The sequence below is a fragment of the Hwanghaeella sp. LZ110 genome (genome assembly GCF_048892525.1).
GTDB lineage: Bacteria > Pseudomonadota > Alphaproteobacteria > UBA8366 > Aestuariispiraceae > Pacificispira.
Window position 1 is genome coordinate 343,850 of the sequence record NZ_JBLZHT010000005.1, and the last position, 57,671, is coordinate 401,520.

The following is a 57,671-nucleotide window of genomic DNA, read 5'->3' on the forward strand; positions in this document are numbered from 1 at the left end:
AATTCGAGGATATCGGCGCGACCTGATACAGGCGCGTCTCCCGGAACTTGCGCTCAATGTCATACTCCTCGGCAAAGCCAAAGCCGCCATGTGTCTGAACACAGGCTTCTGCTGCCATCCAGGACGCCTCTGCGGCCAGCATCTTGGCGATATTCGCTTCCTCGCCACAGTCTGCGCCAGCCTCATACAGACCAGCGGCGTGATGGACCATCAATTCAGCAGTTCGCATATGCGCATAGGCCTTCGCCAAAGGAAACTGGATGCCCTGATTCTGGCCGATTGGGCGCCCGAACACGACCCGTTCGCAAGCATAGGCCGAAGCCTTTTCCAGGAACCATTTCGCATCCCCAATGCATTCCGCCGCGATTAAGATGCGTTCAGCATTCATGCCAGACAGGATATAGCGAAAGCCCTTCCCCTCTTCGCCCAGCAGGTTTTCGACAGGGACCTTAACATTTTCAAAAAAGACTTCTGTCGTTGAGTGATTCATCATCGTGCGGATCGGCTTAATTGTCATGCCATCCTTCTTTGCCTCACGCATATCGACGATCAGGACGGACAATCCGTCAGAGCGTTTCTTGACGTCCTCTTTCGGGGTTGTCCGCACCAACAGCAGCATAAGATCTGAATGTTCAGCGCGGCTGGTCCAAACCTTCTGACCATTGACGATGTAATGATCCCCCTCACGACGCGCAAAGGTGCGCAGGGATAGCGTATCGGTGCCACTGGTCGGTTCCGTGACCCCGAATGCCTGAAGGCGCAACTCTCCAGACGCAATCTGAGGGAGATAGCGCTGCTTCTGCTCGTCATTTCCATGCCGCAGGACCGCCCCCATCATATAGATTTGAGCATGACAGGCGGCGCCATTGCCCCCTTGCCTCTGAATCTCCTCGAGGATTGCAACGGCCCCGGACAGCGCCATGCCAGAACCACCATATTCTTCAGGAATCAAAACCGACAGATATCCTGCGTCAGACAAGGCCTTCACAAAATCGCTGGGATAGGCCGACTCCCTGTCCAGCGCGCGCCAATATTCAGGTGGAAAGTCTTGGCACAGCCTACCGATGCTCTCTCGGATCTGAACAATCTCTTCATTCTCATTGAGGGATTTAAACTGCATGGAATCCTCTTAACTCTTGGAAAGGCTCCCACGCATCATGCGGTTACAGAAAGCTCAAGAAAAGCCGAAACAAGGCAGACCATCATATAGGACAAAAAGCTAAACCCTTATGGTGCATTTAAAATTCTGGTTGCACTTGTATCGTGTAACATTGGACAGAATGAATGAAGCAGCGGCCAGATAACAGACCGACCTTCGGCATGGCCCCGTTGCCCCGGTGCTCAGAAACCGTCGCGATTTTAACCTAAATTGCCGTCTTTCTCGCTCGTTATGCGACGATATTTGAAAGCCCATAAAATGGCGGCAACTGGAAAGAAAAGGCCCGCCCAGGACAATACGTCAAACAACCCATCATCCAGCAATCCCGCGATGAGACCAACCAGTGTCAAAATCGCTAAGAGCAACGGGATTGCGAAAATCTGCCAATTGGTTTTGGCGGTAATGCGACGGTGCTTCATGACCGACTTCCGGAAAACTGGGCGGAATGAGCAGATGATTTGGTCTCTGTTTCGGGGCGCACCGTCTTCATTTTTCCCAACCACAGATACAATCCGCTGACCAGGATGACGATAGCCAGGATATCCAGAATGGCCCACAGGACCTTCATCGGCATCCCACCATAATCCCCGAAATGCAGCGGAGAGGACAATCGAAGCGCCGTCATATACCAGGGCATTGTGCGCATCGCGGTCAATTCGCCCGTTTCCGCATCTATCAGGGCCGGTGTCAGCAATTGGCTGGTTGCTGGCGTCGCGCCACGCAGCCAGACCGCGTAATGGTGGTCACTGCTGAACCGGACGCCTGGAAAAGCGACGAATTGCGGGCGCATGCCGGGACTTGCAGATTTTGCGGTCTCAACCACCTCATGCAGTGAAGAAAAAGTGTCTGGCGTTTCTTTACCGCCATAGATCTGTGTTAGTTCTGAAAGCTGTTGCCAACGCCACAGATCAACCAGGGGCGTTGATATCGTCTGGATTATTCCAGTCACCGTAACAACAGTCAGCCACATCATGGTCACGATGCCCAAGAGGTTATGAAGGTCCAACCATGTCTTTCGGGCCACACGCTTAACTGATGTGCCACCTGTCGGGGATATCGTCTTTACATCGCCAGCCAGTGCTGCGGAATCCCGCCTACCGCGAACGCGCAGCGTCCCAAAATCCAGCCGCCGCATGAAGGGTGTATAGACAACCACGCCAGAAACAATCGCCAGGATCATAAGGAACCCCATCAGGCCCAGGAAATATTCCCCCCAGGGCCCAAGGAACATATCAGTATGCAGATCCAGGATGAAATGCATGATCCCGTCATCGGTAATCGCACCAACAATTTCTGCCGTGCGCAAGTCGATTGAGGTGATGTGCATCTGTTCCAACGTCGATCGCGCCACCGGACCGGTCGTGACATTCACGACCGGTCGATCAACATCAAAACTCATGAACAGGCCACGCTCTCCCGGATAAGTATCCAATGCTGTCTGCAAAGCCTCGTCCAAAGACTTCAAAGGCGTTCCGGCCGGCATTTCAGGCAGGGCCTGATCCTCTTCCAGAAGACTTTCGATCTCGTCATGAAAGATCAGCGGCAGGCCTGTCAGGCACAGCATCAACATGAATACTGTGCAGACAAGGCTGGTCCATTTATGCAACCAGATCCAGACTTTAAGCGAACGGTTAGACATTGGCGGCTGCTCCGGCTTCCCTCTCACCCCATCAGAAATTGGTTGAAACGGACAGTTTTCCTGTCAGGGGCGCCCCTTGCGTCAGGTATCCACCCTGCACGGAAGCCCAATAGGCATTATTCGTCACATTTTCGATATTCGCCCGGAACGTAACGTCCTGGCCATCAAAGGTCTGGGTCGTGCGGGCACCAATGTCCAACCGTGACCATTCAGGGACCCGTTTTGTGTTGGCGGTATCCTGATATTGCGTTCCGGTATAGATCATCCGGGCGCTTAGTGTGGTTGCGCTGAGATAGGGAAGGTCCCATTCGACACCCATATTGGCCTGATATTGCGGTGCGCCGACTGCGAAATTGCCATCATTGTTGCCACCCGCCGTTTTGGACAATTCTGCCTGAGTATAGGTGACACCGCCCAGAAGATGGAGGTCCGGGGTCAGGTCCCCAAAGGCTAATAGTTCGATGCCTCGGTTTCGCTGTTCACCATCAATGCCAAAGACATTTGTGGTCGGATCGGTGATCCCGCTGGGTTGGCTGGTCTGGAACACAGCCGCTGACCCACCGATTGTCCCATAATCCAATTTCACCCCAGCTTCATATTGTACAGAGACATAGGGGGGGAAGACCTCGCCAGTATTTGCCGCCGTGGTCGGTGCGGTTGGTCCCTGGGCCAAACCTTCGATCCTGTTGGCATAGAGTGAAATCTGTTCCGTTGGACGGATCACCAGGCCGACGACCGGGGATAATTTGGATTCATTGTAATTCGACGTTTCCCGAAGGCTGGTCCGGTTATAGCCCTTCACCTTGACGGTCTGGTGTCGCGCGCCCAGTGTGACCAGCACTTGATCGTCAACAAATCCCAGCGTGTCCGAGACGAAATAGCTTCTGAGCCAGGATTCACTGACTTTTGGCAGGTCCTGCAGGTCCCCACCGGTGGATGTCGCGTTGGGAATGGACACGCTGACTGGATTATAGATGTTCGTATTTTGACTTGACCCGAAAACGAAGGAGTTGCGGTTGACCGTGTGGAAAGCGGACATGCCCGCATTCATCTGATGGGTGACATCACCGGTTTCCGCCTGAGCACGCCCCCCAAACTGACCGCTTAATGTCTGATCCTCACGCGGCACGTCCAACCGGCCGATTGTTGCGTCTCCGGCAACATTCGTCACCGTTGGGCTGGCATAAATTCCGTCCTCACGCATAAAGCGATAGCCAACCGCGCCATACAGGGTCAGCGAGTCCAGCACATCATATTCACCCCGCATCTGGATGAAGCGATCTTCCAAGTTAGAAAAGGAATAGTCTGTCCCATAATTGGTATTCGCATCAGGCGCGTCGGGAATGACCGACGAACTGACATTGACGACCGGGCGCCCCTTGTCGATCCGCTGTGATTGCAGCAGCGTATCCAGGGTCAATCGCACCTTTTCACCGCGATAATCCAAGGCCGCAGAGGCAAGGCGAGAGGTGCGTTCCTCGTCGTCAATTGCAGTTTCGCCTTGTCGTGAAGAAAGATTGACGCGCATGCCAAACGCATTGTCAGCCCCAAACCGGCGACCGACATCTGCATGCCCGCCAAATTCTGACGTCATGCCATATTTACCGGTCAGAGAGGTTATCGGTGTGTCTTCAGCACGCTTTGGCACCAGATTAATAGTGCCCCCCGTCCCGGTGCTTCCCGGCGGGATACCGTTCACAAAGGCACTGGCCCCCCGAAACACTTCCACCCGTTCATAGGCGTCGATATTGGCGATCTGCCGAGGTGTCGTCCCGTACAGCCCGTCCATCGACACATCTTCCATGGCCAATGGGAAACCACGCACCACAAAAAGTTCTGAAAAGTTCCCAAAACCATACCCGCTTCGAACCGACGGATCATTGGCCATCACATCCGCAATTGATTCCGCCTGCTGATTGCGGATTGCCTGCTCTGTATACCCGGTCGCGCTGAACGGCGTTTCCATCATGTCCTGATTTCCCAGCACCCCGATCCGGGCGCCCCGCGCCACCTGACCACCGGCATAGGGGCTGGGCAGATTCTCGATGTCGGATAGGGGGGAGGTTCCGGTTCCCGCTACCGTAACGGGATCCAGCAAGATCGTTGATCCCGTTTGTTCGGCACGCTTTTCGATGGCGATGGTCGATCCATCGGCCATGCGATAGGTCAGATCGCTGCCGACCAAAAGCGTCGCCACGGCCTCGTCTGAGGTCATTTCGCCCGTCACAGCAGGGGATTGAATACCGCGCACAAGGGCTCCATCCACCGTCACCTGAAGCCCGGATTGTTGCCCGAATACGGCCAGCGCACTGGCCAAAGGCTGTGCCGGAATATCATAGTTCTGAACAGATCCGGCGTCGGCCTGGGCCAACTGCAACGGTGTCACGCCCCACAACGGGGCCTGAGAAGCGGCAAATGACTGTTTTTGAGTCTGTAAACCCTGCGGTTGGGCTTCTTGTGCTGCCACTGGGCCATGGCTCAGCACGGCAACCAGCGCCGTCGTCACCAATAGGGCGCTGACTCTCAAACTCCGGTTTTTGCGAATATTGCACGCACAGTTTATCGCCATTGTATCTCTCCGGTCTTAATTCTGATTGGCAGAAACAGATCGTCTTCGCATGGCGATGGCTGTGCGAATGCGTCTTATTTCCATTGTTCTCCTGCAGAGACGATGGCCGAGAGCGCCTTTCTAAAAAAAACTTTTAGAAAATTTATATACTGTTGATTTTAAAAGATTCTTTTATGTTTCGGATAAAATCAGAAACCAGGGCGTGACACGCCACAGCGTCAGGTTATGCGCCAGGGCGACCGCCCGAACCGCATTTTCCGGGTCGGTAAGACTGTAGTATCCTGTGATCGGTCGATCTGCCAGACCCGGATTGGCCAGGATCACAGCGCCGGGAAGATAATCCTGTAATTGATCAAGGACCGCGCCCAACGGTTCGTCCTGAACAACAAGTCGGTCTTCCCGCCATGCCGCGACCTGAGACGGGGAAATTACCCGCAGCGCAACCGCCCCCAATCGGTCAATAGACGCAGATTGGCCCGCAATCAGGGTTTCAGAAACCGTCTGGGTGGCTGAGTGATAGTCAATCCGCACACTGCCTTCACTTACCGCGACCGTATTCCCGTAATCATTCAAGCGAACCGCAAATTGCGTTCCCGTGACCGTCGTGACGAGGTCACCACTGAAAACGCGGAATGGCCGGTCCGAATTCTTTTCGACCGAGAAGTAAGCACTGCCGGAAAGCAGATCAATACGGCGCTCCTTTGTCGTAAAGTCAATGGCAAGGGATGTTTCCGGTGCCATCGTGACCGTGCTGCCATCCTGCAATGTGACGGTGCGTGTTTCAGCCGTACCAGTCACGTAATCAGATTGAAGCTCCCTTGAAATAGTTGGCAGAAATGCGAGCAACAGACAGGCCGCCACCGCAAGCCCCACCAAGGACCCCCAGCCACGGGGCGGGCGGTTTTGGTTTCTGACGGATCTCATAGACCTGCCAACCGTCGCATCGGTCGCTGATTTTGCCAGGGTCTTCTGGTGTCCCCAAACTTCCTTGAATACCGGTGGGGTGTCACGAATCATAATGTCGACCTGTCCGCTCGCCTGCCAGGCCTTGGAATGAAGAGGAGAGGCATTTAACCAGGCCGAAAACGCTTTCTGCAAATCGGGGTCGTCCGGGTCGTCCTGCAACAGGATCAACCAGTTTGTCGCCTCCCGTGACGCGGTTTCCAGTGCTTGGGGCGGGTCGTCGGTCATGCTGTTCCTCAAACTGCGGCAATTGACGGAAGCCGGGCGAGCGCCGACCCTGTGATAAATAAAGCCATCCATTGATAAAGGACGGTTACCATGCGGTATTTTCTAGAAAATAATTGAGTTACAGGATCAAGGCCACCCCAAGCGTCGCTTGCAATGGTCTACACCCTCTGCAACCAATATATGCGCCATCGGCAGGGATATGTTCAAGGTGGCGGCAATCTCGCGCAGTTTGAACCCACCAATACGGTGCATTTCCAGCGCAATGCGGGTTCGCCTGGGCAATTCCGCCATCGCATCCTGAACCTGCGAAAGCTGATCCCGATACAGGGCAATCGTCTCTGGCGTTGCCGTTGACGGTGCGTCGTGCCCCCCCTGACCATCGTCGCGCTGGTTTAACAGGGTCCGCTGTTCCCGCGCGGTTTTACGATGACCATCAATCGCCAGGTTACGCACGATCCGATACAGATAATTTCGGGGTTCATCCAGCCGCCGCCGGTCGGTCGCCTGGGACAGGCGCATCCAGGCTTCCTGGACCAGATCTTCCGCATTGGCGCGATTGCCGGTTAATCCTGACGCATAATCGACCAGTGCCGCCCTATGCGTTAGAAAAAGGTCCTGTATATTGGCATTCTGTCCCAAACTGAACGATCCTTTATCGATCCTGAACGCGACGGACAGCCTGTGACCCAACTGTCAGCCTGATAGAAATCGATCGTATTAATACTAATAATCATTCGCAAATTAATCTTGTAGCGGTACATATCTCGCAATGCAACAGCCCTATACACAGGCGGACCATCCGCACCGCGTCCGGCGATTGAACATTGGGACACCGCACGGCACACCGATATCTGTCGTGCCGACCGGAAGAATTCAGTTTAGGAACGCATTTTAGGCTGAGAGTAACATTCCCTGGGCCTGATTACTGGGCGCACGATGAAATTTTCCATCCTGCATGATCGCCACAATGCGCTTCTTGTCCTGCAATATCCGAACATCGCGCAACGGGTCCCCATCGACCAGAAGCATATCTGCCAGATAGCCTTCTTTGATCTGACCCAGCTCGTTGCCCATGCCCATGATCTGGCCGCCCAGCTGGGTGGCAGACTGAATCGCCTCCATCGGGGTCATGCCAATCAGATCGACAAAATATTCAATATCCTTGGCATTCGTGCCATGCGGCGTCCAGGCGAAGCCATAATCACCGCCGATCAGAACCCGGATACCCCGCTTGCGCATTTTCTGCATGGACTCGACAGCATGTTCCAACTCACGCTCATAGGCATCGGTAATCGGTGTACCGGGTTTGATGCCAAATTCCCCTGCATTGCGGGCTGTATTCAACAACCAGGCCAGGCCCGGTGCGACGAAATGTTTGTCCTTATTGGCTTCCAGCATATCCAGCGCTTCTTCATCGGTGAACGAGGCGTGATAGATATTGTGAATGCCAAACTGAACGCATTTCTTGATTGATTCCTTGGACCTGGCATGGGCGGCAAGGCGACGTCCCCGGCTGCGGGCCTCATCACAGGCGACCTTGATTTCGTCATCGGTGAACTGATTTTCTTCAGCCCCCATGCCCGTAATCTCTTCCCCCGACAAGTTCAGCTTGATCGTATCAACGCCCCATTTCATCAAAATACGAACATTGCGGCGCATGTCTTCAACGCCCGATACCACAATGCCCAGGTTAAGGCCTTCATGATCAATATGCGGCAGGGATGCATCCCCCAGGCCCCCGACAGAAGTAAGCTCCGGCCCGGCGGCGGTATAGCGTGGGCCCGGCACCTTGCCGGACCGAATGGCGTCACGGATCACCACATCCAAACGTGGCTTAGCTGCCGCCGCCCCGCAGCCAGCGGTGAAGCCTGCATCGAGCACGATTTTGGACATATAGACGCAATTGAGCATATGCTCTTCAATCGGCATCATCTGAATGGGATTAATCCCCGGCGCATTGTTCCAGCTGAGATGCAGATGCGCGTCTATCAGCCCTGGCATCAGGGTCATGCCACGCCCGTCGATCCGGGTGCTGCCAGTGGTCGACCAACTGTTCAGGCTGCCGCCAAAGCCACTGCCCGTCCGGGTGATGGATTTAATCCGATTGCCCGATACCGTGACCTCCCCTGAAAAGGGTGGCTCACCCGATCCATCCAGGATCTGAACATTGCTGAAGACTATATCAGAGGGACCTGCAGCAGCATCGCCACCCCTGCCGCCCCAGCCACTGAACCGGTTCTCTGCCATGATTTCTCTCCCTTTCTAACGGGGTCCCCTCAGGCTCAGGCCTGGGCGGCCTCCAATGTTTCCAGCAACAGGGCGGATGACCGCGCCGGCGCCTCAATCATCATCCAATGCCCAACATTGGGCAGCACTTCCAACCGTGCACCCGCAATCCGGTTCTTCAGCGCCGTTCCCATTGCAACAGGGGCAACCGGATCTGCATCACCAGCGATCAGAAGGGTCGGGCAGCGGATGGCGCCGTGATCTGCAGGCTCCATAGTCGACAAAGCCTCACAATGATGGGCATATCCCGCCGCATCCTGGCGCATCAAACTCTCGCGCACGAAGGCTGTCGTAACCGGGTTTTCAGCCCGCGATGCCGCAGACAGGCTGCCCTTGCAAACAGCATCCGCAATCCTTGCCATACCGTCCTTGCGGGCAGCAGCCGCGCGTTCCTTCAATCCCTGTCGCGCGGCGACGGGCGGCTCCAGAATGGCACCGAACAAGGTCAGGCTGCGCACAAGCTTTGGACTGCTTGCCGCAAGATACTGACACAGGATCGTCCCCATGGAATGGCCAACGAAATGCGCAGATTCTACGCCCGTCACGCGCAGGGCATCCTGAATGGCTTGCGCCAGACCTGGCAGGCCCTTTAATCCGGGGCGCAATCCGGACCGACCGGCACCGGGCAGATCAGGGCGCAACACACGATAGTCCCCCAGATCTGCCATTAGCGGCTGGAAGCTGTTTGAACTGCCACCAAGTCCATGGACCATTACCACCGCCTCACCGGTGCCCGTATCCTCAATCACCATACTGCCCAGTCGCACATCCGCCATGATCAATACGCCTCAACCGGGTTTTCCAGGGTTCCGATCCCCGATATCTCGACCCGAACGACATCGCCCGGCACCATATATTTCGGCGGCTTGAAGCCAATGCCGACACCTGCTGGCGTTCCCGTGGCGATCACGTCCCCCGGCTGCAAGGTGATGCCATTGGACAGGGCGGCGATGATCGTCGGAACATCGAATATCAGAAGCTTGGTGTTCGAATCTTGGCGTATCTCACCATTCACCCAGCATTTCACTGTCGTGTCGGCCAGATCCACTGCATCGGCGGTTACAGCCCAGGGACCCATTGGACAGAAACTGTCCTGCGATTTCCCGATCAGCCATTGGCTGTGCTGACCCTGTAAATCCCGCGCGGTGATATCATTGACGATCGTATATCCCCAAACATGAGACAGCGCCGCTTCTGGTGCGATGTTGCGCCCCCCTTTGCCGATGATCACAGCAAGCTCTGCTTCATAATCAATGGCGGTGGAGACACTGGCATCAATGCGGATCGGGTCACCCGTCCGCACGACACATTCCGGTACCTTTGAGAAAATGATCGGTGCTTCCGGGATCGCCCCTTTCGCCGCTGAACTGTCAAAACCGGACGAGGCGAATTCATGCGCATGATCGAAATAATTCTTTCCAACGCAGAAAATATTGCGCCGTGGGCGGGGAACAGGGGCCAACAGGGACACATCTGACAGCGCCAGAACTTCCGCCGTGGCGGGTAGATCGCGCCCAATCAAGGCGGTGACCCCCGCTTCCGCCACTGCATCGGATGCGATATCCAGACGTGTCACCGTGTCTTCTGATTCTGAGACAACGCCGATATGACGCGCACCCTTCCATTCAAATACTGCAAGTTTCATGATCGGCCTTTCTATCGATACAAATCATCTGGAATTAGGATGGAAGCCCCGGTGGTCTGGCGACCTTCCAGGGCGCGATGGGCCTGGGCCGCATCGCTGAGCTTGTAACGGCGGGCTGGTTCAATTGCGACAATGCGCTGATCGATAGCCTGGAACAGCCGTTGCGTAATTGCCTGCACCTTTTCTGGTGTGTCGGTATAGTGGGCGAAATTCGGGCGCGACAGGGTGATCGATTTCGCCGCCAGCGAGCCGATATCCCATGCCCCGATATCGCCGGAAGCCTGGCCAAAACTGATCAGGTGACCACAGGGCGCTAATGCTTCCACAGAATGCGCGAAGCTGTCGCGACCAACCGCATCATAGATCACATCTACGCCCCGCCCCTTGGTGAGCGCACGAACCTGGTCTTCCAGGCTGTCTGCACCGGGCAGAATTACATGATGCGCGCCAGATGCGCGGGCAAGTCGCGCTTTCTCATCGGTTGAGGTCGCACCAATGACAGTCGCCCCCAGATAGGCCGCCCATTGGCATAACAGCCGCCCCACACCGCCTGCAGGCGCGAAGATCAAAACGGTCTCCCCCTTTTGCACCGGATGGACACGATGCAGCAGGAATTCAGCACTCATGCCTTTCAAGAGGCCCGCCGCAGCGGTCGCATCATCAATGCGATCTGGCAACGGAATGACCAAAGCCGCCGGCATGGTGCGTATCGTTGCATAGGCACCAACAGGTGGACAGGCATAGCCAACGCGCTGACCGACGGAGAGATGACGCACACCGGGTCCGACATCGATCACCGTGCCCACAGCTTCCATTCCCGGCACGCCCGGCGGCGACAACAGTTTGAAATATCCGGTCCGGCAGTAGACATCGATGTAATTCACTCCGATGGCGGTCTGCGCCAACCGAACCTCGCCGGGACCTGGAACAGGGGCTTTAATCTCGACCGGCTGCAATTCGTCCGGCCCGCCATAGCGTTTGATCCCCATGGCCATGCCATCCATGCCCGGACCAGCCTGCGATTGAACAGAAGGGGCGCTGGGGGTGGATGAGGCGACCCGCTTGCGGATTGCCTCGAACCCCGCGACATAGACACCATCTGCGACCAGCGCCGCCAATTCATCCGCCCGCCCCTTTGGCGCATCAAAGCGTGAGGTCCAGGTGCAGAAAGTCCCGTTCCCGTCGGTAACAGGCTTTAGCTTGATTTCGGCAATGTAATTCTGAAGCGGCACATCGCTTTCAACAATGGCATAGCGCAGGCTGTGGTCCTTGTCAGACAGGGATAGCAATTGTTCGCGCAGCCCTTCCCCGGACTCCAGTTTGAAATTACGAACCGCCCCAATCTGGTCGGTCTTCCGTCCAGCTTCCAGGTCGCTGCGCGCGACGGCGGGGTGCCAGCGGTCATGACCGTTAAAGTCCCGCAGAATCGCCCATACCGCCGCAAGGGGCGCCTGGATGACAGTGCTGCGGTGTACCGTGACCATGGGTCAGCCCCCGAACCGGCTCTTCAGGGCATCAAATCCGCCCTGAAACACGCCGCCGCCAATAGAAGCAGTCAATTCCGCTTCCCGTTCTGGCGCACAGTCGAAATCAGCATACCATTCTGCGAAGCATCGGTTGCCATCCGTGACGGGGCTCAATTTCATCACAGCGACATAGTTTTCCACGCCCATCGGACTTTCCAGGATCGCATAGCTGCAACTGAAGTCATAGTCCGACAGCGCCAAAAGCTGTTCGCGGATGAACCCGCCGTCTTTCAGGCGGAAGGCGCGCACACAGCCGACCTGATCTGCGGGGCGGCCTTCTTCGATGCGGCTTTCTGCAATGCTCGGATGCCATGCGGGCAGCGCATTGAAGTCACGAACCACCTTCCAGACCTGATCCACCGATGCCGGGATGATGGAAGACGCATAGACATGGGTCATTCATCATCCCCCGACTTCTTCTTGCTGCCCTGGGCAGCAGTGGCCAGACTTTGGGCATCCTTGGCAGACCGGAAGATATCCCCCATTTTCGCGACATTGGGATTTTCCACACCGATCTGCTTCATCATCTCATCAATAAGCGGGGCCTGTGCGCGATACCGCAATGCGCTTTCAATCACCTCATCGGTGGGGGACCGACTGCCCCCACCATTACCATTGCCGCCGCCCAGACCATCGACATGCAGAATCTTGATCCCTTCGATGTTTTCCAGCGGCCGCACGCTTTCGCGCACGATGCCTTCCAGGCGATCAATCATCTTGCCACGCAAGGCGCCAGCACGGGCATCCTCGCTGAGCACATTTTCGGCTTCATTGCGCAGACGTTGGGCCTCTGCGGCAACACTGGCTGTGATCTTCTCAGCCTCTGCTGCGATGACGGCTGCATCCGCATCCTTCTTGGCCAGCAACCGGTCCACAGCCGCGATGCGTTCAGCCATTTCCGTTTCGCGGACGGTGCCAACCTTCTCTTCCGCCGCAACCGCCTTGGCGCGCGCACCTTCGGTTTCGACCATTGCATCCGCTTCAGCCGCCTGCTTCTGCAGGATACCGATATGTTTCTCAATTTCCGCCAGTTCCAGGGCCAGAGCACGCTCAATCTCCAGGCGTTTCAAATCGCGCTGCTGCAGGATACGGGCTTCTTCCAGGCCACGATTGGACGCAATACGCGCCCGCTCGACCTCTTCTTGAGCGGAAATCTCAGTCTCTTCGATAGCCTGACGCTGGGCAATCTGTTGCGCGCGCAACAGGCGATCCCGTTCGATACGGGCCTTATCCAATACCTGTTCCTGGGCAATACGCGCCGATTCCACCGCCTTGTTTGCAGAAATCCGTGCGGTTTCCACTTGCTGGCCCCGGGCAATCTCATGGGCCTCAATTTCCTCATCCGCCGTGATCCGCGCATCGCGCAATTGACGTTCAGAAACGATCTTAGCCCGTTCCACATCCTCACTGGATGCAATTTCGGCTGTTTCGATTTCATGGCGTTGTTTGATCTGTTGCGTGCGGATTTGTCTTTCGCGCGCGATCCGGGCCGCCTCCAAGGCCTCTTCCTGGGCGATCCGAGCTTGTTCGATTTCCAACTGCGCCTTTATTTCCGATCCCTCCAGGGCACGGCGACGGTCAATATCGTATTCGCGGGTTTCGCGTTCGCTGGCGATCCGGGATTTTTCCGCCTCGGCCTCCATCGCGACACGATTGCGCACAATCTCCATTCGCTGTTCCGCACGCAGGGCTTCCAGCGCACGTTCCTGGTTCAGGCGCGAATTCTCGCTTTCCTGTTCCAGGTGCAGCGTCTCTTTCTCTGCCGCCAGATTGCGTGTGCGAATGGCAACCATCGACGATTGTTCGATGTCATTGCGCAGCTTGCGCCGTGACTCGATGGTTTCAATCAGCTGCGTCAAACCTTCAGCGTCAAAGCGATTGGCCGGATTGAAGAATTCCAGATTGGTCTGGTCCAAATCCGTAATCGCAACGGATTCCAACTCCAGCCCATTGCGCGCCAGCGCCCCAGCAGCACGCTCTTCAACGATGGAAACAAAGTCGCCGCGCTTTTCGTGCATTTCATCCAAGGACATCTCAGCAGCAACCGACCGCAAGGCCCCGACGAATTTCCCGTTCAGCAGATCCGCCAGTCCCGCTGGATCCATCGTTCGACGGCCCAGGGTTGACGCGGCCGCTGCCACAGCATCGGGCTTCTGGATAACACGGACGAAAAATTCGGCTTCGATATCCACGCGCATGCGATCGCGTGTAATGACAGCCGATTCTTTCGTGCGCGAGACGGAGATGCGCACCACGTTCAGATTGACGGGCGTCACCTCGTGGATGATCGGCAGGACCAGGGCCCCACCATTGATCACCACTGTCTCCCCCCCAAAGCCGGTGCGCACGAAGGCGACCTCTTTGGTTGAGCGATGATAAAGCCAGTTCAATAGATAGACGACCACCGCTATTGCGATGATACCTATGATGAGCCACAGAATTATTGATCCAATCAGACCGGTTGTCATGGTCACACCTCCTCCCTTCAGGCGGTTCGAATTGCCTTGAAGGCTTTCGTTTGTTCGGTAAGCGCTATTTCTGTCGGCAGACGCTCCATAGAGGATGCGCCATAGAAACCGTGACAGTTTTCAGTATTGTTCAGAACGTATTCTGCATCCTGTGGCATCGCGACCGGGCCGCCATGGACAAGGATTATCGCATCCGGGTTGACCTTCAGCGCAGCCTCTGACCAGGCATTGACCAGCGCCGGGCATTCTTCCAGCGTCAACGCCGTGCCCGCCCCGATTGACCCACCCGTGGTCAGCCCCAGATGGCACACGATGATATCAGCCCCCGCCTTTGCCATCGCCGTCGCGTCGTCTTCATTAAAGACATAGGGCGTGGTGAACATGTCTTTTTCATGCGCCAGTCGGATCACATCCACTTCCTGGCCATAAGACATTCCGGTTGCTTCCAGATTGGCCCGGAACGTCCCATCAATCAGCCCGACCGTTGGAAAATTCTGAATGCCGGAAAAGCCGATGGCCTTCACCTGATCCAGATAATGATCAAAGATACAGAACGGATCGGTGCCATTCACCCCGGCCAGAACCGGCGTCTTTTTGGTGACGGGCAGGACTTCATGGGCCATTTCCATCACCACATCATTGGCATTGCCATAGGCCATCATGCCGGACAGAGAGCCCCGCCCCGCCATGCGATACCGCCCGGAATTATAGATCACGATCAGATCAATACCGCCTGCCTCTTCGCATTTCGCAGACAGGCCAGTGCCCGCCCCGCCCCCAACAATCGGTACGCCCTTGCGCTTCATATCCTGAAACTTCTCAAGCAGGTCTTTTCGTTCAAACCGCGGCATAACGGGTATTCCTTTTCATCGGGTTTATCTCTTCCAGCGCCTCAATCGCTGCACGCGCGAAAGCTGGATCATTAATATGGTGGGAAACACGAATCAGGCGGCGATTGCCCCCTTCCTGGAACCGGGCGGTCAAGGCATCAAACAGGGCCTTATCCGCCGCTGGGTCATGGAATGCTTTGCCCGGCGCATCCAGGGCCGACACGCCGCCTTCCGGGATCAGGAACCGCACAGGTCCGGTCATCTCATTCAATCGACTGGCAATCCAGTCGCCCATTTTGGCATTCTCTGACGCGGTAGTGCGCATCAGGGTGACTTGCGGGTTATGTTCCACAAAGACCCGATCCTTATACTTTTCCGGAACAGTATTGCGGGCCCCGAAATTCACCATATCCATCGCCCCCAGCGACCCGACATAGGGAATGCGGGTGCGGATGATGGCCCCGAAGCGATCCTCTGTCGCGGCGAATACGCCCCCACACATCATGTCGCAAATCTCTGTCGTGGTCAGGTCCATGACAGCAGATAACAGACCGCTATCTGCAAGCTTTTCCATCGACCGCCCCCCAACGCCGGTCGCATGGAAGACCTGGCAGTCATACAGGTCATCCAACTGCGCGGTGACTTGCTGGATTGCCGTGGTCGTCACCCCGAACATGGTCAGGCCCAGCCCCGGCTTGGCAGGTATTTTGTCGCGGGCAATTTTGTCCGCAGCCGCGCGTTTCACCATGCCGACCATCGCATTGGCACCATTCGCCAAAACCTGGCGCGAAATCTTGTTCAGCCCCTGCACGTCGGTTACGGAATACATCATCATAATGTCAGAAGGCCCAACATATTGCCCGACCTCTCCAGAGGCGACGGTAGAGATCATCACCTTGGGCATGCCAATCGGCAGGCGACGCATCGCCGGGGTGGCAAGTGCCGTACCGCCGGAACCCGCCGCAGAAATGATCCCGCCAATACCGCGCTGGCGCGCAATCCAGTTTTCAAAGGCATCCGCCATGGCCCGCACGGCGGTCCCACGATCCGTATCAAAAACCGCTGAGGATCCCCCTTTGTGGTAGGGCGCAACCAAATGAGGGGGAACATCGGCGCTGGACGGCTTGCCAGACGTTGAAAGGTCGACGGTGCGCACCCGAAGACCCTGGGCGGCAATGCAGTCACGGATATAGGACAGTTCAGCGCCCTTGGTATCGAATGTGCCAACCACATAGACGTCATTGCCAACCAGCGATTCCAATGGGGTCAGCGGTTCTTTGAATAAGGGCTCCGGCTTGGTATCAAAAGGCCGAACCCGTTCTGGCGGCTTTGATGCTGACATGTCAGCGGGCGCGGCTTCACTTCCTTCAGACCAGCGCGCCGCAGACCACCGTGTCGGTGGCACATAAACCAGGCTGGGAGACGGTGGCTTTGCCAAATCTTCCGCTGGCTCTTGCGTTTCAGGGTCTATCTGGGGAACTTCCGCCGTTGGCTCCCATGCCGGAAGGTCGACGTCTTCGTGAGAATGGCGACCAACGCCCAACAGGCGCTCCTGCAGAGCCCGGTCATTTGCCAATTGTGCGGCGGGCATGACACGGCTGATTTTGCCATTGACCATAATCGCCACATCTTTGGCAATCGACGTGGCGACAGAGATATTCTGTTCGATCAGAAGGATCGCAACATCGCTTTCTTCGGTCAGCCGAACCAACAATTCTTCAACCTGATCCACGATGACAGGGGCAAGCCCTTCCGTTGGTTCATCCAGAACCAGCAAGCGGGGGTCTTGCAAAAGGGCGCGGGATATCGCCAGCATCTGCTGCTCCCCGCCCGACAATTGAGCTCCGCCATTGCGCTGACGTTCCGCCAGGCGCGGGAACGTGTCGTAGATACGCTCAATCGTCCAGGCACCACCGCCGGTGTCGGACAATCGTAAATGTTCATCCACTGTCAGTGACGGCCAAAGACGGCGACCCTGCGGCGTATAGCCAATTCCTTTACTGGCAATTTTGTAAGGGGGCTGACCGATCAGTTCCTCCCCCAGAAACCGGATTGATCCGCGCCGGGCAGGCTGTAGGCCCATGATCGTATTGCATAATGTCGTCTTACCCATGCCGTTGCGCCCGACGACGGCATGGACACCTGCCTCCAGGGTCAGGTCCACCCCTTGCAGCGCATGGGACTGACCGTAGTAAACGTGCAGATCCCGCACCTGCAAGACGGCAGAAGAGGCATTTCTGACGGGGGTTCGATTAGCCATGGGCATTCCCCAGATACAGCTCCTGCACCTCTGGATCGTTTTCGATCTCGTCAGGCGTGCCTTCCTTGAAGATCCGGCCATTATGCATCATCGTGACACTACCCGCGACGCGCAGCGCCACATCCATATCATGTTCGATAATTATAAAGCCCATATGCTCAGGCAGTGATTGCAATATCTCAATCAAATCGGTGCGCTCTGTAGGCGACAGCCCCGCTGCGGGTTCGTCCAGCAGGATCAGGCGTGGTGCGCCCGCAAGCGCCAGGGCAATTTCAAGCTGGCGCTGTTGGCCATAACTCAATTCAGAGACCGGTCGGTCTTTGACATCATCCAGATGAACGGCAAGCAGCAGCGTCTCCGCGCTTTCCATCGCCGTATCGGACCGCCCCGGCCGGCGCAGCGAAAACCGACCCCGGCTGACACCGCGACAGGCAAGGTAAATATTGTCGATCACGCTCAGCCCGTTAAACAACAGGGAAATCTGATAGGTACGGCGCAGGCCGCGACGGATTCGCTCCTGACTGGGCAAATCCGTCACGTCCTCACCAAACAAACGCACACGGCCCGTGGTTGGCGGAAAATCCCCTGTGATCGCATTGAACAGAGTGGTCTTCCCCGCCCCGTTTGATCCCAGGACCGCCCGCCGCTCTCCCGCCTTTACGGTTAAGTTAATATCCGCCAAGGCCACCAATGCGCCAAAATGGCGACTGACAGCTTCCAGCTCCAGCGCATAACGGCCGGTGCTTTGCAGACGGGAAAGGGCGTTCGTACCAACCATGATCCGTGCTAACCCTTAACCACAGGTCGGGTTTTCACGACCAACCTGGCCGTATTTCAAGAATTCATCATAAGACAGGCCCAGGGTTTGAGAGACCTGTGGGATAACCTTGATGACCTTGTTGACCAGATTCCCATCCGGGCCGACGATCACTTCTGACAGGAACATGTCAGCAATGGCGTTGCGACGCTCGTCCAGGCTGACCTTACCAGTTGGCGTGTCGAATTCCAGATCGGACAGAACAGCCCGATATTTCGCACCACCATCAGACAGGTCGCCATTCACAGCGTCCAGACCCAAAAGAGCGGCCTTGGTGTTGATGTAATAGGCATGAGCAAAAAGCGACGGTGATGGGAAACCATCAGGGAACTGCTTCTTGTAAGCAGCAACAAAAGCATTCCACGCTGGATCGTCCCACGTATCCGAAATCGGGCCAGCAGAGGGTGTGCCGATGATGAAATCCCGGGTCCGGCCCTTGGAGCCAAGCACGGTTTGGTCAACGGTGATGGAACCACCGATCAGCGGGGCGCTGCCGCCCGCCTGTTCATACTGCGTCAGGAAGTTGACGGCATCAGCCCCGCCCAGCGCAACAAAGATGGCATCCACATCATCTGGCAATGCTGCAATGACGGAGGAGTAATCCTTGTTGCCAATCGGAACCCAGAAGCGGGCGTCAACCGGGGCTTCCCCGCCCAGACGACAGAAGGGTTCAAGGAACCCAAAAACCTGCGTATAGGGGAAGGAGTAATCTTCGGCCAGGACCGCCACTTTACGGTAGCCCTTCTCATTATAGGCATATTCCCCAAGACCGGCCATCCATTGTGCACCCTCAGTGCCAAAGCGGAAGAAGTTGTCGGCCGGGTTACGCAGCGTCGTATCCTGAGCGGCCGATGAGCCATTCAGGAAGGTCACTTCCGGGTGGGTTTTGGCGTAATCTTTAACCGCCAGACCTTCGGAACCAGACAGCGGGCCCACCAAGACCTGCACGCCATCTTGTTCTACCAGTTTGCGGGCGGCCCGTACGGCACTGTCAGGAGACGCATCAGACGAGCCTGTTATCAGGTCAATCTTCTTGCCGCCTGCTGTATAGTTGAACTCTTCCAGCGCCATTTTGACGCCCCGCATACCATCTTCACCCAACACGGTGAATGCACCTTCCAGGGTTGCGAGCGCACCCATCTTGATGGTGTCCTCAGCCATGGCCGGGCTGGCAAACGACAGGATCGCCGCCGCTGCTAGGGCCTTTTTACCGATACCAAGCATAGTAACCTCCCTTAAGGTTTGGTTTCTTCCAACGATCCAGCGGCATGCCGGTCGTTCGTCTTTGTGCTGCCATATCCTGACCGCACTTTTCTTCCGAACCGGATCTTGTCACGCGTCCGATTCCAAAGTCCCAACAACCCATCGGGCGAAAACAGCACGATGAGCAAAAACGCCACCCCGATCACGGTGTTGAACCGTTCCCGGTCAATCAAATCGATGGCGAAATTCTCTAAAAGCACAAAGGCAATCGCCCCCAGGAACGGCCCGATTGGATGGCGCATTCCACCAACAACGGCGATGACCAGGATGTCGATCACAACATCCACACCGACGGAGCCAGGCGATATCCGGCCATTGAACCAGACCATCAGAACACCCGCCGTCCCCGCAATAACACCCGACATAAAGTAAGCCGCGATGCGATGCAGGGTGACGTCATAGCCCAACGCCCGCATCCGGCGCGGATTGTCGCGGATCGCCTGCAGGCTGAGCCCGAAGGTCGAGCGTGAGGCATAGAGCACCGCAAAGAAAAATCCCGCAGCGATAAAAAGCGTTAAATAATAGAAGGGCACCGGATCGCGCCAATACACACCCAGGACCGTTGGGGGTTCGATGCCTGCAAAGCCGGTAAATCCATTGAACACCGGATAATTCTGTCGCACGAAATAGAAGAAGGCGACCCCAATCGCCAGGGTGATCATGATGGTATAGATCCCCTCTGTGCGCACTGAAATCGCGCCGATAAAAGCACTGAACAATGCCGCAGACAGGATGGCAACGGGGGCTGTCATCCACCAGGGCCAGCCCAGCCCCATCACATCCATGCTGTTATCGCCCAGGATGGCAACCAGATAGCCTGCCAAGCCTGCGACAGTCATCTGCGCCAGGCTGACCATCCCGCCATAGCCTGCCAACATCATCAGCGATAAAGCGATGGTTCCCAGGATCAGGGAATAGGCACCAATCTGATAGGTGAAGAAATCAGACGAAAAGGCAGGATAGGCGATCAGAAAAACCGCCAGTGCCAGCTTTGCCGGATGTATATCGCTGAGAGAAAATCCACCGGAAAAGAGCTGCCGTGAATCCATGGTCTAGCGCCCCCCCATCAGGCCTTGAGGGCGCACAGCCAGCGTCACCACCATGATCAGAAAGGTCAGCACGACCCCGTATGTCGGGAAATAGGCCAACCCAAACTGCTCAGCCAAACCAATCAACAGTGCACCAATCGCCGCGCCCGGCACGGACCCCAACCCGCCAACGATTACCACAATCAGGGATGCCAACAGGTAGCGAATGTCTTCCCCCGGCGCGATGGAAAGCGCTGTGCCACCAACCACCCCGGCAAATCCAGCCAGCCCGGCCCCGATTGCGAAGACCAAGGCAAAGACCAGCTGCACATTCACACCAGACGCGGACAACATTTCCCGGTCATTCACCCCAGCGCGGATCATCATTCCAATCCGCGTGCGGTTCAGGAACAACCAAAGCCCGATGCCAACCGCCACTGCAGCCGCCAAAACGGACAAGCGATAAATGGGATACATGATATAGACGGCATCGCCAGACGACTTAATCACCGATATTACTGGCAACTCAGCGGCACCAAACAACCATTCCGGCGGTTGGAACTGATATGTTGTCCCGGTCCAAATCGCCAACATCAGGTCAGCGGCAATGATCGAAATGCCAATCGTCACCAGTGTCTGGCGCAGGTCATCACCCTCCATGCGCCGGAACACCAGAACCTGCAGCAACACCCCTGTCAGGGCAACCGCGCCGAAGGCGACCGCCAGCCCAAAAAACCAACTACCCGTCAGCTCCGCCACCTCGTAACCGATATAGCCGCCCAACAGATACATAGACCCATGCGCCAGGTTCACATTGCGCATCAATCCAAATACCAGCGTAAATCCGCTGGCCACCAGGAAGTACAGCCCGCCAAGCGTAACACCATTCAATAGTGTGCTAACGAAAGTCTTCTTGCGGCCAATCGCATCAATCAACCATTCGGGCCATACCGAAAAGATCAGCCACAGCAATATGCCAATGGCGACCAGCAAGACGATTGCCCAAAAGGTATGCCGCTCAACAAACTGCCTCATGCGCGCGCCCACTGACGCGCGGACAGGTCTGAGGAAACGCGCGGCCGATAGACCTCACGAACCAAAGTCGCAAAGACACAGTGATCCTTGAATATCACGTCTGTACCCTCCCATTTGGACCGGCACCGTACGAAACGTGCCCAGCGCCCATATTATTCAGGGGTATTCCCCTATGGCCTGTTTTCCGACCTTGATGTTCAAGCTTGGCGTCAACAGAAATTGCCCGCAAGGACCCAGACTCTTAAATTTGGGTAATTTTGGGTAATAACCGATGCCATATTTCTGATTCTCTTGACTCTACTCACCTGCTGCGGCGCACAATTTTTCTCAAAACCTGATAGAAAATTTAAATTGCACCAATTCCAACCATTCAGATAAAAATTAACCCAATCAGGTTCATTTGTTACCATAATAGGTATAACTATGAACCAATCGTCAAGAAAAATAATGATGGTGGTGTAATTTTCTTGACAAAATGAACCAATTGAACCTATTCAAAAGAACCCATGTCGTTTTGGCAGTTATGAAAGAGTCCACCGTGCGAAACTCTGCCTCTCATCGCATCGCCGCAACCTTATCGCGCGACATAGAAAATAGGCGCATTGGCAGCCCGACATCGGGCGGCGCCATTCGATTCCCGACGGAGCGGGACTTGGCAACGCGTTTTGGCGTAGCCCGCAACACAATTCGCCGCGCCATGGATGCACTGGAAGAATCCGGCAAGATCTCCAGGGAGGTTGGTCGTGGCACTTATATAAATGCCGTTCCTGTTTCGGGCAGTGATACGATCGAAACCGATGCTTTATATTCGGAACCCCTGTTATTGCCAAAACGGGATGTCAGCCCGCGCGCCCTGATTGAAGCCCGAATGATGATCGAACCTGCCGCAGCCGCAGCCGCAGCAATCAATGCAACCGATGCAGATATAGAGCTTTTGATGCGTGCCCAGCTGGCTTCAACCAACACGGATATTATGGAAGAATTCGAAAAGCAGGATGCAGAGATCCATCGCCTGCTCTTTGCCATGACCCATAATGACATCGTGCAGCATATCGATCTGATGATTCGCAGCCTGCGCGATGATGCCGACTGGCTGGCCGCAAAACGCCGCGCCTATTCCGCGACCCTGAAGGCCCGCTATGTCACCCAGCACGCGGCGATCATTGATGCGGTCATCAACCGATCCCCGACAGCCGCACGCGAAGCGATGACGCGCCATCTGGAAGAGGTGCGCCAGGCCCTGCTGGAAAGCTGATCTGGTGAAATGAGTAAGTTTGAGTAATATGACAGCCTATGACGTCACTCTCCTCCTGGCGGATTGTTCCGCGCCACAATAGACTGTCGCGTGTTTCAGCGGCACCAGAGCAATTTTTGACCCTGTCTGCACCACTACAGCATGACAGCCTTCCGCCGGAGGTTGCTTTGCTATTGCCCAACCAGGATGGTGTCCGCGCGCTGATTCCGGCGCTCCGTACTGTGACGATCAAATCCAATGGCCCGCTAGGTCTGGGCTTGTTTCTTGCCGACCCGTTCTTCGTGGTCGATCACCGCATCGATGCCATCAAACAAGCAGGCATTACCTGGGTGACGAATTTGCCAAGTGTAACGCAGTATGATGACAGCATTGCCCTGCAGCTATCAGAAGTGCAGTTCAATCTGAACCGGGAGTTGGAGCGACTTGCATCGTTGAAAGCGGCTGGCTTTCACATCGCCGTCACGGTCACAGATGCAGCCGGTGCGGTCGAAGCCTGCGGGATCGATCCCGAATTCCTGATCGTCCTGCCCCATGTGGGCGATTTTGGCGCGGGATTCCCCTCTTTCCGGCAACGAGGGGCCGCCATAGACGCCATAGCCCGCGCCACAAAAGAGGTTCAGTGGACGGGGGGGATCTATGGCCTGGGCACCGCGATTGAGGCGGAGTCAGAAAGCCTTTGGCCCGATGCGCTGGACGGATTGATTTGCCGACCCCAGGTCTACACACAGGACCCCCACTAGTGTACGCCTTTCAGTTTACTGTATGCGTACAGACCAATAATAGAGCGAAATTGGCAGGGCCCTTATGCCATTCTATCGGGTCAGTCCATATTTCTGAATCTTGTTGTACAGTGTTTTTCGCGACATACCCAATGCCTGTGCCGTGCGCCCCCGATTGAATCCATGCCGCCACAGCGCATCGGCAATTCGATCTTTTTCTGTCCCGATATCTCGCATAGGCTCCGGACTATTCAACAAGGGCAGTATATCGCTTCGGCGAATGCGTTGACCCGTCGGGGCCGCGCCAAGAATATCCAGCAATTGGCCCAGCAAGGCATGTATCTCTGTTTCATTACCGGGCCACATATGTTCCGTCAGCACCTGCATTGCATCTGCTGAAAAATGATCGCGGGCGATCACCTCACCAAACCGTTCAATCGACATCTGCTGGATCAATAACAGAAGATCATCCATTCGTTCGCGCAGGGGCGGCACCCGAATGCTCCATCCACGCAAAACCTCAGTCAGGGATGGGTCCAATCCCGCTGCCTGCGGGTCCGACGCCGTACTGACCAGCACAACACGACGGGCCATTGGAATTGGACGGCGAGACCCGGGGGTTTGAAATACACCATCCCGCATCGCCCGGGCCAGGCGTCGCTGGGTTCCCGCAGGCAGGCGTTCCGGCGCGAAGATCACGACCAGATCACCCTCGCCCGCTTCCAGCGCGGGGCGGCGTTTCAAACTGGCATCATTCGATCCAAACAGTATGCTGCGCGCGCGCGTTGGAAAATCCTCTCCCGCGACATCTATTTGAACCATGGATGGAACCGCGCCATTCGCAGACCCCAATGCCTTCAAACATGACAATGTCTGCAATCCAGGTTCCGCCAAGAGCAATACAGAGCCCTGAGCCGACGACAAAGCCTTAAGGCGCGATAGGAAGTTTAAATGCGCCTTGGCGTGACCGACAAACCCGTATGGACGACCCCATGCGACCAGCCGCGCCCCTTCATCGTCCAGCACATCCCTGCGCTGCCCGGCATGCCGAAAGCGGTCAACCTGATCAGCGACAGAAACTTCCAGTGGCATGCGCTCGAACGTGGAACCGCCAACATATCCATCTATCGGTGCCAGATGCAGCAGGCGGCGCAGATCGTCGGCTGTCTCTATCGGGCCACCTTCCAATAAGAACCGCGTCTTAGGACTGATCCGCTTGATCAACCGGCCAATCTCCAGCACGGCGACGGCAACTTCTTCGATGGTTTCGCGCTGGCGATGCCCCTGCGCCCCGCCAACATTCCATCCCAAATTAAGACAGACCATATCCAGGCCGACATCTGCGGCCAGTCGGGCCTGAGTGCGTGTTGCACAATAGAACATAGCCGTCAGCCCGACATCCTGAACCGCCTTTAACTGGGCGACTTCCTGTTCAATGCCGCGACCGGCGCGCGCGAGAATATGCTGCATCGCGTGAGAATAGTGCATGCAACTGGGAAAGTTCACCGCGCCCGCAAATCCCGCCCGCTGGAGCGACATCGCCTTTTGCGTAACGTCCAGCCGCTCTTCCCAGACATTGACGCCCAACAGGACCGGCAGCTTGGTCTGTGGCAGAACTTCTTCCCCAGCAAATTTCTCCGTCAGGGTGGTCGCATCGAATACAGGTAACATGCAAGCAATTGACGGCACCCCCATGCTGCGCAATCGACCGGCATTCAATGCGATCAGGAAATCAGCCCTGCCCCGTTGGGCCGCCATCGCAGTGCTGCCAGACCCGATCGCCGCCCCAATCAAAAAAGACCCATCTGTCAAAATCTGTCGCACCGCACCCACTTTCAGCCCTTACCCTGGTATTCCCGACGGACATCAGCTTCATCACACAGCCTTATCAATTGGCATAGCATGCTACCGAATTTACTGCGCTGGCAAAACATTCAGAGAATAATGATCGCAGGCACCGCATACCCGCGTCATCGACAAAAGGGCATCAAGAATCCTACTGCAGGCAAGAAGTGATGTTGTCAGGCAATGCATGTCTACATTGCACGGTTTATCAGAAATAAAACCAGTACCGAATGACAATCGGTATTGACACAAAAAATTACTTGGCCTCATACTCGTTTCAATATCAAAAACGAAGAACAGGAGGGTTATGATGAGACGGTATTTTGCAGTTCTGGGCCTATCGACACTTCTACTGACCGGTGCGCCTGCGCAGGCAGAAGAAGCTGTGCTGAAAGGCGCCATGTTTATCAAGTCTGACAAGTCACTGTTTCGGTCAGTCTTTAATCAATTCGTTGAACGGGTAAATGAAACAGGAAAAGGGCTGGTTCGCATTGACCCGGTTCTGGGCCCTGAAGCAATTCCATCCCGGGAAATGCCCAATGCGTTAAGCGAGGGTGTGATTGATGTTGCCGGGCTTCCCCCCGCTTACTATCGCGGGATCATATTAGAGGCAGATGCCCTGCAATTGGCCTCTGTCCCTCCTGCAGAACAGCGGAAAAATGGGGCGATTGATTATCTGCAAACCCGCTATAATGCGGCCGGCTGGCAGTTTCTGGCACAATACGGATATGGGTTACAATTCCACTTATTCCTGGACGAGCCGATTGAAACGCTGGCGGATCTGAAAGATTTCCCCCTTCGTACGACCCCGACCTACCGACATTTCTTTGATGCGCTTGGGGCGCGTCAGGTGGAAACCAGCCGTGGCGAATTGTATACGGCGATGGAACGCGGCGTGGTGGATGGATATGCCAATGCTATGTCCGAAGTCGCACCCGCGGGCTGGGATGAAGTGACGAAATATCGTGTTGATCCTGGTTTCTATCACGCCGTTGTCACAATCACAGTCAACAAGGAACGTTGGGATTCCTTGTCTGATGAGCAGAAAGCGGTTCTTTCCAGCGCCGCAGAAGCCGTCGAAATGGAAATGGCGCCAGCCATGGTCGCAGCAGACCAGGCTGAAGGTCAGAAGATGGTTGATAAGGGAATGACGGTTATCACCCTTTCCAAGGATGACGCCGCCAGTCTGCAAGACATGGCGCTTGGTGCCTATTGGTCACTTCTGGAAGGTGAAAACGCGGACAGCATTGGCAAATTGCGGCCACTCCTGTCGAAGTAACTTAGTCTCTGATCAATCGGAAAATTAAAATGCGCGCTGTAAGACTGTTTGACCGCCTGATTGATGGGCTGGCAGTTCTTGCAGCGTGCATTCTTTTCGCGATCACTTTTCTCATCGCCTTTGATGCCTTAACGCGCCATATCCCATTTGCTCCGCGCCTGAACGGTGTCATCGAACTGACCGAATATGCGCTCTACATCGTTACCGTTCTGGCGTCTCCCTGGGCGCTGCGGCTGGGCGCACATATCATGGTCGAAATTGTAACCGACTCACTGTCCCCGAAAGGGAAATCCGTTGCGGCGATCCTGGTCAATCTGATCGGCCTTATCGTGTCTGCAACCCTGATTTACGCGGGCGGCCTTGCCACCTGGAAAGCATGGATGGCTGGCACATTGGTGTTCAAATCATTCATCTTTCCACAGTTCTGGCTGCTGCTTCCCCTACCAATCGGTGCGTTGTTGTTGTTGATAGAATTTCTGCTGCGCTTGTCTGGCATACGCGGGCGCACGCCCCCCACCCTGAAACACCAAATCCAAGAAGGTTAAATTCAAATGGAATGGTATTTTGCCCTTCCCCTTTTGCTGGGTGGCGTGATTTTTCTGATGATGTTGGGCACACCAGTTGCATTTGCCTTTCTGGGGGTCAATGTCGTTGGGGCCCTGGTCTTTCTGGGGGGCAATGGGGGACTGGTCCAGTTGGCCCGCAATGCGGTTGATGCCGTCTCATCCTTCTCTTTGGCCCCCATCGCAATGTTTGTGCTGATGGGAGAGATTCTGTTTCAGACCCGCCTTGCCCATCGTGCCATTGATGCCGTGGATCGATTGATCCTGCGTGTGCCCGGTCGGTTGTCCCTGGTGGCGATCTGTGGGGGGACGGTGTTTTCGACGCTTTCCGGCTCAACCATGGCCAATACCGCTCTTCTGGGCAGCACCTTGTTACCCGACATGCGCAAGCGTGGATATCATCCCACCATCGCCATGGGGCCGATCATGGCAACGGGCGGTATCGCAATGTTGATTCCCCCTTCTGCCCTGGCCGTGCTGTTAGGCAGTCTGGCTGGTATCTCGATTGGTAAATTGTTAATCGCAGGCATCGTGCCTGGCTTGTTAATGGCATGCCTATGCATTGGCTATGTTGTCATTCGATGCCATCTGAATCCCAGCCTTGCCCCCAGCCAGGACGTGCAGGCGATGTCGTTCAGGCAGCGCATTAATCCTTTCCTGAAACATGTCGTTCCTTTGTTCGGGTTGTTTGTTCTGGTCGTCGGCGGGATTCTGACCGGTGTCGCCACCCCCAGTGAATCCGCTGCATTAGGAGCCATCGGCGCGTTAATCGCAGCAATGCTGTACCGCCAGTTAACCTGGGACTCACTGAAGCTGGCCTTGATGGAAACGACAAAAATTACTGTCACCATCTTACTGATCATTGCAGGGTCCCTGACCTTCTCTCAGATTCTTGCTTTCTCGGGGGCAACTTCCGGCCTATTGACCATGGTGAATGCCCTGGGTCTGGACCCGATGGTTCAGCTGTTCGCGATGATCGGTATCCTGCTGTTCCTGGGGGCGTTCATGGATCAGCTCAGCATGTTGCTGATCACGCTGCCATTCTTCATGCCAATGGCGACGGCGGCAGGATATGAGCCTGTATGGTTTGGTGTGATCCTGCTGCTGGTGATGGAGATCAGCCTGACGACCCCGCCATTCGGACTGCTGTTATTTGTGATGAAAGGGGTTGCCCCGCCGGAAATCACGATGCGGCAGGTCTATGTGGCCGCAGCCCCTTTCGTCGGTTTGGGATTATTGCTGTTGTTATGCATCATATTTGTGCCGGAACTGGCAACGGGATTGGTATCTCTAACCAGCCCTTAAAGCCGCCCCAATAAGACATCGGCAGACCAATCAGCGATTACATCAATGGCTAGACTGAAATTGTCGCCATTCACATGTTCGCACCCGCCTTCCTCTTTGGTGAAGACTCGTAAATCCCTGCGTCGGGCATTCACTGCGCCATCAATGGTCTTCTGTGCCTGATCGAAGGGAACCTGGCGGTCATTTTCGCCATGAACCACCAGCAACGGACATTCGATCCTATCCGCAACGCCTGCCAAGCTCATCTTGGCAATCATCGCAGCACAGCTTTCAATATCAGGCTGGCCATAGACCTTTAGGGCATGATCAATCCAACCCGGAATGGACCTGGCCGCATTGGGATCGCGCAAGATTCGGCCATGCGATTCCGTGTTATCCCATCGTGCACCCCAGGCAATACAGGCTTTCAAACGTTTTTCGAATGCAGCCGCGCGCGGGGCATAGTATCCACCCAGGCTCATGGCGACGATGCCAATCTCATCATTGGTGTCATCCCGCCCCATCAGATAATCGACGCAGGCTGAGGCTGGACGCTCCGTCTCTACCACGGCGGGCAGGCCACGATCGCGCAACGCCAGACCAACGCCTGGATGATCAACCAATAAGGTCGATACCCCCCGTGCGCGTAAGGCATCTGCCAGACCAGACAGATACGTCCATTCCTTGGTCACATCAAATCCATCGAAACCAATCATACAGGGTTGCGGACCATCCCCCTGACCCCGCAGGAACAGAGCCGGCAGCGTTGTTCCCTCATAGGGAATCTCAACCCATTCCATAGGAATATCCGCATTCTGGATCGATTTTTGAAATGTTCCGCGCATCGCATCATAGGCAAGCGCCTTGCGTGGATCATCATGGGGGGCCATACGGTCCGCCTGTTGATAATAGACGCAGGCGCGTCGGTATTTTCCTGCCGCACTCAAGCGATGGTTCTCAGAAACATCCTGATCAGCCTTGCTTTCCAATTTTTTGGCCAGTGCCAACCAGGCCTCCAGCCACGCGACCTGAATAGTGGTATTCGTCTTGGCATCCGGCGCAGCAGCCAAAGCACGCAGTGGTCGACACGCCTCATCAATCTCGGATGGATGTCCCCCCAGTTGCATCGCCATCAAAACGGCGAGGTCCCAAGAATAATTCTCACCAAAATATTCGAACATGTCGTGCCTCGCGTTGCTGTCACAGAACAGATTTAGTTTACAGAAAACGATTACCAATCGGTATTAAGCATTGACCAGAAAATGTCTATATGAAACCATTTTATGCATAAAATATTTCGTCCGTGATCAAGGTAGGACCCTAAATGGTTTTTTCAGAACCAGAAACATTAGAAGAGGTTTGTCATCTGCTCTCCGAACAGCCGGACGCCCGCTGTTTGGCCGGCGGCGCCAGTTTGGTTGCCATGATGAATGCAGGGTTGCTGGCACCGTCCCATTTGATCAGCCTTCGGAAGATACCGGATCTGGCGAATATTCAAGCCTTACCCGATGGTTCCGTCCAGATTGGGGCAATGGCCCGTCACGCCGATGTCGCCCGCTATGATGGATTTACCGGGGCGCAAAGGATCGTTGCCGCAGCGGCCCGACGGATCGGACATCCCGCAATCCGCAATATGGGAACCATCGGTGGCTCTATCTGTCACGCGGATCCATCAGCAGATTACCCGACAGCGATCACCGCCGCCGATGCCATCGTTAACATTGCCGGATCTGGGACGACACGTCAGATCCCGGCGTCGGAATTCTTTGTTGATTGGCTGGAAACTGCCCTTGAACCGGGGGAGATTGTTGTATCCGTTGTCATTCCGCCTGATCCAAGCGGTGCTTCGGTACATTATGAAAAATTTACCCGCGCGGATGGGGATTTTGCCACAGTTTCTGTCGCCGTGTGTCTGCGTATTTTAGAAGATGTTGTAAAAACAGCCCGGATCGCTGTGGGGGGCATCGCTGAAAAGCCGGTGCGCAGTCCGTCTGATGAAAACAGCCTGATCGGACATCCCCTGACAGAAGATGCGATCCATGATTTCAGTGCTTCCCTGGAACCGTTGTGCAATCCGATCGACGACATGCGGGGCAGTGCCGACTATCGTTTGATGTTAATGCCGCGATTGATCCACCGGGCCCTGAGCCAGGCATTGAAGACCCAATTGACCTCTGATCTGGAGGGAACGGCATGACCGATACCGATGAGATTCCAATTCGCTTTACGCTGAACAAAAGCCCTAAGAATATCTTCTGCAAATCAACGGAAACGTTGCTGTCCCTGTTGCGGGAAGGTTTTGGACTGACCGGATCGAAACGAGGCTGCAACCAGGGCCTTTGTGGCGCCTGCACGGTTCTGATTGATGGCAAGCCAATGCGGTCCTGCCTGACGATGGCTGCGACCTGCAACGGGCGGGATGTGGAAACGGTAGAGGGGTTGTTGGAGAATGGAAAACTGTCCGTCTTACAGCAGGCCCTGGTCGACAGCGGCGGCGTACAATGCGGTTTTTGCACGGCGGGTGTGACCATCGCCCTGACATCCTTGCTACGCGAAGACCCCAAGCCGGATCGCACAAAGATAAGGGAGGCTCTGTCAGGTCATCTTTGCCGATGCACAGGATATGTAAAAATTGTGGATGCCGCCGAGGCTGTCGCGGGGAAGGCAGGATCATGACGAATTCTTTTAGTGCAGTTGGGATGTCTTCCGCTCGTCTGGATTCATCAGAAAAAGTGGGTGGGGCGGCAAAATATGCGGATGATTACACTGTGCCCGGCATGCTGTATGGAACAATCACCGCCAGTCCGATTGCAAGCGGGCGCATCAAAGCCATTGATTTGACCGACGCCCTTGCCGTGCCGGGGGTTATATCGATCATAACGGCGGATGACTTACCCGACAAATTGGTCGGCTCCTTTATCAAAGATGAAGTAACATTGGCGCGCGGCCACGTCCGCTATGTTGGGGAGCCTGTAGCGGCCGTCGCAGCGGAAACCAAGGAAGCAGCCGACCTCGCAGCACAAATGATCTCGGTTGACTATGAAGATTACACAGCTGTCTGCTCTCTGGATGACGCCTTGGCGCAAGACGCCCCCTTGGTGCATCCAGATCAGGATCGCTATACGCGTAACAGCGATACAGAAACCAACGGCAATATCTTCTGGTCCGCCGGTATTCTGGAAGGTGATCCAGATTCAGCCTGGGGGGCCTGTGATGTCATTGTCGAAGATGTCTATGAGACACCCGCCCAGTATCACGCCTATATGGAACCCTGTAGCGCCTTGGCAGAACCGGACCTCGCCGGTCGCATTACTGTGCGTTCAACCGCACAATCAATCTTTTATCTACAGGGTCGCATTAGCGAGGAACTGGATATCCCGATGTCCAAGATCCGCTGTATCGCCCCCAAGATCGGCGGAGGCTTTGGCGGCAAAAATGGCGTTAGTGTTCAGCCCATTGCGGTTGCTCTTGCACGCGCATCAGGACGCCCTGTTAAAATCACTCTGACCCGGGCGCAGGATATGGAAATGCTGCGTTCCCGCCATCCTACGCGCATTAAAATGCGCACAGGCGCAAAACAGGATGGCACCCTTGTCGCGCGAGAAGCAGAGCTTTGGTTCGATGCTGGTGCCTATTCAGACGAGAGCCCAGCGGTGCTGAGCTTCGGGATGCTGTGTTCCAGAGGCCCCTATAACTGCCCCAATGTTCGTGTTAAGGGCCATGCCGTTTACACCAACAAACTGAAAGCGGGCTCCTTCCGGGGGTTTGGCAATCCACAGGCAACATTCGCCAGTGAAAGCCAATTGGACGCACTTGCCGCAAAACTTGATATGGACCCGATAGAATTGCGCCGCCGCAATGCCATGAAGGCCGGTGACGCTTGGTTGGGGGGCCAAACAGTGCCGTCCTGTGCAATGACCGAATGTCTGGATGCGCTGGATGCGGCACTGAAGAAAGATGTCTCCGCTTTGCCTGCCCTCCAGGACGGGTGGGTCAGGGGCGTTGGCGTATCAGGCCTGTCGCATATTTCCGGCCTGATGGGCACCAGCGCCTTTGTCAATTTGCGCGCTGATGGCACGGTTGCCCTGCAAACCGGCGTGGTGGATATCGGGCAAGGGTCGGATACCGTGTTACCGCAAATATGTGCGGAGACATTGCGCCTTCCCCTAGAATCCATCGCCTATGCGACCCAGGACACAGACAGTTCCCCATATAATTGGAAAACTGCGGCCAGCCGTATCACCTATACCGCGGGACGGGCTGTGATGCAGGCGACCGTGGAAATGCGGGATCGAATCCTGAATGATGCTGCGGATATGCTGGAATGCAGCAAGGATGATCTGGAACTGGAAATAGGCGGTACGGTCCGGGTTGTCGGATCGGACCGGCAGACGAGTTTCAGGGAAATCGCAGCCCGGGCCTTCAATCGCGTCGGGGGTCCAATTATGGGACACCATGCCTTTGCCTTCGACGGGCCCCGCTTTGATCCCAAACGGGCCGAGATGTCGAATTTTGCCTTTGATAATCTGGGCGTCTATGTTTTTGGGGCCGTGGGGGCCGTCGTGGATGTCGATACAGTGACCGGCAAGGCTGTGGTTCAGAAAGTCTGGTCCGCCCACGACATTGGGCGTGCCATCAATCCACAAAGTGTCGAGGGACAGGTGCATGGCGCTGTCGTTCAGGGCGTTGGCTATGCCCTGCTGGAAGAATTGGTGTGGGAAAACGGCCATCTAACCAATCCATCCTTTATGGATTACAAAATTCCTGACGGATTGGATTCTCCTGATGAAATCGTGGTCATGCTGATTGAAGACGCCCCGGAAACAACGGGACCGTATGGTGCCAAAAGCATTGGAGAAGCCGGTATCGTTGGCGTTGCCCCCGCGATTGCCAATGCAATCTATAACGCGACCGGCGCACGAATGACGCGCATTCCCATGACCTCTGAGAGACTCCTGAATGGAATTCTATCGCAATCCGGGGCGTAAGAGCTTCATTTGAACTCCGCCTGACTGTGCAAGTTCGTTCCTCTGCGCATCACGATCTATGATGCGACAGCCAGACGGTCCGGGCGTTTGCCACCTTTTTGCAGGCCGACTTGTGCGATGAAGCCATAAAGCGGTTCGTCGGGCAGGCCGGATTCCAATACCTTGCGCACGGCAATCAATTTTTCCAGATCAATGCCAGTTCGCAGTCCCATTTCTTCCAGCATATAGACCAGGTCTTCCGTCACAATGTTGCCAGAAGCCCCTGGTGCAAAGGGGCAACCGCCCAATCCTGCAAGAGATCCGTCAAAGGTTGTAATCCCGATATCCAAAGCCGCCAGAACATTCGCCAGGCCCAGTCCACGGGTATTATGCAAATGGGCCCCCCCTAACTTATCATCACCAATTTCCGCACGTACCGCCTTGAAGACACGCCGGATACCGGCAGGGTCCGCCATGCCTGTTGTATCGGCCAGCCCAACTTCATCCACCCCCGCTTCCACCAAGGCAACCGACAGACGGACAACTTCATCCTGGGCGACCGGACCCGCAATGGTACAACCCCAGACAGTGGATAAACCGCCTTCAATTGCGGGGCGCTGTCCTTCAGGCAGACTGTCGCGCAGGGCACAGATCCGGGCAATCTCCACAATGCTTTCCTCTGGGGTTCTGTTCACATTGGCACGGTTATGGGGGGCACTGACGGAAATCGGGACCGTGATCTTATCTGCCCCGGCAGCCATTGCGGCCTCTGCACCGCGATAATTCGGGGCCAGAACCGCCACATGCAATCCAGGCAGTGTTTTAGAGAAACGCGTGATCTCATCAGCATCGGCCATGCCAGGCACCAATTTCGGTGGCACGAAGGAACAGACTTCAATCTCCCGCAACCCGGCAGCATGTGCATCCGTAATCCAACGCTTCTTGTCAGCCGTGGACATGATTGATTTTGCCATCTGCAAGCCATCTCGCGGGCCAACTTCGCTGATCAGAATGTCGATATCGGTCATGGTCAGGTCCTTTATGATCGTGCAAAGGGAGTTGCGTGATAACATGCATTCGTTCTATTCTACGTAACGTCGTTCTAAAATATCAACTAAATTCGAGAATGACAAGTATATGGAGGATGCCAGAATGCCAGAAGAAACCCTTGATCATCTCAAGCAATCAGGAACTCAATCCACCTTACCGCTCGCGGGCATCCGGGTAATTGAGTTCAGCCATATGGTTATGGGGCCGACCTGTGGTCTGATTCTGGCCGATCTTGGTGCGGATGTGATCAAGGTGGAACCTGCGCCAGAGGGGGATAAGACCCGCAAGCTTACGGGATCCGGGGCTGGCTTCTTTACCGCCTATAATCGCAACAAGCGGTCCGTCGCAGTGGACGTTAAATCTGTGGAAGGCAAAGCGTTTGTCGAACGCCTGATCGCGACGGCAGACGTGCTGGTTGAAAATTTTCGCCCCGGCGCGCTGGATGGGATGGGGCTAGGGTATGAGAAACTGAAACAAACCAACCCCGGCTTGGTTTATTGTTCCGCGAAGGGGTTCCTGGCGGGACCTTACGAAAAGCGCACCGCCCTGGACGAAGTGGTTCAGATGATGGGCGGCCTGGCCTATATGACAGGGCCACCCGGCCGTCCCCTGCGCGCCGGCGCATCAGTCAATGATGTGATGGGCGGTATGTTCGGCGCCATTGGCGTAATGGCTGCGCTTCGACAACGGGATGTTACGGGGCAAGGCAGTGAAGTGATTTCGGCCTTATTTGAGAACTGCGCCTTCCTCAGTGGTCAGCACATGACGCAATTTGCCATGACAGGAAAGCCCGCCGCCCCCATGCCTGCACGGCTTTCGGCCTGGGCTGTTTATGACGTCTTTGATTGCAGCGATGGCGAACAGGTTTTTGTCGGCGTTGTGTCTGACAGACAATGGAAGACCTTTTGTGAGGATTTTCATCTGCTGGATCTGCTGGCTGATCCGGCCCTGGATACAAACGCCAAACGGTGCCATGCCAGAGATGCCTTCCTGCCCCAAATCCGCCGCCTGTTTCTGACCATTCCGTCAGAAACCCTGATGGCAAACTGTGAGAAATCGGGCTTGCCCTATGCGCCGATCCGCCGACCTGAAGATCTGTTTGACGATCCCCATCTGCAACAATCCGGCGGCCTGCTGGATATAACCCTGCCCGATGGAACGGAAACGCAGGTCCCTGCCTTGCCAATTTCCGTTGGCGGTTGGCGCCCTGGTGTTCGACTGAACATTCCCCGCAGCGGTCAACATAGCCAGGAACTGGCACAGGAACTCGGCTTCAGTAACGAGGAAATTGATGCCTTGAAGCAGTCTGGAATTATAAATTTCTCAGACTGACTTTGGTCTAACCATATATCTCCTGTGACAGACGGCGCGCCTCGTCCTTGGCCAGGTCAATCGCCTGATAGCGGGCCGCTTCGTCAAACCGTGTTCCCAAGCCAGACACGACAAGCGCGCCCATGAAGGCATCGCCTCGACCCAGAACGGGAACCGCAATCGATACGGTATTGGGGTCGCGCTCTCCCAAACTTATTGCATAGCCGCAGGACTTTATCTCCTCGGTCTTTGGGTCACTGCCATCAGAATAGGCCAGAATTAAATGTCCGGCCGCCCCTAAATTTAGCGGCAGGCGAACGCCTTCTTCCAGGTGATGCCGAATGGCCTGACTGCTGTTATGGCGCATCAAGCAAATCCGCGCATCGCCATCGCGCACATAAAAGGATGCGCTTTCCCCGGTTGTTTCAGACAGCCGCTTCAGGACCGGACGGACATGCGTTGCGACGTCAAATCGATTGCGGTACAGCGCGCCCAGACGCCAAAGCGTCGGTCCAAGCTGAAAATCCCCGTCCTCCCGCCGACGCAGATAGCCGTAGCTTTCCAGCGACACGCACAACCGAAGTATCGTGCTTTTATAAAGCCCGGTCTTTTGCGCGATTGTCTTTAGCGGAAGACTCTCATGATCCGATTCGAAACAATCCAGGATCGCCAACGCGCGCTCTACGGCCGCGACCCCCTTATCGCTCATTTCTTGAACGCATAATCACCACGCCTCCTGTCTTTGGGATTTTTACTTTACTTCAAACTTAACCCAAGTGTATTATAGAACGGTGTTCTGTCAGATAGAACAAATAAATTCTAAAGCCACGCACAAGTGTGGTGAAACAACAGGTCGGCTAAGACCAGCCTGAAAAAGGGAGGAAATCATGCGTAAGTTCCTTGCGACAGTTGTTGTTGCGTTTCCAATAAGCTTGAGTTTCGGTGTGGGCGCAAACGCCCAGGAAGTAATTTTCAGTGCCGTTGGTCCGACAACCCAAGATTATCAGATGGGGGTCGCCTGGTCGAACTTAATGGCGGAATCCGGATCGGATATCAAACTGACTGTTGTCGACAATGGCTCCGTAAAGGGCTTGCGGCAGGTCGCGGCGGGCCAGGCCGACATCGTCGCCATCGGCTCCCCCCATTACAAAGATGCCATTCAGCGCAGTGGTAAATTCAATGAAGACCCTGAAGATTTGGTCGAAAAATATAAAGACATGAGCACGCTGTTTGCGATCACGACCAGTGCTGCCCAATATGTTGCCCGCGTTGAAAGCGACATCAAAACCATTGCGGATTTCAAAGGCAAAACCCTGGCAATCGGTCGACCCGGCGGGAATGCAGGCCGCGTGACAATGGCGCTGTTCAAAGCCCATGGCATTGATCTGGAAGCCGGGGATGCCGACGGCCAATATCTGAAATACCAACCCGCACTGGATCAGATGGCGGATGGTACAATGGATGCGACGCTGGTGTGGGGTGGTGTGCCCCATGCGGGTGTTGACAATGCATCGCGCCAGATGAAGCTGCGCTTTGTTTCGCCAGACCCGGATAAGTTAGATGACTTCCGCAACAATATCACCAACGGCGAATACTATGTTTTTCAGGAAGTCTCCCCGGAAATCCTGAACAAGGCCTATGAAGGGCGCGTGCAAGCCGACAGCCCTGCGTATTTCTGGACCTTCCCTTTCATGATGGTTGTGCGCAATGATATGCCAGAAGAAACGGCTTATACGCTGGTGAAGACCTTTTGGGATAACATCGCAAAGGTGAATGACATGAGCCCGGCATTGGCGCTGATCCAAATGAAAAATGCCCTGACGGCGCTGTCTGCGCCGGTTCATCCTGGCGCGGCAAAATACTACCGCGAAGTAGGATTAATGCAGTAAGACTGGCAAAGTTTTCTGTTTAAGGGTCTGTTTCAATGCAAGACACCCCATCTAACCCCGCAGCAGCCCCAAAGGCGCTGCGGGTCCTTTTTCCCGCCTTGGGCAAACTGTGCTGTGTAGCATTGGCGGTGTTCATCGCCGCGACAACGGTTTTTGGGAAACTGCCCGCTGAGGCTCAATACAGCATCGCCCTGACATTAAGCATGGTCGCGGTTTTCCTGTTAAAGCCCGGTGTATTTCACGGAAATGGCGAACTGACCATGCGTATGGCCGTGGTCAATTCGATGTGGATCCTGGCGGCGCTGGGGACCGGCGGCTATTACCTGATGAACTATTACGAAATTGCGGCGTTTCGGGAAGGCATCCCCAACACTGCTGATTTGACCTGCTATGCCATTGGTACGCTTGTGGTTGTCGAGGCCGCGCGACGGGTCGAGGGTTGGGTTCTGGTTGGTATCGTCATCGCGGCCTTTCTTTACCTTGCCTATGGCCATTGGATGCCAGGCGTGTTGAACCACCGTGCAATGCCATTCTCCAATGCCCTGGAAGTCGCCTATAGTTACAAAGGGATCTATGGCATCGCCCTGGGCGCGGTGGTCGATGTTGTGATGGTCTTTGTCATTCTGGGAGCGGCCATTCGAATTTCGGGAGCTGGCGATTTTTTCAATTTCATCGCCATGCGGGCAACCAGTGGCTTGCGCTCCGGCCCGGCCCAGGCCGCCATCATAGCGTCGACATTGTTTGGATCGGTCAACGGGTCGGCCCCCGCCAATGTGGCGTCGACCGGTGTATTGACGATCCCAATGATGAAACGGGCGGGATATACCGCCGGTTTTGCGGGTGGGGTAGAAGCGACCGCATCCTGCGTTGGTCAGATCATTCCGCCCATCATGGGCGTTGGCGCCTTCATCATGTCGGAGATAACCGGCATTCCGTATGCGACAATCATGTTGGTCGCCATCGTTCCTGCGTTCCTGTTCATTTTCTCACTGTCAGTCGCAGCCATACTGGAAGCCCAGCGTCTGGGAATCAAAGCGCAGGGAGAAGCCACCACTGACATGTGGACCGGACAACGGGCGTCGCAAGCACTTGTACTGGTATTGGGTTTCGGCACTTTGCTGGGCATGCTGTTTTCTGGCTTTTCCCCAACCTTCAGCGGTCTCAGCGCGGCGGGCGTTACTCTGTTTACCGGATTCGTATTACCGAAAACCCGTTTCGGATGGGAAGCCACCTGGGAATTCCTTGTGGATTCAGGCCGGGATGGCCTGTCTGTGCTGATCGCGTGTGCCGCCATTGGTGTGGTTATCGGCGCGGTAAGTTCCACCGGTCTGGGTGTGAAACTGAATCAGCTGATTGTCTCCATGGGATCGGGAGACCTGCTGCCCGCGCTTATCCTGGCGGCGATCTGTTCGATTGTGTTGGGTATGGGGCTGCCGACTGCAGCGTCTTATTTGATGGTCGTCTTTGTCGCCGGTCCATCGCTGATGGAATTGGGGGTCAGCCAGCTACAGACGCATTTCTTCGTCTTCTATTACGCCGTCCTGTCAGCAATCACGCCCCCCGTGGCATTGGCTGTCTTTGCCGCCGCCGCCATCGCGCGAGAGAAGCCTTTAGTCATTGCGGGCAATTCCCTAAGGCTATGTGCTGTTGCCTTCGTTTTACCGATTGTCTGGATCTATCACCCGGAAATCTTCCTGGATACTCTCAGTGCCGACATGATTGGGCCGGCTTTGGCCGTATTTGCCGCCCTGACCTGCGCAATCATCGGGTTCAATGCCGCCCATATAGGGTATTTCTTCAGCCCCTTGCGGCTGTGGCATCGATTGGTATTAACACTTGGCGCGGCCGGTGCGGTTTACACAGATCCCTGGATACAAGCGGTTGCATGCGGCATGATCCTGCTGATCCTTGCGGACCGTTATATCGCTCAACGCCGCACCAGACTGGCCTGAAGGACGATCGGATGACCCCAGAAATTCAAATTCTTCAGGCAGAGTTGTGGAGCAGCATGCCAGACGCCCTGCGCCTACAGGATCGGCCCTCCGGTTGGGTGACAGCAAATAAACCCGGCGCCAAGGTTGACAGCTTTCTGGAGGGACCAACCATGGCACCCGATGGTGCATTATGGGTGGTTGATATCCCGTATGGTCGGATTCTGCGCATCACACCGGATGGTACCTGGACGGTTATGGCCGACTATGATGGCTGGCCCAACGGCATGCGCTATCGACCCGGCGGTACGTTATGCATCGCCGACTATAAACGTGGCATTCTGCGCCTGGACCCGCAAACCGGGACCATAACACCCCTTTTTGAGAGTTATCGCAGTGAGGGGTTCAAGGGCTGCAACGATCTTTGGTTCGCCCAGGACGGCACGCTGTTTTTCACCGATCAGGGTCAAACAGGGCTGCATGATCCCAGCGGTCGTGTCTATCGCGCCGGACCGGGTCTCAGCGACCTTGAGGTGCTTCTGGATACCGGACCCAGCCCCAATGGCCTAGTCACCAATCATGCCGGCACGGAATTATATGTCGCCATGACCCGCAGTTGTGAAATCTGGCGCATGCCGTTATTTGCCACGGGAACCAGCAAAGTCGGCCTTTTTGCGCGTCTGCCTGCCGGGCGCAGCGGGCCGGATGGGTTGGCCCTGGACCGGCTGGGGAACCTGTATGTCTGCCATGCCAGCCGTGGTTCGGTTTTTGTCTATAACCCGCATGGCGACCAAATCGCCCGCATCGATTGTCAGGCCTTTGGGTTGACGACCACGAACCTGACATTTGGGGGGGCTGATTGCGACACCCTGTTCATCACTGTTTCTGATACTGGCATAATCGCAAAAGCGTCGATCAAATCCCTGTTGGGATAGAGACCCGTGCCGGGTCATGGCAATCGCTTCAAGATATGGCCTTACCGACGCTCCCGCGAAGGCCCCAGTTTTGGCGGATGATAGCCGGTGCCGCGGAAGTCTTCGGTATGGATCGGGCGGCGGACCTCATCTGCGCGGGCAAGGGTATTCAGGCATGCGCCCGCCCGTGTGCCTGGAGTCAGCAGACGGTCGAGCAGGTCGGAGCGATCTTCGATGGTTTGGGCGATGACGTGGATGACAATGCCCTCGCGCTGCAGCTTACCCGTGACACGCATCAACCGCGCGGTCAAAAGGGGACGGCGGTAGCGCTCGAAGACATCGGTCCAGACAACGATATTGGCGGTGCCGGTTTCATCCTCGATGGTCGCGAAGATAACGCCATGGGCGCTGCCGGGACGTTGCCGAACCAGCACCAGTCCGGCGACCGAGACAGTCGTCCCGTCCTCCGTGTCTGCAAGGTGCAGGGCAGGTAGACAGCCCGCCAGGGGCGCATCGGCCTGATCGCGCACCAGGGTGAGCGGATGCGCCTTCAGGCTGAGGCGTAAACTGGCGTAATCCTCTGCGACCTCCTCGCCCAGTGTTGCCTTCGGCAGGTCGACGGGCAATTCCCGCCCCCGATCGCTTTCATTCGCGGCCTCGAACAGCGGCAGGGGCCTGTCGCCACCAATCCCACGCAGGGCCCAGATCACCTGACGCCGCGAGAGATGCAGTGAGGTAAACGCATCCGCCTCCGCCAATGCTGTCAGGCTGCGCCGCTTCAGGCCCGCGCGTCGCCACAGATCGGCGGGGTGGCGATAGCCGTTGGCGCGGGCGGCGGTAACCCATTCCGCCTCTGTCTGCTTCAACCCCTTCACCTGACGCAGCCCCAAACGCAGCGCAAAGCCCCCTTCCGCCGGTTCCAGCGTACAATCCCAGTCGGAATGATTGATATCAGGCGGGCGCACCGCGACACCATGGTCCTGCGCATCCCGCACGATCTGGGCCGGGGCATAGAAGCCCATCGGCTGGCTGTTCAACAGCGCACAAGCGAAGGCGGCGGGATAATGCCGCTTCATCCAGGCCGAGACATAGACCAGCAGTGCGAAACTGGCGGCATGGCTCTCAGGAAAACCGTATTCCCCGAAGCCTTCGATCTGCCGCCAGCATCGCTCTGCAAAGTCCGGCGGGTAGCCGTTCTGGGCCATTCCGTTAAGGAACTTGCCACGAAAGTTTTCAATCGTACCGACCTTGCGGAAGGTCGCCATCGCACGGCGTAATTGATCGGCCTCCTCCGGGCTGAACCTGGCTCCGACAATGGCGATCTTCATCGCCTGTTCCTGAAACAGTGGCACGCCCAGCGTCTTCTCCAGCACGGCACGCAATTCGGGAGAAGGATAATCCACCACCTCCTCCCCATTGCGGCGACGCAGATAGGGATGAACCATATCACCCTGAATCGGACCGGGGCGAACGATGGCAACCTCGATCACCAGGTCATAGAAATTGCGCGGCTTCATACGCGGCAGGAAGCTCATCTGCGCCCGGCTCTCGACCTGGAAAACACCCAGGGAATCCGCCCGGCACAGCATATCATAAGTCGCCGTGTCCCCCGGTGGCACCCCGGCCAAATCAACACTGCGGCCATGATGCCCACGGATCAGATCGAAACAGCGGCGGATACAGCTCAACATGCCAAGCGCCAGAACATCCACCTTAAGAATGCCCAGCGTATCAAGGTCATCCTTGTCCCACTGGATGACGGTGCGGTTTTCCATCGCGGCATTCTCAACCGGCACGATACTGTCGAGGCGGCTGTCGGTGATCACGAAACCGCCGACATGCTGGCCCAGATGGCGCGGGACGCCGGTGATCTGTCCAATCAGGGCCAGGGTCAGGTGCAGGCGTTCGTCACAGGGATCCAGCCCGATCTCCACCAGCCGTTCGGTCATGGCGGACGGATCAGATGAGCCCCAAACCTGAGAGGCCATCAGTGTCACCGTATCCTCACTCAGCCCCATCGCCTTGCCAACGTCGCGGATCGCACCGCGCGCCCGATAGCGGGTGACAGTGGCCGTCATCGAGGCGCGGTCACGACCGTATTTTGCATAGATGTACTGGATCACCTCCTCCCGGCGTTCGTGTTCGAAATCGACATCAATATCAGGGGGCTCATTACGAGCGGCAGAGATGAAACGTTCGAACAACAGGTCCAGCCGGTTCGGATCAATAGCGGTGATGCCAAGACAATAGCAGACCGCGGAATTGGCCGCCGAGCCGCGCCCCTGACAAAGAATATCCCGGCTGCGGGCGAAACGGACCAGATCCTCCACCGTCAGAAAATAGGGGGCATAGCCCAATTCTCCAATCAACCGCAATTCATGCTCGACAATGCTGCGCACCTTGGCCGGAATGCCGCCCGGATAGCGCTGTGCGGCACCATCCCAGGTCATCCGCTCCAGGACCGCCTGGGGTGTTTCCTCTGTGCCCAAAACCTCGCTGGGATAATCGCTGGAAAGTTCGTCCAGCGAGAAGCAGCAGCGCTCCAGGATATCAAGCGTTGCCGCACAGGCTTCCTCATAGCCCTGGAACAACCGCGCCATCTCTGCTGCACTCTTCAGATGCCGCTCTCCATTGCGGGCCAACAAGGTGCCTGCGGTATCGATAACCTGCTTCTCTCGGATACAGGTCAGCACATCGGCCAGCGGACGGCGGGTGGGGCTGTGCATCAGGACATCATTGACCGCGACCAGACGCAGGCCCAATGCCCGGGCGATTGCCGCATGACGGGCAATGCGCCGGTCATCGTCGCCACGATGCAAGTGGCTGGCGGCGAGATAGAGATCCTGCGGACAGGCAACGGCTTTCAGGCGCAGAAGCTGTTTGGAAAGGGCGGCCCTGTCCATACTTTCATCGGCCAGTACGATCAGCACAGTATCCTGGGCGGCAGCCAGCACGTCGTCCAGATACAGCAGGCAAGACCCCTTCTCCGCCCGGCGGCGGCCCAGGGTGATCAATTGCGACAGACGGCCATAGGCGGCGCGGTCTCTGGGATAGGCGATCAGAGGGGGGGCATCCTGCAGATCCAGACGGGCACCGATCAGCAGCGGCAGGCCCGCCTGCTTTGCCGCCTTATGGGCCCGCACCACGCCCGCCAAACTGTTGCGGTCTGCAACGCCAAGGCCCGCCAGGCCCAGCGCTTTTGCCTGCACCACCAGTTCATCAGCATGGGAGGCCCCTTCCAGGAAACTGAAATTGGTCATGCAACACAGTTCGGCATAGCGTTGCATCGCAGATCACCACAAACCGTGCAGGAACCAGTGCGACCGGGGCGTATCAGCTTTCCCCGATTCCGCGCCTGATCCTGCATGCGACCCTGCGGTTCCGTCGCGGTAGATCCAGAACCGCTGACCCGCTTCGTCCTCAACCTGCCAATAATCCCGTGCGCCTGCGGCCCAGGCCGCATCCCGCCGCCACCAGTCAGGCGCGATCCGCTCCGGTCCCTGTGCGATCCGAACCCTATGCTCACGCCCCTGCAAGCGAAAGCGCACCAGCGGATCGCCGGGCCTTGGCGCGTGCAGCGGCACCAGCGGGATCGGTTGACCCAGCAGGCGGGTCGGGCGACCGACAGTACGGGGCCAACCGCCTGCCGGGTCCCGTCGCGACGACACTGCGGGGCGCGGCCCCTGGGCGGTATCCGGCAGGCGGCTATCGACCGAGGCGAGGCGGAACAGATTCTCTGCTCCCAGCCGGTTTATCAGCCGGTCACAGACCGATGCCAGCCGGTCGTCTGCAACTGTATCCTCGGTTCCGCTATCCTCAGTCAGGGCCCCGCTGTCGATCTGGTCATGCTCAAAAGGCTCAACAATCGGGGCGGTCAGGATCAGGCAGTCGATCCCAAAGCCGGGGTCCAGGCTTTCCAGTTTCTCTGCCAGCAAGCGCATCAGCGGCGGGACGGCCCGGACCGGACGGCTGGTGCCGATGGTGATCTCCTGCACCGTGCCGTCGGCGCGGCAGGCGGTCAGGGTCAGGCGTCGGCAGCCCATGGCCTTCGCCTGTAGCTGTACCGAGAGGTCCGAGAGCAGCTGGGTAAGCGCGGCATCAATATCACTGCGCAGGCCAATCGGATCGGCGAAGGCAAGGCGGAGACGATAGGGCGTGGCTGGACGCCGGGGGGCTATCGGATGCGATGCCTGTCCAAGCAACCGGTCGAGGGCGGAGACCACCACTGGTCCAAAGCGGGTGGCCAGCGCCGCACGGGGCAGTTGATACAGATCCCCCAAATAGTGCAGACCGACCCGGTGCATTCCTGACAGCGCATCACGATCCATCGCCCCTTCTGCCAGCGCAAGGGCTGAGACCGGCAGATCGGCAAGGGCCGTGCTCAGACCACGGCGTTTGCTGACCACACAATCCTGCGGCCCATGGAGCGCCAGCGCGATGGCCGCGGCGGGACTGGCAGCCAGGGCGGCACGTACCGACAGGCCGGTGCGACGCAGCCGATCACGGACATCCTCCAACATCGCCTTCTCCCCCCCGAAAAGATGTGTGCAGCCTGTTGCTTCAATCACCAATCTGTCGCTGCCCGCAACCGCCACAAGCGGCGAATAACGGTCGCACCAGTCCGCCAGACGCTGCACCAGGGCCGCATCGGCAATGGGGTCCAACGGTTCAGCGCGAAGTTCTGGATGGATCGCGCGGGCGCTTGCCAGTGTCATGCCGGGGGACAGCCCCTCACGCGCCGCCAGTGCATCGACAGCGGCCAGGAAGACGCCTGATCCTGCGCGGCGCGTTGCAACCAGTGCCCGCTCTGTATTGATCTGCTTCTCCCGGCGTAAGCGGTCCGTCGATAGACAGGGAAACCAGAGCGCAAGATACAGCGGATTCAGACGGGAGATGGGGGCTGTCGTCATGCCGGGACGCTCCAGCACCCTTCTTCGCCAATCCTGTCCGCACTTCCCCCGCGCTGCCGTTGCAGTACCAGGCGCCAATGGGGATCGATCATTGCCCCCTGCCGGATGGAGGGTATCGGGTCGACTTGCCATCGGCTTGCCGCGATGCCAGGGGCCAGCACCGGACCATGTCCCTGCACCTCACGCAGGATCAGGCCCAGCGCGCCCCCGCGCCCGGCCGCCAGATGCAGGCGGCGGCTGGGGATCAAGCCAACCGGGTCGGCGGGCTGCAGCACCACAGCCGTGAAAGCGCCAGAACGCAGGGCTTCTTCAGCGATCCAGCAGCCTTCGCTGCCATTTCGGGCCCGGGCGATGATCAGCCGATCCGGCAGATCGCCCTGGCCGATCTGCACCAGTCCCGGCCCGTAAAGTGTGGTCTTCTGCCCGGCTGGATGGCACCACAGCACTGCCCCCTTCAGCCGCCCCAACAGCCGTATGGCAAACCCTGTTGCCGCCCTACCCCCAACCTCATGCAACGCGCCCAGGCCAAGCCCGCCCCCCAGCGCCGCATCCGGTTCCTCCCAGCCCAGCGCCACAGAGCGATGACACCGGGGGCGATCCCGCGCCTCAATGCGCCGCATCAGCCCCCGCGCCCTATCAAGCGCCGAACGCCGCCGGTCCTCCTGCGCTTCCTCCAACCGCATGGGGTGCATCTCCAATCAATTTATTCATACTATGTTCTTTAATATAGTCTACTAATGTTCTTATCAAGGGGGCGAGGAGATAGCGACCCAAGTTGCATAAACGATCTATAAACAGGTCTTTAAAAATCCTAAAGCCCTTTTTATAGAACAAATCATTGCAAAACTGACTTGAAATATGCTATCTTGACCCATAAATAATCCTTTAAGGGTTTTTACGCCCTGTTAATGGAACAGGATTAATCGCAATGGCAAAGCCGAACACCCGACCTTATTCCCGTTACGGACTGGAAGCCGCTGAACTGCTGGGGCTGTTGATTCACGACGCGCGCACTGAGCGAGGACTGACGGTCGCGGAAGCTGCTGAACGCGCAGGCATATCACGCGGGCTGGTCCACAGGATCGAGAATGGCGAGATGGGCTGCTCCATCGGTGCCGTCTTTGAGCTCGCTGCCATCGTTGGCGTGCCGCTCTTTGAACCGGAGCCCTCCACCCTGACCCGCCATCTTGCAGCGGCACGAAGCAAGCTGACCCTGTTGCCGAAGAAAGTGCGCAAAAGCACAAAGGCGGTGAAGGATGATTTCTAAGCCCCGTCATGATGAAGCGTATGTCTGGGTATGGCTGCCCGACGCAACCCAGCCGGTTGTCGCTGGTCGCCTCGCCCGTGATGGCGATGGCCTGATTTTCAACTATGGCCGTCGCTACCTGGAGCTTGAAGGAGCTATTCCCCTCTATCTGCCTGAGCTGCCCTTACGTACAGGTGCAATCCCCCCTGAGCCGGGCCTGAACATGGCAGGCTGCCTGCGCGATGGCGCACCAGATGCCTGGGGGCGGCGTGTGATCCTGAATAGAACCTTTGGCATCAAGGGCGAGGATGCCGATATCGGCGCAATCGACGAACTGACCTATCTGCTTGAATCTGGCTCCGACCGCATTGGTGCGCTCGACTTTCAGCTATCCCCGACAAGATATGTTCCCCGTTCTGTACAGGCCGCCACTCTGGAGGAATTGCTCACCGCCGCTGAGAAGGTCGAAAGGGGCATTCCCCTCACTCCTGAGCTGGATCAGGCCCTGTTTCATGGCAGTTCGCTGGGCGGCGCACGACCCAAGGCCATGATTGAGGAAGACGAAAAGAAGCTGATCGCCAAGTTCTCCTCGTCCTCGGACACCTACAACGTGGTGAAGGCGGAATTCATCGCCATGCGGCTTGCTGCCAAGGCCGGTCTCAACGTTGCGCCGGTGCGCCTGGCCCATGTCGCGGGGAAGGATGTGCTGCTGGTCGAACGTTTTGACCGCCTGCACATAGGTGACGCCTGGCAGCGGAAAGCCATGGTCTCGGCGCTGACGATATTCGGGCTCGATGAGATGATGGCCCGCTATGCCAGCTATGCCGATCTGACCGAAGTGATCCGGCATCGTTTCAGCCAGCCAAAGGACACATTGCGCGAATTGTTCGGGCGACTGGTGTTCAACATCCTGTGCGGCAATACCGACGACCATGCCCGCAACCATGCCGCCTTCTGGGATGGCAAGTCACTCCACCTGACCCCCGCCTATGATATCTGCCCGCAAAGCAGAACCGGCAACGAGGCCAGCCAGGCCATGCTGATTACCGATAACAATCGGCGCAGCACGCTCGCGACCTGCATCGAGGCGGCTCCCAACTTCCTGCTCGATAAACAAACCGCTGCGGGAGTTATTCAGGACATGCTGGCAATCCTGCGAACGGAATGGGAAGCAACCTGCAATGAGGCCTGCCTCTCAGACGTGGATCGAAACCTGTTCTGGGAGCGGATATTCCTCAACCCCTATATTTTTGAGGGCAACGAGAATCTGTGACGGGGTGCCGCGGCCACACCGACGCATTCCATGGCGACGGAATGGCCATACGAAGCCGGAAATGACCGTATATTACTTGATAAAGGCAGAGGCTCTAAGACCCCGAAAACCGCCGTACGACATTCTCCAACAGGCGGGAGACGGCGTTATCATAATTATTGCAGGGCAGACTGCCGCAAAAGGTGATCGACCCGACAGAAAAAACCCCGCCCCCGGATGGCGTGTCGAAATAAATGATATCTGAACGGATCAGGTCCGCGGGAGGGTCACCGGTCGTTGTGCTGACATGGGTCAGCATTTCTTCTGGCGCGACGACATAAGTGTCGGCATGGGCTTCGGATTGGGCGACAATAATTGCATTCTCTGGTGATCCCAGCAGCGGATCATAACGGTCCAGTTCATAACCTGCGGCACCACTGCCAGACAGGCCCTCATTCCCAAAGACATCCCCCTCAACACCCTCAAACATCCATTGCGCCTCGTCGCAATAGGACTGCGCTGTGCGACGATAATAGGATCCATTAAAGGTACCCTGAGCGGAAAACCCGACACCCGTCAAAATCTGCGGCGGGCGCCCATTGCGTCGCCACAGGCCACCATACTGGCCGTCCAGGGCATTATAATATTCACCGGGCTGTGCCGCCCAGGTTCGGATGCCGCCTTCATTGCGTCGGATTTCCGCAATCCCGGGAATAGTATCAGACACCGCAATCCGCCAGTAAAATCCGTTCCCCCCCAGATAACACAGATTCCCCCCCTGATCCGTATATCCCTGAAAGGCATCCAGGGATCGTTCAGTATGGTATTCGGGGTGGGTACAGGTCAGAACCGTCCGATATGGATTTAATGCGTCCGCGCCATCGCGTTCCAGTTGATGATCTGTGACCACATCAAAATCCAACCCCTTATTCTCCAGCCAGGACCACAGATGGCTGTCCGCCTGATAGTGACGCAATCCTGACCCACAACGAGGCGCCAGCAGGGTCAAATAGCCAGAGCGTAAGTTTATCAATGGCCTGCGCCAGGAGCATAGGCTGATGCCAGACCCATCGGGATGCAGATTATAGCTGGATTGGCTGAACTGGCTTTGGCGCTCTGGATTATACGGATAAGCACCCCAGTCTTTCATCCGTTGCTCAATTGCAGGGCCATAATCATAACGCCCATTATTGCCGTACATGACATAGGTATAGGTGGGAATGACGACGCAGATCGACGCACGCGGATGACCCAACGGGGCGGCAACAAAGAACGGAACAAAGTCCGTCTCCTCCCCACACCGCAACCGCATGGCATAGTTGCCGCTTTTAAAATCCTTCGGGATTTCAAAAGTGAAATCATCTTCCCATCCACAATCGTAACAATCGTCTTCATGAAAATGAATGGCTGCATAGTCCTGCGGCGCATGACGCCAGCACATTTCGCGCCCCCGCCAACTCACGCCAGTGACGCCTCTGGTCGGCATGTTCACCAGAGTTCCGTGAAATCCATTCGGGCCAATATCTGAAATCCTGTCACTACCAATTCCCTTAGAAAAATCCCAGGCGGCGAAACATCCTGTCGGTACATTTTCAGCAAAGGGATCTGCGCCGACTGCGTGGCTTGAATAGAGTCTAGGAGCTTCTAAACGGCCATTGAACAGATTATCGGGCGTCCCGACTATATTCCTGGCCGCAATCGTAACCTGGGACAGATCAGACAGTTTCAATGCATCCTTGGTGGACAGCCGGCCGGAAACGGTCATCACAGTCGTGATTTTCCGGGCATCCTGAAACACCAATTTGGCATTGCCGGTCATGAAGTCGATAGACGCCGTAAGGCGATACCATTGGCGCAGACGTGGCTGCGTCTTAAGGCACAAGCGATCTGTCTGACCCTCCCGCGCTAGAGCAAGGGCCGGACCATCACGATCAAGGCAAAGCTCCAACACCACCCCAGTCGCAGGATCCCCGATGGCAATAAGCGTCTGGCGATCACGATCCAACAGGAACGGGCATACCATAACGGCAAGCGTCAGCTGCTGATGTTCGGTTGCACGATTGAGCGGCACCACAGCATAAGAGCCCAATGCATAGTCCTGGAACCGTGAGGGATACTGCCCATTACAGGTGGCATGGACTTCTTCATGGATGATACCTGGACCATCGGGATTCGGATCTGCCGATATAATTCGGACCACTTGAACGTCATAGGGTTGATCGCTGGTGGAACTGACTTTGAAGCCAAGGCTTTCACCTGGGCGGGCGCCAAGCTCATTGGCATAGCCGATTAGCGGGATCATCCTTTCACCGCCCCAGCTGCCAAGCCACGTATGAAGAACCGACTGAGGAAGGTGAACATCACAAACAACGGCAATGCGATTAATGTCGACCCCGCCATCAATTCCCCCCACCGCAATTCATACAATCCCACCATTGTATCAAGGCCGACTGGCAGGGTTTTGTTGACATCACTGCTGATCATGACCAGTGCGAAGACATAGTCGGTCCAGGATAATAAGAAGGCAAAAATCGCGACGGTTACGATCCCTGGCAAAGTCAGGGGCAGGACCACCAGGATAAAGGCCTTCAACCGGGAACACCCATCCACCATGGCGGCTTCTTCCACATCTGTTGGAATCTGTTTGAAAAAGCCCCACAGCAGCCAAACACCCAGCGGCAGCGCCAGGGTCGTGTGTGAAATGATCAGCGACAGCAATGTGTCTGGAATACCGATCTGGACGAACAATGTTGCCAGCGGGATCGCCAGCAAAAGGGGCGGAAACATATACGCATACAGCATAGTGCCGATTACCAGGCTCTTACCGCGAAACTGAAGCCGGGTAACCGAATAGGCAATCAGCACAGACAACACGATTGTCACCGCCACCGTGCCAGAGGCCACAATGACTGAATTCATGAACCAGGTTGGATAGTCCGTCAGTTCCAACAAGGTCGAAAAGTTTTCCAGCGTAAACGGCACAGGAATGAAATCGATTGAACTGTAAATGGTCCGTGCGTCACGAAAACTGGTATTGATCATCCAGTAAACCGGGAACACGGAATACACGACCATGCACAACAGCAGAAGCCAATAGATTGTTCGAGAAATCGGCTTGGTCATCGTCGATCAATCCTTCTGCTCTAAGGGAAAAAAGTGGAAATACAAAAGGATGATTGCCGACAGAATTAAGAAGGATATGGACGACACTGCGGCCCCAAGGCCCACGTCATACATTTCGAACGCCAGGCGATAAGAGAAGACGGGCAATTGTTCCGTCGCATGCTGTGGCCCGCCCTGGGTCATCAGCCAGATGATGTCGAATTTGTTGAACATCCAGATCGCGCGCAACAGCAACACGACAAGCAGAACGGAGCGAAGCTGTGGCAAGGTTACATGCCAAAACCGCTGCCAGGGACCAGCGCCATCGATGCGCGCAGCCTCATACAACTCCTCTGGAATGGATTGCAGGCCCGCAAGACAGGTCAGCGTCACAAAGGGTGTCCAGATCCAGACACTGATGAGTACGACCGTCAACATCGCCAGGGTCGGGTCTTCACCCCAGGGGATATAGTCGAATCCAAAGACCTTCGCGACCACGGTCAGGATCCCAACCGACCCGTCCAGCATCCAACGAAAAGTTAAGGCAACCACGACTGTGGGCAATAGATAGGGAAGAACCGCAAGGCCCCGAATGACCGGCATGCCGGGAAACTCCCGCGCCAGCAAAAGCGCAAAGCCGATACCCAACACAATTTGAAGGAATATTGTCAGTCCCGCAAAAACAACGCCACGCCCCAGCGCTTGCCAGAATTCAGGCATTGCCAGCACTTTTATATAATTTGCAAACCAGACCCATTCGGGTTCGGAAACCAGAGACTCCCGATGCTGGAAACTCAGTTCCAGGGCATAGAATGCCGGATAAAGCACCAGCACGGCCGTGAAGGCCAAAGCCAGAAATAGAATTACATAAATGACGCGATCACTGGGCATAGGGGTAGGTCCCGTATAGGGGTAGCACAGAGGTGCCGGTTGCATAAGAGCAACCGGCACCTCCCGCTTCCTTAAGAGGCGATGACTTTGCGAATTTTGGCCGCAGCCGCCTTCACGCTGTCTTCACCGGACAATCCGTTCAGAATACGATCCTGCAGCATTTCCGGCAGGGCGTAAGACCGGAAGACCTTACCTGCACGCACATCAGGCTCAGGCCCTTCTGTATCGATAGACCGAATGATGACATCTGGGTCATTCAACACACGCTTTTGCATCGCGATGATATCCGCAAAGGTTTCCAGTGCAGGATGCGCCAGCCATCGGGCATCTTCATAGATGTCCAGACGGGTTGGCTGATAATGCACGGGAGAGCTGTGCAGGAAGTTGATCAGATGTTCGTCGGAGAACCATTCCAGGAACTTCAACGCCTCATCTGTCATCGCTGTGTCCAAGACAACCCAGCCATCATACCCATGATTGACCGCAAACTTCTTGCCATCTTTCGACGGGAACAGGAAGGACGAAACCTGCTGCGCCTTGTCCGGCATGGTCATATTCATCTGGTCAATCAGGCGACCGGTTCCTGGTGTATGGGAAATGATCCCGCCCTGGAAATCCCCGACCAGATTGGCCCAGCCAGCCTGCATTGGCGATGGCGGCATATACTGGGTAAGGTCCGCCATGAAGTCGACATATTCCGCTGCCTTGGGAAGAATTTCCGGCGAATCCAAGATAACATTCCAATTGTCGTCAAACAACTTAACGCCATTTGCCCACATATAACCAAAGGCGGTGTAGTTCGTTGCGCCATTACTGCCAATCGGGTGGACAACACCGCTTGCCAATTGGCCTTCACCAGTTCCTGTCACGCTGGCAAGGTTGCCCATATACTGGTCCCAATTCTGGGGCTCAGACAGGCTTTTTGCGGCATACATATCTTTCCGATAGTTGATCCAGCACAGATTGTAATCGTACGGATACCAGAAGTTGTCCCCATTCACGGGGTAGAGAATCTTCGGACCCCATTCATATTTCTTGATGATGCTGTTCAGCGGCACGATCTTCTTTTCATTGGCCAGCAACAGCACGTCACCAAAGAAACTTAACGTCCCAATGTCATAAGGACGACCTGATTGAATTGACGTCTGCAGCTTCTCAAAAGCCTTGCCGCCCGGCACGCTGTCCATCTGAACCTTGATGCCGGTTTCCTTTTCATACTGTGCCGCCGCGAAACGCATGGCCCGGACACTATCAGCGCTGGGTTCTGCATTCAGAAAGCGGATGGTTTTATCCGCCGCCAGAACATTGGGTGCAGACAAAGCAAAAGGTACCATGGACGCCGCGCCCAGCCCCTTTACCACGGACCGTCTTGAAATGCCGTTCCCCATCAGTTTTTTACCGGACCGTGGCAAATTTGTATCATTCGTATCAGCCATGATGCTCCTCCTTCCGACCGTTAGGTCTCCCTTATGAACCTGTCGTCCCAATTGACTTCAGGGTCTTCCCTGTCGCTGAGTCGAAGAAATGACAGCGACCATTGCCCAATTGCATACCAACGTGATCACCGCGTGTGATCTTGTCATTGCGGGCAATCAACACACGAAGCGACGTTTCCCCATCGCGACATAACAACAATGTCTGGGCGCCCATCGGCTCAACCAGATCGACGCGCATCTTGAAGGGCGCGTCCGTATGCGGCTGGGTTGAGACAATCTCCAAATGCTCGGGGCGAACACCAAAAATACCCTTTGTTCCAGGCGTCAGCCCATTCGAGTCACCCTTGGGCACCACAAAGCAGAAACCATCCCCGGCGATACACAACCCGCCATCCTTTTCGATCACCGTCGCAGAAACCTGATTCATTTCTGGTGATCCAATAAAGCCAGCAACGAACAGGTTTGCCGGGTTGTCATAGACCTCCAAGGGGGCTCCGACCTGCTGCATCTCACCGTCCTTCATCACGGCGATCCGGCTGCCAAGCGTCATGGCCTCGACTTGATCGTGGGTCACATACAACATGCTTTTGCCCAGTCTGGAATGCAGGCCGCCGATCTCTTCGCGCATTTTAACGCGCAGTTTTGCATCCAGATTGCTCAGCGGCTCGTCCAGCAGAAAGGCATCCGGATCACGAACCAGTGCCCGCCCCAGGGCCACACGCTGGCGCTGACCACCCGACAAATGTTTGGGCTTCCGATGCAGCAAATCCGTCAGGCCAAGTATTTCGGCGGCCTCCCGGACCCGTCGCTCCGCTTCCTGCTTTGGGACCCCACGCATGCGCAGCCCAAAGTCCAGATTCCCATAAACATTTTTATGGGCATAAAGCGCATAGTTCTGAAACACCATCGCGATATTGCGATCTTTCGGATCAAGCCTGGTGACATCACGACCACCAATCAGAATCGTGCCGGACGTCGTTGTTTCTAGACCGGCAACCATCCGTAACGTGGTTGATTTTCCGCACCCGGATGGGCCGACAAAGACCATCAACTCACCATCGTCAATCGACAGATTCACCTTGTCGACAACAGTCATGTTGCCAAATCGCTTTGTTACGTCCTGCAGTTCAATGGATGCCATAATGTGCCCTAACCAATCTCGAAGCCGGTGCGACCGATACACAATCTCGTATGCTTACAGGCCCGTATGCTTACAGTATTGCTCATGAAGTATGCTCGCTGATCTTGTACTCAGACCGTGCCAACCAATTCGGCTCAACCTCAAAGCCCCATCCGGGTTCTTCCCCAACGGTCGCCATTCCATCTTCAATCTTGTAGGGATCGTTCCTCAGAACACCATATTGCCAGGGATAGAAATCCGCCTGCTCAATCGAGAATTCCAGATATTTCCCAGCATTGGGAATGGCGCGCAAAAGGTGCATGGTAAACAGCGTGACCAGGCCCAGATTGGCCGAATGCGGGGTGACCGACATTCCCGCCTCTGCCGCCATTTTGCAGACCTCCATCGTGCGACACATACCCCCGAGATAGAGGATATCAGGCTGCGCGATATCGACGATTTTGCGTTCGGTGATTTCCTTCCAGACAACAAATTCACAATCCTGTTCGCCGCCAGTTACATTCAGGTCCAGTGTTTGGGTAACCTCTTTGGTTTGCTCCAGTTCCCAGTACAGGCACGGCTCTTCGAAATGTTCGACGCCGTTCTGCTCCAGCATCCGGCCGATCTCAATCGCGCGCTTGGGGGAAAAACCGCTATTGGCATCTGCCAGAAGCGATACTTTATCCCCCAGCGCTTTGCGGATGGTTGGGGCCATGCCTTCGCTGCGGCCTGGATACACATCAACATCATGGCCGTATTCATTGGCGACCCGAAACTTGAACGCATCAAACCCGAACTCATCGCGCAGTTTAAGGAAACGTTGGGCTTCATCTTCAGGGGAAATGCTGCGTTTCATCGATGACGCATAGGCGCGCAATTTTCCTGGTGTTCCGCCCAGCAGCACCGTGACCGGAACGCCAGCAATCTTGCCCCGCAGGTCCCAAATCGCGGTATCCAGCCCCCCCAACGCCCGCTTCAAATAGGCACCAGGAAACTTATGCTCCCGCTCCGGCACAAGGGTTAAAAGCTGTTCCAGGCTGTCTGTATCCTGCCCCAAAGCATGCGGCGCGACCTGGCGGTGGAACACGGTCGCCGTGATATCAGAATTATAGGTGGAGAATTGCCCCCAGCCCTGATTGCCAGCTTCATCTGTCACAACCAGGAAACCGACAAAACGGTTACAAAATGTCTCTAACTTTACAATTTTCATTTCCATCCCCACCAAAGGTCCTTTTTTAAGACCTCAACCCATACACAGAGCTAATTGCTTTTTTCTTAGGAAAAGTATTTGCCACTTGCTTGCCCAACACAAGTGAAGTTTTATGGCGCTTAGGCATAATTAAAATTGGGTCTCAAATGAGTTATCGGCTTCCCCCACTCAACTGGATTCGGGCTTTTGAAGCCAGTGCGCGGCATAGCAGTTTTGCGGCTGCCGCCCGCGAATTGAACCTGACTGCAACCGCAATCAGTCATCAAATTCGGTCCCTGGAACAGCAGATTGGGCACCCCTTGTTTGAACGCCGTGCTCGGAGTGTGCGGCTGACGGGGATGGGCGCGTCCTACCTGCCAGAAGTCCGTGAAGCCTTGGAACGCCTGTCTGCAACGACCGTAAAGCTGTTTGGACTTGGCACCGGCTCTGTCTTAACCATCAGTGCGCCCCTGTCCTTTGTGGCCCTGTTTCTAGCCCCCCGAATCGCGAACTTTCAGGCGCTCTATCCGCAGATACCAATACAACTCTATTCCCTCGTCTGGGCAGATGCTCTGGCCGACGAAACGACGGATTTGGACATACGGTTTGGATCTGGAAAATGGCCCGGATATTCTGCAGAACGATTGATGCAAGATCACTCCGTGATCGTCATCCAAAAGTCTTTGGCGGAAAAATGTAAGCGGGATGCTTCCAAACTTCGCGAAATTATCGCGAGTTCAGCCTTAATTCACATCGTGGGATATGAGGATCATTGGAAAAAGGCTTTTGAGATTTTGGGATTGGAAGATCCATCGATCCCAAGATCATTGCGGGTCGATAACTCCCTGGCCGCGTTAACCCTGGTCGCCAATGGGGCGGGTGCTGCAATCGTGCTGCGCTCCCATGCGATGGCCGCCGCCGAGACGCTGCCACTTGCCATGCCATTCGATTTCCCGCTGCCCATCGAAGAGGCGCATTATTTGTTAACGCCCCATAAACGGAAAATTGCAAAACCTGAAATGGTTTTGTTCAGATCGTGGTTGATTGATCAAATTCAATCGATTTGATCCAGATGATTGATCTCAACTGGAGGCTAGGCTTCAACCCTTCGAAATGATCTCCGATGCCTGAACTGCCAGCATCATCACCGGCACATTCAAATTCCCACTAACGATATTGGGGAAACTGGAGGCATCGACGACTCTCAACCCGTCTAGACCGCGCACCCTTAATTCTGAATCCAAAACACTGGCCTTGGGGTCCAGCCCCATCGCACAGGTGCAACTGGGATGATAGACAGTTCCCGTCCGTTGCCTGATATCTTGCAACAAATCCGAACGCGATTGGACATCAGGGCCCGGCACGATCTCTGACTCCGTGATGCCGGAGAAGGCTTTGGTCGAAACCAGTTTCCGGATGAACTGAACGGCCTCCAGCATCTCATCCAGGTCTTCTGACGCGCTATAGGCACGGGCGTTAATCATCGGCGGAGCCAAAGGATCGGCGCTGTTGATCTGAATGCTGCCCCGGCTTTTCGGGCGGATGTTGGACAGGCCCAGCGCAAATGCCGGAAACGGATCGGGCGCAAGCAACGGTCGGGCCTGTCCCCGGCCATTCAGTGTGGTGATCAATTGCAAATACAATTGCATGTTTGGCAGGGGCCGGTCTGGTGATGTCTTAAAGAATGCCCCCCCCTGATTAACAGACAGGGAAAGGGGGCCAGACCGTGTCAGCAAATACCGCGCACCATTCCAAAACCGCCGAATGATGGGGGAAAGTTCCTGATTCAAGGTCGGCACCTT

At 56.0% G+C, this 57,671-nt stretch carries 47 protein-coding genes (2 of these 47 running past the window's edge); 15 read left to right on the forward strand and 32 right to left on the reverse strand.

Annotated elements, in window-relative coordinates; genetic code table 11:
* The 18 genes from ACOSDM_RS12815 to ACOSDM_RS12900 all read right to left on the reverse strand — a co-directional run.
* On the reverse strand, positions 1-1,120 hold the 5' portion of the coding sequence (locus ACOSDM_RS12815) for an acyl-CoA dehydrogenase family protein (protein WP_420724929.1). Its footprint begins 53 nt before the window's first position; 1,120 of the gene's 1,173 nt are visible here — the first part of the coding sequence; it begins with the start codon at positions 1,118-1,120; the stop codon falls past the left edge of the window.
* A 239-nt stretch (positions 1,121-1,359) separates the two neighbouring features.
* The gene (locus ACOSDM_RS12820; RefSeq protein ID WP_420724930.1) at positions 1,360-1,578 is read right to left on the reverse strand and encodes a hypothetical protein; all 219 of its coding nucleotides are present in this window, start codon (positions 1,576-1,578) and stop codon (positions 1,360-1,362) included.
* Entirely contained in the window at positions 1,575-2,798 is a 1,224-nt protein-coding gene (locus tag ACOSDM_RS12825; protein ID WP_420724931.1) for a PepSY-associated TM helix domain-containing protein, read from the reverse strand. The genes ACOSDM_RS12820 and ACOSDM_RS12825 overlap by 4 nt, the downstream gene beginning before the upstream one ends.
* A 31-nt stretch (positions 2,799-2,829) precedes the next feature.
* Entirely contained in the window at positions 2,830-5,325 is a 2,496-nt protein-coding gene (locus ACOSDM_RS12830; RefSeq protein ID WP_420724932.1) for a TonB-dependent siderophore receptor, read from the reverse strand.
* Between the two features lie 213 nt (positions 5,326-5,538).
* Complete coding sequence (locus ACOSDM_RS12835) at positions 5,539-6,558, reverse strand: FecR family protein (RefSeq protein ID WP_420724933.1); 1,020 nt, start codon at positions 6,556-6,558, stop codon at positions 5,539-5,541.
* Positions 6,559-6,684: 126 nt separating this feature from the next.
* Positions 6,685-7,197: a sigma-70 family RNA polymerase sigma factor gene (locus ACOSDM_RS12840; RefSeq protein WP_420724934.1), complete on the reverse strand. Its 513-nt coding sequence runs from the start codon at positions 7,195-7,197 to the stop codon at positions 6,685-6,687.
* Between the two features lie 252 nt (positions 7,198-7,449).
* Positions 7,450-8,805, reverse strand: a complete 1,356-nt coding sequence (locus tag ACOSDM_RS12845; protein WP_420724935.1) for an amidohydrolase family protein — start codon at positions 8,803-8,805, stop codon at positions 7,450-7,452.
* 35 nt (positions 8,806-8,840) lie between these two features.
* A complete protein-coding gene (locus ACOSDM_RS12850) occupies positions 8,841-9,620 on the reverse strand; it encodes an alpha/beta fold hydrolase (protein ID WP_420724936.1) in 780 nt (259 codons plus the stop codon).
* Positions 9,621-9,622: 2 nt separating this feature from the next.
* Positions 9,623-10,489, reverse strand: a complete 867-nt coding sequence (locus ACOSDM_RS12855; protein WP_420724937.1) for a fumarylacetoacetate hydrolase family protein — start codon at positions 10,487-10,489, stop codon at positions 9,623-9,625.
* Positions 10,490-10,500: 11 nt separating this feature from the next.
* Entirely contained in the window at positions 10,501-11,973 is a 1,473-nt protein-coding gene (locus ACOSDM_RS12860) for an SRPBCC family protein (protein ID WP_420724938.1), read from the reverse strand.
* Positions 11,974-11,976: 3 nt separating this feature from the next.
* Entirely contained in the window at positions 11,977-12,414 is a 438-nt protein-coding gene (locus ACOSDM_RS12865) for an SRPBCC family protein (RefSeq protein WP_420724939.1), read from the reverse strand.
* Positions 12,411-14,483, reverse strand: a complete 2,073-nt coding sequence (locus ACOSDM_RS12870) for a flotillin domain-containing protein (RefSeq protein WP_420724940.1) — start codon at positions 14,481-14,483, stop codon at positions 12,411-12,413. Before ACOSDM_RS12870 ends, ACOSDM_RS12865 begins: the two co-directional genes overlap by 4 nt.
* A gap of 17 nt (positions 14,484-14,500) precedes the next feature.
* The gene (locus ACOSDM_RS12875; protein WP_420724941.1) at positions 14,501-15,334 is read right to left on the reverse strand and encodes a phosphoenolpyruvate hydrolase family protein; all 834 of its coding nucleotides are present in this window, start codon (positions 15,332-15,334) and stop codon (positions 14,501-14,503) included.
* Positions 15,321-17,573, reverse strand: coding sequence for an ABC transporter permease (locus ACOSDM_RS12880; protein ID WP_420724942.1), 2,253 nt, complete (start codon positions 17,571-17,573; stop codon positions 15,321-15,323). The genes ACOSDM_RS12875 and ACOSDM_RS12880 overlap by 14 nt, the downstream gene beginning before the upstream one ends.
* Positions 17,566-18,351 carry an ABC transporter ATP-binding protein gene (locus tag ACOSDM_RS12885; protein WP_420724943.1) on the reverse strand — a complete coding sequence of 262 codons (786 nt, stop codon included), beginning with the start codon at positions 18,349-18,351 and terminating at the stop codon, positions 17,566-17,568. Before ACOSDM_RS12885 ends, ACOSDM_RS12880 begins: the two co-directional genes overlap by 8 nt.
* Before the next feature lie 15 nt (positions 18,352-18,366).
* Positions 18,367-19,614, reverse strand: a complete 1,248-nt coding sequence (locus ACOSDM_RS12890) for an ABC transporter substrate-binding protein (protein WP_420724944.1) — start codon at positions 19,612-19,614, stop codon at positions 18,367-18,369.
* 11 nt (positions 19,615-19,625) lie between these two features.
* Positions 19,626-20,702, reverse strand: coding sequence for a branched-chain amino acid ABC transporter permease (locus ACOSDM_RS12895; protein WP_420724945.1), 1,077 nt, complete (start codon positions 20,700-20,702; stop codon positions 19,626-19,628).
* Positions 20,703-20,705: 3 nt separating this feature from the next.
* Entirely contained in the window at positions 20,706-21,716 is a 1,011-nt protein-coding gene (locus ACOSDM_RS12900) for a branched-chain amino acid ABC transporter permease (protein WP_420724946.1), read from the reverse strand.
* A gap of 538 nt (positions 21,717-22,254) precedes the next feature.
* Here ACOSDM_RS12900 and ACOSDM_RS12905 point away from each other — a divergent pair.
* Together ACOSDM_RS12905 and ACOSDM_RS12910 are read left to right on the forward strand one after the other, a co-directional pair.
* Positions 22,255-22,971 carry a FadR/GntR family transcriptional regulator gene (locus ACOSDM_RS12905; RefSeq protein WP_420724947.1) on the forward strand — a complete coding sequence of 239 codons (717 nt, stop codon included), beginning with the start codon at positions 22,255-22,257 and terminating at the stop codon, positions 22,969-22,971.
* 38 nt (positions 22,972-23,009) lie between these two features.
* Positions 23,010-23,711: a hypothetical protein gene (locus tag ACOSDM_RS12910; protein ID WP_420724948.1), complete on the forward strand. Its 702-nt coding sequence runs from the start codon at positions 23,010-23,012 to the stop codon at positions 23,709-23,711.
* 72 nt (positions 23,712-23,783) lie between these two features.
* Here ACOSDM_RS12910 and ACOSDM_RS12915 read toward each other — a convergent pair whose 3' ends face one another.
* Positions 23,784-25,514 (reverse strand): phosphoenolpyruvate hydrolase family protein, encoded by a 1,731-nt coding sequence (locus ACOSDM_RS12915; RefSeq protein ID WP_420724949.1) that lies wholly within the window; start codon positions 25,512-25,514, stop codon positions 23,784-23,786.
* Between the two features lie 328 nt (positions 25,515-25,842).
* Between ACOSDM_RS12915 and dctP the strand changes: the two genes are divergently transcribed.
* The 3 genes from dctP to ACOSDM_RS12930 are packed head-to-tail and all read left to right on the forward strand — an operon-like array spanning position 25,843 to position 28,682.
* On the forward strand, positions 25,843-26,814 hold the full coding sequence (gene dctP, locus ACOSDM_RS12920; protein WP_420724950.1) for a TRAP transporter substrate-binding protein DctP: 972 nt from the start codon (positions 25,843-25,845) through the stop codon (positions 26,812-26,814).
* Between the two features lie 29 nt (positions 26,815-26,843).
* Positions 26,844-27,359 (forward strand): TRAP transporter small permease, encoded by a 516-nt coding sequence (locus ACOSDM_RS12925; protein WP_420724951.1) that lies wholly within the window; start codon positions 26,844-26,846, stop codon positions 27,357-27,359.
* A 6-nt stretch (positions 27,360-27,365) separates the two neighbouring features.
* A complete protein-coding gene (locus tag ACOSDM_RS12930) occupies positions 27,366-28,682 on the forward strand; it encodes a TRAP transporter large permease (protein WP_420724952.1) in 1,317 nt (438 codons plus the stop codon).
* On the opposite strand, the gene ACOSDM_RS12935 is transcribed toward ACOSDM_RS12930, so the two are convergent.
* Complete coding sequence (locus ACOSDM_RS12935; RefSeq protein WP_420724953.1) at positions 28,679-29,794, reverse strand: alpha/beta hydrolase family protein; 1,116 nt, start codon at positions 29,792-29,794, stop codon at positions 28,679-28,681. The genes ACOSDM_RS12930 and ACOSDM_RS12935 overlap by 4 nt on opposite strands.
* A 191-nt stretch (positions 29,795-29,985) precedes the next feature.
* Between ACOSDM_RS12935 and ACOSDM_RS12940 the strand changes: the two genes are divergently transcribed.
* The 3 genes from ACOSDM_RS12940 to ACOSDM_RS12950 are packed head-to-tail and all read left to right on the forward strand — an operon-like array spanning position 29,986 to position 33,649.
* Positions 29,986-30,858: an FAD binding domain-containing protein gene (locus tag ACOSDM_RS12940; RefSeq protein ID WP_420724954.1), complete on the forward strand. Its 873-nt coding sequence runs from the start codon at positions 29,986-29,988 to the stop codon at positions 30,856-30,858.
* Positions 30,855-31,337, forward strand: coding sequence for a (2Fe-2S)-binding protein (locus ACOSDM_RS12945; RefSeq protein ID WP_420724955.1), 483 nt, complete (start codon positions 30,855-30,857; stop codon positions 31,335-31,337). The genes ACOSDM_RS12940 and ACOSDM_RS12945 overlap by 4 nt, the downstream gene beginning before the upstream one ends.
* Positions 31,334-33,649, forward strand: coding sequence for a xanthine dehydrogenase family protein molybdopterin-binding subunit (locus tag ACOSDM_RS12950; protein WP_420724956.1), 2,316 nt, complete (start codon positions 31,334-31,336; stop codon positions 33,647-33,649). The genes ACOSDM_RS12945 and ACOSDM_RS12950 overlap by 4 nt, the downstream gene beginning before the upstream one ends.
* A 56-nt stretch (positions 33,650-33,705) precedes the next feature.
* On the opposite strand, the gene ACOSDM_RS12955 is transcribed toward ACOSDM_RS12950, so the two are convergent.
* Entirely contained in the window at positions 33,706-34,656 is a 951-nt protein-coding gene (locus ACOSDM_RS12955; RefSeq protein WP_420724957.1) for a hydroxymethylglutaryl-CoA lyase, read from the reverse strand.
* 124 nt (positions 34,657-34,780) lie between these two features.
* Between ACOSDM_RS12955 and ACOSDM_RS12960 the strand changes: the two genes are divergently transcribed.
* Positions 34,781-36,010: a CaiB/BaiF CoA transferase family protein gene (locus tag ACOSDM_RS12960; RefSeq protein WP_420724958.1), complete on the forward strand. Its 1,230-nt coding sequence runs from the start codon at positions 34,781-34,783 to the stop codon at positions 36,008-36,010.
* A gap of 7 nt (positions 36,011-36,017) precedes the next feature.
* Here ACOSDM_RS12960 and ACOSDM_RS12965 read toward each other — a convergent pair whose 3' ends face one another.
* Positions 36,018-36,698, reverse strand: coding sequence for an IclR family transcriptional regulator (locus ACOSDM_RS12965; RefSeq protein ID WP_420724959.1), 681 nt, complete (start codon positions 36,696-36,698; stop codon positions 36,018-36,020).
* A 178-nt stretch (positions 36,699-36,876) separates the two neighbouring features.
* Here ACOSDM_RS12965 and ACOSDM_RS12970 point away from each other — a divergent pair, with 178 nt between their 5' ends.
* From ACOSDM_RS12970 to ACOSDM_RS12980, 3 genes are read left to right on the forward strand one after another with little or no spacing between them, the layout of a single operon-like run.
* Positions 36,877-37,878, forward strand: coding sequence for a TAXI family TRAP transporter solute-binding subunit (locus ACOSDM_RS12970; protein ID WP_420724960.1), 1,002 nt, complete (start codon positions 36,877-36,879; stop codon positions 37,876-37,878).
* 35 nt (positions 37,879-37,913) lie between these two features.
* The gene (locus ACOSDM_RS12975) at positions 37,914-39,830 is read left to right on the forward strand and encodes a TRAP transporter permease (protein WP_420724961.1); all 1,917 of its coding nucleotides are present in this window, start codon (positions 37,914-37,916) and stop codon (positions 39,828-39,830) included.
* A gap of 11 nt (positions 39,831-39,841) precedes the next feature.
* Positions 39,842-40,744 (forward strand): SMP-30/gluconolactonase/LRE family protein, encoded by a 903-nt coding sequence (locus ACOSDM_RS12980; protein WP_420724962.1) that lies wholly within the window; start codon positions 39,842-39,844, stop codon positions 40,742-40,744.
* 41 nt (positions 40,745-40,785) lie between these two features.
* On the opposite strand, the gene ACOSDM_RS12985 is transcribed toward ACOSDM_RS12980, so the two are convergent.
* From ACOSDM_RS12985 to ACOSDM_RS12995, 3 genes are read right to left on the reverse strand one after another with little or no spacing between them, the layout of a single operon-like run.
* A complete protein-coding gene (locus ACOSDM_RS12985) occupies positions 40,786-44,010 on the reverse strand; it encodes an error-prone DNA polymerase (RefSeq protein WP_420724963.1) in 3,225 nt (1,074 codons plus the stop codon).
* Between the two features lie 6 nt (positions 44,011-44,016).
* Positions 44,017-45,633, reverse strand: a complete 1,617-nt coding sequence (locus ACOSDM_RS12990; RefSeq protein WP_420724964.1) for a Y-family DNA polymerase — start codon at positions 45,631-45,633, stop codon at positions 44,017-44,019.
* A complete protein-coding gene (locus tag ACOSDM_RS12995; RefSeq protein WP_420724965.1) occupies positions 45,630-46,316 on the reverse strand; it encodes an ImuA family protein in 687 nt (228 codons plus the stop codon). The genes ACOSDM_RS12990 and ACOSDM_RS12995 overlap by 4 nt, the downstream gene beginning before the upstream one ends.
* 245 nt (positions 46,317-46,561) lie before the next feature.
* Here ACOSDM_RS12995 and ACOSDM_RS13000 point away from each other — a divergent pair, with 245 nt between their 5' ends.
* Both ACOSDM_RS13000 and ACOSDM_RS13005 read left to right on the forward strand, forming a co-directional pair.
* Positions 46,562-46,900 (forward strand): helix-turn-helix transcriptional regulator, encoded by a 339-nt coding sequence (locus ACOSDM_RS13000; protein WP_420724966.1) that lies wholly within the window; start codon positions 46,562-46,564, stop codon positions 46,898-46,900.
* A complete protein-coding gene (locus tag ACOSDM_RS13005; protein WP_420724967.1) occupies positions 46,890-48,152 on the forward strand; it encodes a type II toxin-antitoxin system HipA family toxin in 1,263 nt (420 codons plus the stop codon). Before ACOSDM_RS13000 ends, ACOSDM_RS13005 begins: the two co-directional genes overlap by 11 nt.
* A 94-nt stretch (positions 48,153-48,246) precedes the next feature.
* Here the strand turns inward: ACOSDM_RS13005 and ACOSDM_RS13010 are convergent, their stop codons facing one another.
* The 6 genes from ACOSDM_RS13010 to ACOSDM_RS13035 all read right to left on the reverse strand — a co-directional run bounded on the left by ACOSDM_RS13010 (position 48,247) and on the right by ACOSDM_RS13035 (position 55,890).
* Positions 48,247-50,433, reverse strand: a complete 2,187-nt coding sequence (locus ACOSDM_RS13010) for a N,N-dimethylformamidase beta subunit family domain-containing protein (RefSeq protein ID WP_420724968.1) — start codon at positions 50,431-50,433, stop codon at positions 48,247-48,249.
* A complete protein-coding gene (locus ACOSDM_RS13015; protein WP_420724969.1) occupies positions 50,430-51,254 on the reverse strand; it encodes a carbohydrate ABC transporter permease in 825 nt (274 codons plus the stop codon). Before ACOSDM_RS13015 ends, ACOSDM_RS13010 begins: the two co-directional genes overlap by 4 nt.
* A gap of 6 nt (positions 51,255-51,260) precedes the next feature.
* The gene (locus tag ACOSDM_RS13020; RefSeq protein ID WP_420724970.1) at positions 51,261-52,124 is read right to left on the reverse strand and encodes a carbohydrate ABC transporter permease; all 864 of its coding nucleotides are present in this window, start codon (positions 52,122-52,124) and stop codon (positions 51,261-51,263) included.
* Between the two features lie 71 nt (positions 52,125-52,195).
* On the reverse strand, positions 52,196-53,560 hold the full coding sequence (locus ACOSDM_RS13025) for an ABC transporter substrate-binding protein (protein WP_420724971.1): 1,365 nt from the start codon (positions 53,558-53,560) through the stop codon (positions 52,196-52,198).
* A 31-nt stretch (positions 53,561-53,591) separates the two neighbouring features.
* Positions 53,592-54,701: an ABC transporter ATP-binding protein gene (locus ACOSDM_RS13030; RefSeq protein ID WP_420724972.1), complete on the reverse strand. Its 1,110-nt coding sequence runs from the start codon at positions 54,699-54,701 to the stop codon at positions 53,592-53,594.
* Between the two features lie 82 nt (positions 54,702-54,783).
* A complete protein-coding gene (locus ACOSDM_RS13035) occupies positions 54,784-55,890 on the reverse strand; it encodes a mandelate racemase/muconate lactonizing enzyme family protein (protein ID WP_420724973.1) in 1,107 nt (368 codons plus the stop codon).
* Positions 55,891-56,036: 146 nt separating this feature from the next.
* Between ACOSDM_RS13035 and ACOSDM_RS13040 the strand changes: the two genes are divergently transcribed.
* A complete protein-coding gene (locus ACOSDM_RS13040) occupies positions 56,037-56,936 on the forward strand; it encodes a LysR substrate-binding domain-containing protein (RefSeq protein WP_420724974.1) in 900 nt (299 codons plus the stop codon).
* Between the two features lie 33 nt (positions 56,937-56,969).
* Here ACOSDM_RS13040 and ACOSDM_RS13045 read toward each other — a convergent pair whose 3' ends face one another.
* A protein-coding gene (locus ACOSDM_RS13045) for a GMC family oxidoreductase (RefSeq protein ID WP_420724975.1) crosses the window boundary here: on the reverse strand, positions 56,970-57,671 show its 3' end. 909 nt of this gene lie beyond the right edge of the window; the window shows 702 of its 1,611 coding nt (coding positions 910-1,611); the start codon falls outside the window, past its right edge — the gene reads right to left on this strand; it ends in the stop codon at positions 56,970-56,972.

Coding starts and splice junctions, on each gene's coding strand:
- ACOSDM_RS12990 (WP_420724964.1), bottom strand. CDS start 45,633: ATGACGACAGCCCCCATCTCCCGTCTGAATCCGCTGTATCTTGCGCTC.
- ACOSDM_RS13020 (WP_420724970.1), bottom strand. CDS start 52,124: ATGCCCAGTGATCGCGTCATTTATGTAATTCTATTTCTGGCTTTGGCC.
- ACOSDM_RS12985 (WP_420724963.1), bottom strand. CDS start 44,010: ATGCAACGCTATGCCGAACTGTGTTGCATGACCAATTTCAGTTTCCTG.
- ACOSDM_RS12910 (WP_420724948.1), top strand. CDS start 23,010: ATGACGTCACTCTCCTCCTGGCGGATTGTTCCGCGCCACAATAGACTG.
- ACOSDM_RS12875 (WP_420724941.1), bottom strand. CDS start 15,334: ATGCCGCGGTTTGAACGAAAAGACCTGCTTGAGAAGTTTCAGGATATG.
- ACOSDM_RS12880 (WP_420724942.1), bottom strand. CDS start 17,573: ATGGCTAATCGAACCCCCGTCAGAAATGCCTCTTCTGCCGTCTTGCAG.
- ACOSDM_RS12980 (WP_420724962.1), top strand. CDS start 39,842: ATGACCCCAGAAATTCAAATTCTTCAGGCAGAGTTGTGGAGCAGCATG.
- ACOSDM_RS12825 (WP_420724931.1), bottom strand. CDS start 2,798: ATGTCTAACCGTTCGCTTAAAGTCTGGATCTGGTTGCATAAATGGACC.
- ACOSDM_RS12850 (WP_420724936.1), bottom strand. CDS start 9,620: ATGGCGGATGTGCGACTGGGCAGTATGGTGATTGAGGATACGGGCACC.
- ACOSDM_RS13015 (WP_420724969.1), bottom strand. CDS start 51,254: ATGACCAAGCCGATTTCTCGAACAATCTATTGGCTTCTGCTGTTGTGC.
- ACOSDM_RS13025 (WP_420724971.1), bottom strand. CDS start 53,560: ATGGCTGATACGAATGATACAAATTTGCCACGGTCCGGTAAAAAACTG.
- ACOSDM_RS12965 (WP_420724959.1), bottom strand. CDS start 36,698: ATGAGCGATAAGGGGGTCGCGGCCGTAGAGCGCGCGTTGGCGATCCTG.
- dctP (WP_420724950.1), top strand. CDS start 25,843: ATGATGAGACGGTATTTTGCAGTTCTGGGCCTATCGACACTTCTACTG.
- ACOSDM_RS13010 (WP_420724968.1), bottom strand. CDS start 50,433: ATGATCCCGCTAATCGGCTATGCCAATGAGCTTGGCGCCCGCCCAGGT.
- ACOSDM_RS12975 (WP_420724961.1), top strand. CDS start 37,914: ATGCAAGACACCCCATCTAACCCCGCAGCAGCCCCAAAGGCGCTGCGG.
- ACOSDM_RS12895 (WP_420724945.1), bottom strand. CDS start 20,702: ATGGATTCACGGCAGCTCTTTTCCGGTGGATTTTCTCTCAGCGATATA.
- ACOSDM_RS12945 (WP_420724955.1), top strand. CDS start 30,855: ATGACCGATACCGATGAGATTCCAATTCGCTTTACGCTGAACAAAAGC.
- ACOSDM_RS12995 (WP_420724965.1), bottom strand. CDS start 46,316: ATGCGGTTGGAGGAAGCGCAGGAGGACCGGCGGCGTTCGGCGCTTGAT.
- ACOSDM_RS13030 (WP_420724972.1), bottom strand. CDS start 54,701: ATGGCATCCATTGAACTGCAGGACGTAACAAAGCGATTTGGCAACATG.
- ACOSDM_RS13005 (WP_420724967.1), top strand. CDS start 46,890: ATGATTTCTAAGCCCCGTCATGATGAAGCGTATGTCTGGGTATGGCTG.
- ACOSDM_RS12885 (WP_420724943.1), bottom strand. CDS start 18,351: ATGGTTGGTACGAACGCCCTTTCCCGTCTGCAAAGCACCGGCCGTTAT.
- ACOSDM_RS12845 (WP_420724935.1), bottom strand. CDS start 8,805: ATGGCAGAGAACCGGTTCAGTGGCTGGGGCGGCAGGGGTGGCGATGCT.
- ACOSDM_RS12820 (WP_420724930.1), bottom strand. CDS start 1,578: ATGAAGCACCGTCGCATTACCGCCAAAACCAATTGGCAGATTTTCGCA.
- ACOSDM_RS13040 (WP_420724974.1), top strand. CDS start 56,037: ATGAGTTATCGGCTTCCCCCACTCAACTGGATTCGGGCTTTTGAAGCC.
- ACOSDM_RS12950 (WP_420724956.1), top strand. CDS start 31,334: ATGACGAATTCTTTTAGTGCAGTTGGGATGTCTTCCGCTCGTCTGGAT.
- ACOSDM_RS12890 (WP_420724944.1), bottom strand. CDS start 19,614: ATGCTTGGTATCGGTAAAAAGGCCCTAGCAGCGGCGGCGATCCTGTCG.
- ACOSDM_RS12870 (WP_420724940.1), bottom strand. CDS start 14,483: ATGACAACCGGTCTGATTGGATCAATAATTCTGTGGCTCATCATAGGT.
- ACOSDM_RS12865 (WP_420724939.1), bottom strand. CDS start 12,414: ATGACCCATGTCTATGCGTCTTCCATCATCCCGGCATCGGTGGATCAG.
- ACOSDM_RS12955 (WP_420724957.1), bottom strand. CDS start 34,656: ATGACCGATATCGACATTCTGATCAGCGAAGTTGGCCCGCGAGATGGC.
- ACOSDM_RS12970 (WP_420724960.1), top strand. CDS start 36,877: ATGCGTAAGTTCCTTGCGACAGTTGTTGTTGCGTTTCCAATAAGCTTG.
- ACOSDM_RS12900 (WP_420724946.1), bottom strand. CDS start 21,716: ATGAGGCAGTTTGTTGAGCGGCATACCTTTTGGGCAATCGTCTTGCTG.
- ACOSDM_RS12835 (WP_420724933.1), bottom strand. CDS start 6,558: ATGACCGACGACCCGCCCCAAGCACTGGAAACCGCGTCACGGGAGGCG.
- ACOSDM_RS12960 (WP_420724958.1), top strand. CDS start 34,781: ATGCCAGAAGAAACCCTTGATCATCTCAAGCAATCAGGAACTCAATCC.
- ACOSDM_RS12940 (WP_420724954.1), top strand. CDS start 29,986: ATGGTTTTTTCAGAACCAGAAACATTAGAAGAGGTTTGTCATCTGCTC.
- ACOSDM_RS13000 (WP_420724966.1), top strand. CDS start 46,562: ATGGCAAAGCCGAACACCCGACCTTATTCCCGTTACGGACTGGAAGCC.
- ACOSDM_RS12855 (WP_420724937.1), bottom strand. CDS start 10,489: ATGAAACTTGCAGTATTTGAATGGAAGGGTGCGCGTCATATCGGCGTT.
- ACOSDM_RS12860 (WP_420724938.1), bottom strand. CDS start 11,973: ATGGTCACGGTACACCGCAGCACTGTCATCCAGGCGCCCCTTGCGGCG.
- ACOSDM_RS12925 (WP_420724951.1), top strand. CDS start 26,844: ATGCGCGCTGTAAGACTGTTTGACCGCCTGATTGATGGGCTGGCAGTT.
- ACOSDM_RS12930 (WP_420724952.1), top strand. CDS start 27,366: ATGGAATGGTATTTTGCCCTTCCCCTTTTGCTGGGTGGCGTGATTTTT.
- ACOSDM_RS12935 (WP_420724953.1), bottom strand. CDS start 29,794: ATGGCGATGCAACTGGGGGGACATCCATCCGAGATTGATGAGGCGTGT.
- ACOSDM_RS13035 (WP_420724973.1), bottom strand. CDS start 55,890: ATGAAAATTGTAAAGTTAGAGACATTTTGTAACCGTTTTGTCGGTTTC.